Origin of the sequence: Paenibacillus tritici (assembly GCF_018207515.1) — a bacterium.
In the GTDB taxonomy this organism is placed as follows: domain Bacteria; phylum Bacillota; class Bacilli; order Paenibacillales; family Paenibacillaceae; genus Paenibacillus_AQ; species Paenibacillus_AQ tritici.
The window spans coordinates 1,153,107-1,210,777 of the sequence record NZ_CP073365.1; the positions used below are offsets into that span (position 1 = coordinate 1,153,107).

At 52.3% G+C, this 57,671-nt stretch carries 49 protein-coding genes, 1 pseudogene and 1 riboswitch (2 of these 51 cut by a window edge); of the genes and pseudogenes, 41 read left to right on the forward strand and 9 right to left on the reverse strand.

Annotated features, from left to right (window positions below; translation table 11 throughout):
* The 13 genes from KDC22_RS04860 to KDC22_RS04920 form a co-directional block, all read left to right on the forward strand.
* Positions 1–942, forward strand: partial view of an O-antigen ligase family protein gene (locus KDC22_RS04860; protein WP_173136903.1) — the 3' portion only. 489 nt of this gene lie to the left of the window's left edge; the window shows 942 of its 1,431 coding nt (coding positions 490–1,431); the start codon falls outside the window, past its left edge; it ends in the stop codon at positions 940–942.
* Positions 908–2,287, forward strand: coding sequence for an oligosaccharide flippase family protein (locus KDC22_RS04865; RefSeq protein WP_173136652.1), 1,380 nt, complete (start codon positions 908–910; stop codon positions 2,285–2,287). Before KDC22_RS04860 ends, KDC22_RS04865 begins: the two co-directional genes overlap by 35 nt.
* Positions 2,288–2,562: 275 nt before the next feature.
* Positions 2,563–3,417 carry a glycosyltransferase family 2 protein gene (locus tag KDC22_RS04870; RefSeq protein ID WP_173136650.1) on the forward strand — a complete coding sequence of 285 codons (855 nt, stop codon included), beginning with the start codon at positions 2,563–2,565 and terminating at the stop codon, positions 3,415–3,417.
* Positions 3,404–4,594 carry a glycosyltransferase family 4 protein gene (locus KDC22_RS04875; protein ID WP_173136648.1) on the forward strand — a complete coding sequence of 397 codons (1,191 nt, stop codon included), beginning with the start codon at positions 3,404–3,406 and terminating at the stop codon, positions 4,592–4,594. Before KDC22_RS04870 ends, KDC22_RS04875 begins: the two co-directional genes overlap by 14 nt.
* On the forward strand, positions 4,591–5,730 hold the full coding sequence (locus KDC22_RS04880) for a glycosyltransferase family 4 protein (RefSeq protein WP_211722246.1): 1,140 nt from the start codon (positions 4,591–4,593) through the stop codon (positions 5,728–5,730). Before KDC22_RS04875 ends, KDC22_RS04880 begins: the two co-directional genes overlap by 4 nt.
* Positions 5,731–5,832: 102 nt before the next feature.
* Positions 5,833–6,933: a glycosyltransferase gene (locus KDC22_RS04885; protein WP_173136644.1), complete on the forward strand. Its 1,101-nt coding sequence runs from the start codon at positions 5,833–5,835 to the stop codon at positions 6,931–6,933.
* A 4-nt stretch (positions 6,934–6,937) separates the two neighbouring features.
* Positions 6,938–8,278, forward strand: a complete 1,341-nt coding sequence (locus KDC22_RS04890) for a UDP-glucose dehydrogenase family protein (protein ID WP_211722247.1) — start codon at positions 6,938–6,940, stop codon at positions 8,276–8,278.
* Positions 8,279–9,223: 945 nt separating this feature from the next.
* The gene (locus KDC22_RS04895) at positions 9,224–10,597 is read left to right on the forward strand and encodes a sugar phosphate nucleotidyltransferase (protein ID WP_211722248.1); all 1,374 of its coding nucleotides are present in this window, start codon (positions 9,224–9,226) and stop codon (positions 10,595–10,597) included.
* 137 nt (positions 10,598–10,734) lie between these two features.
* Positions 10,735–10,815, forward strand: a riboswitch (cyclic di-GMP riboswitch).
* A gap of 14 nt (positions 10,816–10,829) precedes the next feature.
* A complete protein-coding gene (locus KDC22_RS04900) occupies positions 10,830–13,163 on the forward strand; it encodes a PA14 domain-containing protein (RefSeq protein ID WP_246553306.1) in 2,334 nt (777 codons plus the stop codon).
* Between the two features lie 195 nt (positions 13,164–13,358).
* Positions 13,359–14,885, forward strand: a complete 1,527-nt coding sequence (locus KDC22_RS04905) for a glycosyl hydrolase (RefSeq protein ID WP_211722249.1) — start codon at positions 13,359–13,361, stop codon at positions 14,883–14,885.
* Positions 14,886–14,946: 61 nt separating this feature from the next.
* On the forward strand, positions 14,947–17,631 hold the full coding sequence (locus KDC22_RS04910; protein ID WP_211722250.1) for a discoidin domain-containing protein: 2,685 nt from the start codon (positions 14,947–14,949) through the stop codon (positions 17,629–17,631).
* A 133-nt stretch (positions 17,632–17,764) separates the two neighbouring features.
* Positions 17,765–19,243 (forward strand): potassium/proton antiporter, encoded by a 1,479-nt coding sequence (locus tag KDC22_RS04915; protein ID WP_211722251.1) that lies wholly within the window; start codon positions 17,765–17,767, stop codon positions 19,241–19,243.
* 211 nt (positions 19,244–19,454) lie between these two features.
* Positions 19,455–19,910 (forward strand): Dps family protein, encoded by a 456-nt coding sequence (locus KDC22_RS04920; RefSeq protein ID WP_173136631.1) that lies wholly within the window; start codon positions 19,455–19,457, stop codon positions 19,908–19,910.
* Positions 19,911–20,014: 104 nt separating this feature from the next.
* Here KDC22_RS04920 and KDC22_RS04925 read toward each other — a convergent pair whose 3' ends face one another.
* Together KDC22_RS04925 and KDC22_RS04930 are read right to left on the reverse strand one after the other, a co-directional pair.
* Complete coding sequence (locus KDC22_RS04925) at positions 20,015–20,719, reverse strand: AIM24 family protein (protein WP_173136629.1); 705 nt, start codon at positions 20,717–20,719, stop codon at positions 20,015–20,017.
* A gap of 57 nt (positions 20,720–20,776) precedes the next feature.
* Positions 20,777–21,265, reverse strand: a complete 489-nt coding sequence (locus KDC22_RS04930) for a hypothetical protein (protein WP_173136627.1) — start codon at positions 21,263–21,265, stop codon at positions 20,777–20,779.
* 208 nt (positions 21,266–21,473) lie between these two features.
* Between KDC22_RS04930 and KDC22_RS04935 the strand changes: the two genes are divergently transcribed.
* From KDC22_RS04935 to modB, 21 genes are all read left to right on the forward strand, one after another.
* A complete protein-coding gene (locus tag KDC22_RS04935; RefSeq protein WP_173136625.1) occupies positions 21,474–22,160 on the forward strand; it encodes a M50 family metallopeptidase in 687 nt (228 codons plus the stop codon).
* Between the two features lie 187 nt (positions 22,161–22,347).
* The gene (locus KDC22_RS04940) at positions 22,348–23,031 is read left to right on the forward strand and encodes a hypothetical protein (protein WP_173136623.1); all 684 of its coding nucleotides are present in this window, start codon (positions 22,348–22,350) and stop codon (positions 23,029–23,031) included.
* A gap of 232 nt (positions 23,032–23,263) precedes the next feature.
* Positions 23,264–24,229 carry a helix-turn-helix transcriptional regulator gene (locus KDC22_RS04945; protein ID WP_173136621.1) on the forward strand — a complete coding sequence of 322 codons (966 nt, stop codon included), beginning with the start codon at positions 23,264–23,266 and terminating at the stop codon, positions 24,227–24,229.
* A gap of 288 nt (positions 24,230–24,517) precedes the next feature.
* The gene (locus tag KDC22_RS04950; RefSeq protein WP_211722252.1) at positions 24,518–24,781 is read left to right on the forward strand and encodes a phosphopantetheine-binding protein; all 264 of its coding nucleotides are present in this window, start codon (positions 24,518–24,520) and stop codon (positions 24,779–24,781) included.
* On the forward strand, positions 24,778–27,201 hold the full coding sequence (locus tag KDC22_RS04955; protein WP_211722253.1) for a beta-ketoacyl-[acyl-carrier-protein] synthase family protein: 2,424 nt from the start codon (positions 24,778–24,780) through the stop codon (positions 27,199–27,201). Before KDC22_RS04950 ends, KDC22_RS04955 begins: the two co-directional genes overlap by 4 nt.
* On the forward strand, positions 27,198–27,935 hold the full coding sequence (locus KDC22_RS04960) for an SDR family NAD(P)-dependent oxidoreductase (protein ID WP_211722254.1): 738 nt from the start codon (positions 27,198–27,200) through the stop codon (positions 27,933–27,935). Before KDC22_RS04955 ends, KDC22_RS04960 begins: the two co-directional genes overlap by 4 nt.
* A gap of 11 nt (positions 27,936–27,946) precedes the next feature.
* Positions 27,947–28,360: a 3-hydroxyacyl-ACP dehydratase FabZ gene (gene fabZ / locus KDC22_RS04965; protein WP_211722255.1), complete on the forward strand. Its 414-nt coding sequence runs from the start codon at positions 27,947–27,949 to the stop codon at positions 28,358–28,360.
* A gap of 32 nt (positions 28,361–28,392) precedes the next feature.
* Positions 28,393–29,778: a radical SAM/SPASM domain-containing protein gene (locus KDC22_RS04970; protein ID WP_211722256.1), complete on the forward strand. Its 1,386-nt coding sequence runs from the start codon at positions 28,393–28,395 to the stop codon at positions 29,776–29,778.
* Positions 29,779–30,046: 268 nt separating this feature from the next.
* Entirely contained in the window at positions 30,047–30,199 is a 153-nt protein-coding gene (locus KDC22_RS04975; protein ID WP_211722257.1) for a hypothetical protein, read from the forward strand.
* Between the two features lie 36 nt (positions 30,200–30,235).
* Positions 30,236–30,424 carry a hypothetical protein gene (locus tag KDC22_RS04980; protein ID WP_211722258.1) on the forward strand — a complete coding sequence of 63 codons (189 nt, stop codon included), beginning with the start codon at positions 30,236–30,238 and terminating at the stop codon, positions 30,422–30,424.
* Between the two features lie 106 nt (positions 30,425–30,530).
* Positions 30,531–31,832, forward strand: coding sequence for a zinc metalloprotease (locus KDC22_RS04985; RefSeq protein ID WP_211722259.1), 1,302 nt, complete (start codon positions 30,531–30,533; stop codon positions 31,830–31,832).
* On the forward strand, positions 31,795–32,919 hold the full coding sequence (locus tag KDC22_RS04990) for a BtrH N-terminal domain-containing protein (RefSeq protein WP_211722260.1): 1,125 nt from the start codon (positions 31,795–31,797) through the stop codon (positions 32,917–32,919). Before KDC22_RS04985 ends, KDC22_RS04990 begins: the two co-directional genes overlap by 38 nt.
* A gap of 71 nt (positions 32,920–32,990) precedes the next feature.
* Positions 32,991–33,545: an RNA polymerase sigma factor gene (locus KDC22_RS04995; protein WP_173136619.1), complete on the forward strand. Its 555-nt coding sequence runs from the start codon at positions 32,991–32,993 to the stop codon at positions 33,543–33,545.
* Complete coding sequence (locus tag KDC22_RS05000) at positions 33,546–33,866, forward strand: hypothetical protein (RefSeq protein WP_173136617.1); 321 nt, start codon at positions 33,546–33,548, stop codon at positions 33,864–33,866. It abuts the gene before it with no gap.
* Positions 33,844–34,218, forward strand: a complete 375-nt coding sequence (locus KDC22_RS05005; RefSeq protein ID WP_173136615.1) for a PLDc N-terminal domain-containing protein — start codon at positions 33,844–33,846, stop codon at positions 34,216–34,218. The genes KDC22_RS05000 and KDC22_RS05005 overlap by 23 nt, the downstream gene beginning before the upstream one ends.
* A gap of 20 nt (positions 34,219–34,238) precedes the next feature.
* Positions 34,239–34,619 (forward strand): hypothetical protein, encoded by a 381-nt coding sequence (locus KDC22_RS05010; RefSeq protein ID WP_173136613.1) that lies wholly within the window; start codon positions 34,239–34,241, stop codon positions 34,617–34,619.
* 78 nt (positions 34,620–34,697) lie between these two features.
* The gene (locus KDC22_RS33300; RefSeq protein ID WP_301953200.1) at positions 34,698–34,871 is read left to right on the forward strand and encodes a PLD nuclease N-terminal domain-containing protein; all 174 of its coding nucleotides are present in this window, start codon (positions 34,698–34,700) and stop codon (positions 34,869–34,871) included.
* Positions 34,868–35,797: an ABC transporter ATP-binding protein gene (locus tag KDC22_RS05020; RefSeq protein WP_211722261.1), complete on the forward strand. Its 930-nt coding sequence runs from the start codon at positions 34,868–34,870 to the stop codon at positions 35,795–35,797. Before KDC22_RS33300 ends, KDC22_RS05020 begins: the two co-directional genes overlap by 4 nt.
* On the forward strand, positions 35,794–36,564 hold the full coding sequence (locus KDC22_RS05025; RefSeq protein ID WP_211722262.1) for an ABC transporter permease: 771 nt from the start codon (positions 35,794–35,796) through the stop codon (positions 36,562–36,564). The genes KDC22_RS05020 and KDC22_RS05025 overlap by 4 nt, the downstream gene beginning before the upstream one ends.
* A gap of 214 nt (positions 36,565–36,778) precedes the next feature.
* Positions 36,779–37,546, forward strand: coding sequence for a molybdate ABC transporter substrate-binding protein (gene modA / locus KDC22_RS05030; RefSeq protein ID WP_211723891.1), 768 nt, complete (start codon positions 36,779–36,781; stop codon positions 37,544–37,546).
* Between the two features lie 28 nt (positions 37,547–37,574).
* Positions 37,575–38,237, forward strand: a complete 663-nt coding sequence (gene modB / locus KDC22_RS05035; protein ID WP_211722263.1) for a molybdate ABC transporter permease subunit — start codon at positions 37,575–37,577, stop codon at positions 38,235–38,237.
* A 523-nt stretch (positions 38,238–38,760) separates the two neighbouring features.
* Here the strand turns inward: modB and KDC22_RS05040 are convergent.
* Positions 38,761–40,374 (reverse strand): helix-turn-helix domain-containing protein, encoded by a 1,614-nt coding sequence (locus tag KDC22_RS05040; protein WP_173136602.1) that lies wholly within the window; start codon positions 40,372–40,374, stop codon positions 38,761–38,763.
* Complete coding sequence (locus tag KDC22_RS05045; RefSeq protein WP_173136601.1) at positions 40,361–42,166, reverse strand: sensor histidine kinase; 1,806 nt, start codon at positions 42,164–42,166, stop codon at positions 40,361–40,363. The genes KDC22_RS05040 and KDC22_RS05045 overlap by 14 nt, the downstream gene beginning before the upstream one ends.
* A gap of 224 nt (positions 42,167–42,390) precedes the next feature.
* Here KDC22_RS05045 and KDC22_RS05050 point away from each other — a divergent pair, with 224 nt between their 5' ends.
* From KDC22_RS05050 to KDC22_RS05065, 4 genes are all read left to right on the forward strand, one after another.
* Complete coding sequence (locus KDC22_RS05050; RefSeq protein ID WP_173136600.1) at positions 42,391–43,956, forward strand: extracellular solute-binding protein; 1,566 nt, start codon at positions 42,391–42,393, stop codon at positions 43,954–43,956.
* A gap of 150 nt (positions 43,957–44,106) precedes the next feature.
* A complete protein-coding gene (locus KDC22_RS05055; RefSeq protein ID WP_173136599.1) occupies positions 44,107–45,015 on the forward strand; it encodes an ABC transporter permease in 909 nt (302 codons plus the stop codon).
* Between the two features lie 24 nt (positions 45,016–45,039).
* Positions 45,040–45,909, forward strand: coding sequence for a carbohydrate ABC transporter permease (locus KDC22_RS05060; RefSeq protein ID WP_173136598.1), 870 nt, complete (start codon positions 45,040–45,042; stop codon positions 45,907–45,909).
* A gap of 43 nt (positions 45,910–45,952) precedes the next feature.
* A complete protein-coding gene (locus KDC22_RS05065) occupies positions 45,953–48,163 on the forward strand; it encodes an alginate lyase family protein (RefSeq protein ID WP_211722264.1) in 2,211 nt (736 codons plus the stop codon).
* Between the two features lie 49 nt (positions 48,164–48,212).
* Here the strand turns inward: KDC22_RS05065 and KDC22_RS05070 are convergent, their stop codons facing one another.
* The 3 genes from KDC22_RS05070 to KDC22_RS05080 form a co-directional block, all read right to left on the reverse strand.
* A complete protein-coding gene (locus tag KDC22_RS05070; RefSeq protein WP_211722265.1) occupies positions 48,213–49,004 on the reverse strand; it encodes a (2Fe-2S)-binding protein in 792 nt (263 codons plus the stop codon).
* Positions 49,001–50,002 (reverse strand): ABC transporter substrate-binding protein, encoded by a 1,002-nt coding sequence (locus KDC22_RS05075; protein WP_211722266.1) that lies wholly within the window; start codon positions 50,000–50,002, stop codon positions 49,001–49,003. Before KDC22_RS05075 ends, KDC22_RS05070 begins: the two co-directional genes overlap by 4 nt.
* An 81-nt stretch (positions 50,003–50,083) precedes the next feature.
* Positions 50,084–51,721: an ABC transporter substrate-binding protein gene (locus KDC22_RS05080; protein WP_211722267.1), complete on the reverse strand. Its 1,638-nt coding sequence runs from the start codon at positions 51,719–51,721 to the stop codon at positions 50,084–50,086.
* Between the two features lie 139 nt (positions 51,722–51,860).
* Here KDC22_RS05080 and KDC22_RS05085 point away from each other — a divergent pair, with 139 nt between their 5' ends.
* The 3 genes and pseudogenes from KDC22_RS05085 (at position 51,861) to dhaK (ending at position 56,150) form a co-directional block, all read left to right on the forward strand.
* The gene (locus tag KDC22_RS05085) at positions 51,861–52,886 is read left to right on the forward strand and encodes a PocR ligand-binding domain-containing protein (RefSeq protein ID WP_173136591.1); all 1,026 of its coding nucleotides are present in this window, start codon (positions 51,861–51,863) and stop codon (positions 52,884–52,886) included.
* A gap of 519 nt (positions 52,887–53,405) precedes the next feature.
* Complete coding sequence (locus KDC22_RS05090) at positions 53,406–54,503, forward strand: glycerol dehydrogenase (protein ID WP_211722268.1); 1,098 nt, start codon at positions 53,406–53,408, stop codon at positions 54,501–54,503.
* A pseudogene (gene dhaK / locus KDC22_RS05095) lies at positions 54,504–56,150 on the forward strand (dihydroxyacetone kinase subunit DhaK).
* Positions 56,151–56,304: 154 nt separating this feature from the next.
* Here the strand turns inward: dhaK and KDC22_RS05100 are convergent.
* Positions 56,305–57,327, reverse strand: coding sequence for a helix-turn-helix transcriptional regulator (locus KDC22_RS05100; protein ID WP_211722269.1), 1,023 nt, complete (start codon positions 57,325–57,327; stop codon positions 56,305–56,307).
* 106 nt (positions 57,328–57,433) lie between these two features.
* Positions 57,434–57,671, reverse strand: partial view of a polysaccharide deacetylase family protein gene (locus KDC22_RS05105; protein ID WP_211722270.1) — the end only. It continues 539 nt past the right edge of the window; the window shows 238 of its 777 coding nt (coding positions 540–777); its start codon lies off the right edge, out of view; the stop codon is at positions 57,434–57,436.

The window sequence follows — 57,671 nt, forward strand, 5'->3', positions numbered from 1 at the left end:
CGGCTGCTGTATGCTTTTGCCAATATAGCCGTGCTGGTTGCGATCTACGGGATTGTGCAGTATCTGACCGTTCCGCCGTGGGATGCCTTCTGGATGCGCAATGCGGATATGATCTCGATCGGTACTCCGTATCCGCTGGAGATCCGGGTCTTCTCGACCTTGAACTCTCCGGGTCCGGCGGCAACCTTCCTGGTCTTTGCCCTGGTGCCGATGATTCTGGAGAAAAGATGGCAGGGCACGCTGCGCTGGATCGGGGTTCTGCTCGTAGTGGTCTGCCTGCTGACTACGCTGGTCCGCTCCGCTTGGCTGGTCCTGCTGGTGATGCTGCTGGTCTACATTGCTTCCTCTCCCTCCAAGGGCAAATGGAAGTCTCTGCTTCAGCTGGTCTTCGTAGCCGCGGCGCTTTTCTGGATTGTTCCCAAGCTGCCTGGAGCAGAGGGTCTGGTGGCCCGGGTCGAGACGCTCACCTCGGTGCAGGAGGATCACTCCTATAATGAACGTCTCAGCCTCTGGACGAATATGCTCCCGATGGTGGCAGGCAATCCGGTGGGGCAGGGGATCGGCAGTGTCGGCCAGGGCACCAAGCTTGGCAACGGCGGAGAGCTTGGCGAATATGGCAACATGGATAACGGCTTCATCGCCCTGCTGCTTACCTTCGGAGTCCTCGGCGCCTTGTTCTTCTTCGGCGCGCTGGGCGCAGTCATCAAGGAGATAGGCGCCAGAGTTACACGTAAGAATGAGCTGCAGCCCTACGCCAGGCTGTCGCTGGCAGCATGGATGGGAGCTGTGGTAAGCCTGGTATCAGATAACGGTTTTCCCGGTCTTAAGGGATATCTGATCTGGATGCTGATCGGACTTGGACTCAGCGCCAAAGAGTTTACTCAGAGCAGAAAGAAGGGAACACCGCATGCAGCAGTCGAACGCCAAATCACTTCCCGCTAACAGAGTATGGTCCACCTTCCGGAGATTCACGAAGAGTAAGGACAATAGCTCGGCTGCTGTCAAAACAATGTTCGTCAGCGTGCTGATCCTGCTGGTCAATATGCTGACCGGTGTGCTGACCGCCCGTTATCTCGGTCCGGCCGGGCGGGGGGAACAGACCGCCATGGTGAACTGGTCGCAGTTCCTGGCATTCAGCATGAGCTTCGGCATTCCTTCGGCGCTGATCTACAACGCCAAGAAGAATCCGCAGGAAGCCGGGGTGCTGTACAGAATCGCCCTGCTGATCGGCCTTGTGTTCGGAACCCTTGCAATGACTGTAGGGATACTCGTGCTCCCTTATTGGCTGGGCTCCTTCAGCCATGAGGTGGTGGTCTTCGCCCAGTGGTCCATGATCCTCTGCCCGCTGATTGTAATCTCACAGATTAACAATGCGGCCTTCCAGTTCAGAGGGGATTACAAAACCTTCAACTGGATGCGGTACCTGGTGCCGCTGCTGACACTGGGAGCCATAGGCATTCTGATCCTGACCGGCTACATGAATCCTTATACGACCGCACTGGCCTATCTGGTCCCGTCAGTTCCGTTGTTCATTGGAATGACCATCCTGCTGCTGCGGACCTACAAGGTGAAGCTTCGGGATTCCTACCGCAATTTCAAAAGATTATTTACTTACGGCCTGGGCTCATACGGTAATGATCTGCTCGGCCAGTTCTCAGTGTACATAGACCAGATCATCATCGCCGGACTGCTTAGACCGGCGGATCTGGGGCTCTATGCGGTAGCGGTCAGCCTGTCGCGTATGGTTAACTTCTTCGCGAATTCCATAACGGTGGTGCTCTTCCCGAAAGCCTCCGAGATGGCGAAGGACGAAGCGGTTGCCCTTACCTTCAAGGCTTTCCGGATCAGTACTACCTGTACTTTGCTTGGTGCAGTATTCCTGATGGTGGTAGCGCCGTTTGTCATCCCGCTGCTCTACGGCAAGGATTTCAATACCGCGCTCACCGTGTTCCGCCTGCTGCTGCTGGAAGTTACCATCAGCGGCGGGACGCTGATTCTGGCTCAGGTGTTCATGGCGCTGGGCAAGCCGAAGTTCGTATCCATCCTTCAGGGAGTCGGCCTGATCCTCGTGATTCCGCTGCTGTTCCTGCTGGTGCCGAAGTTCGGATTGTTCGGAGCCGGAGTGGCTATGCTCTCATCGGCTGTGCTGCGGTTCCTGTTCATTATTCTTAATATCAGATACAACCTGAAGGTTAAGCTTCCGCGGCTGCTCATTAACGCCCAGGACCTTCAGTGGATGAAGACGACGATGAATTCGTATATTCGCAAGAAACCTATGGATGTGTAAGTGGAAAGTGAGCAGAGGCACGATGCGAACTGCCCTTCTGCTAAAAAACCATGGGACGGTGCTTGGAGGAGCGTAGAGAAAATTTGGAGCTGTAGGAGCGTCAGCGTCCGCCTAAAAGCTTTTCGTAGAAAAGCTCGCATCGAAAGCATAAGCTGTCTTCTGATTTCTACCGCAGCCGCGGTCCTAATCAGGAAATCAGAAGACAACAGCGGCCGGAAGCCCAAACTTTTCTCGCAGCGACGACACACACCGGACCATAAAAGGAGGAACCCTTCATGGATTCACTGACAAGCGTGCTCGGCGGCCGGGGCAGTTACCCGATCTCGGCAATCATCATCGCCCAGGACGACGAAGTTCGAATCACCAAAGCCATTCAGTCCTGCCGGTTGTTCGCCGACGAGGTGGTAGTTATCGACGGAGGAAGCAAAGACGGGACAGTCCAGCTGTCCGAGAGCCTGGGGTGCCGGGTGTATGTCAACCCATGGCCCGGATATGCGAAGCAAAGGGAATTCGGAGTGGAACGCGCCAGCCATGATTGGGTCTTCCTGATTGATACCGACGAAGTGGTCAGCGAAGAGCTGGCGCAGGATATCCTGGAGCGCAAACCGGGACTGACCGATGCTACCGTGGCGTTCTCATTGTACCGGATCGGTGATTTTCTCGGCAGATGGCTGGATAAGGGCGAATACCTGGTGCGGCTCTATAACCGCAAGGAATATGGAATCCGCAACAGTCTGGTGCATGAGATGCCGGAGGTGTCCGAGGAGCGGACTGTGAAGCTCAGCGGAATACTGTGGCATCAAGGCTTCCGCAGCATCAACGATCATGTCGCCCGGTTCAACAAATACACGGATCTGGAAGCGCAAAGCGCATTCGCCAGCGGCAAGCCGTTCAAGCTCAGTCATCTGCTGCTGCGGCCGCCGGCACGGTTCCTGCAGAAGTATTTCCTCCATGGCCTGTTCAAGAAAGGAATCTCGGGATTCGCGGTATCTGTATTCTGGGTGATGTATGAATTCATGGTCGGCTTCAAGCATTACGAATTGCACAGCTCCGGCAAGCTGGCCCGGCATAACGCAGAAGGCCAGGCGGAGAAGGAGAACAAGGGGGAGAGAAGCTATGTCGTACAATGACGGATTGAACATTATGACGACCGGCCTCAGCTGGCCCTCGTTACAGCCCGGAGGATTGAATACTTATTTCAAATCGGTATGTGAGCAGCTCTCCACACGGAATCAGGTGCATGCCCTGATCTGCAGCCAGGAGACGCCGGAGACTAACAAGGAACTGATCATCCATAATGCCGGCGACCCGAAGGAGACGATCTGGAAGCGCAAGGATGCTTTTCAGCGCAAGGCGGCGTCCCTGATGGGGGATGGGAGCGGGCGGATTGATATCCTCTATACCCACTTCGCGCCTTACGGCATCGGTCCGGCGATTGAAGCGAAGAAGCGGGGGATTCCGGTGGTCATGACCTTCCACGGACCCTGGAACGAAGAGATGAAGATCGAAGGTCAAGGCATCAAGCATAAGGTCAAAACAACGATTGCCAAATCGATAGAACATAAGGCTTACAAGCTGGCGGACAAATTCATCGTCCTCAGCGAATACTTCCGTAATATGCTGCACGAGCTGCACGGAGTGCCGCTGCACAAGATTACCGTCATTCCGGGAGCGGCCAATGTGGAGCGGTTCATGCCTGCCACGAACCGGCTGGCGATCCGCCGGACGCTGAATCTGCCGGAAGGCGCCACCACGGTCCTGACGGTCCGGCGGCTGATGAACCGGATGGGGCTGCTGCAATTGCTGGAAGCCTGGAAGCAGGTCGCCGAGCGGTTTCCGAACGCGATTCTGCTGATCGGAGGCAAAGGCCCGCTGCGGGGGGAGCTGGAAGAGAGAATAGCCGATTACGGGCTGGGCAACAAGGTCCGGCTGCTCGGCTACATTCCCGATCATGAGCTGGCCTCCTATTATCAGGCAGCGGATATGTTCGTCGTTCCTTCTCAGGCGCTGGAAGGCTTCGGCCTGATCACCGTTGAGGCCCTGGCCTCGGGGCTGCCGGTGATGGCGACTCCGGTCGGCGGCAACAAGGAGATTCTCCAGGGCTTCCGCCCGGAGCTGCTGTTCAAGAGTGCCGCCAGCGAAGATATGGCGGAAGGCATGATTCATATGCTGAGCAACCGCAAGCTGCTGCCCGGCCGGGATGAATGCCGGAATCATGTGCTGGAGAAGTACACCTGGCAGCATGTAGGCGATCAAGTGGAATCTGTGTTCCTCGAAACCTTGGGAAAGGGTGTGAGCGTAGGATGATCAAAGTCGCTTATATTGATCACACCGCCAAATGGAGCGGGGGAGAGGTCGCCTTGTTCAACATTCTCACCAATATCGGTGAGCAGATTGAACCGCTGGTTATCCTCGCAGAGGAAGGCGCGCTTGCTGAACGTCTGCGGGAGAAGGGCATAGACGTCCGTATCATCCCGCTGGACGAGAGCATCCGCAGCCGTGGGCGCAATGCCTTGAACCTCGGTGCCCCGGCGGCTGCGCTTAAGCTGCTCGCCTATGGCCGTAAGCTTGCCCCGCTGCTTAAGGAGGAGAAGGTGGATTGTGTGCATACCAATTCCCTGAAATCAGCCTTTTACGGAGCAGTAGCTGCCAAAAAAGCAGGAGTGCCGCTGATCTGGCACATCCGGGACCATATCGGTGCGCCTTACCTCAAGCCGGTTGTCGCCAAGGCGATCCGGCTGCTGTCGCGCCTGCTGCCGAACGGGGTGATTGCCAACTCCCATTCCACGCTGAATGCGCTGGAGCTGCCGCGCTCGAAGAAGACGCTGGTCGTCTACTCCGCTTTTGCCAAAGCCATCGGTGAAGGCATCGGCAAGCGGGACCAGAAGGACTTCAACGTCCTGCTGGTCGGCCGGCTCGCCCACTGGAAGGGCCAGCATATTGTGCTGGAAGCCGCCAAGGCCTTCAAGCACGACAGCCGCGTGAAGTTCTGGCTTGCCGGTGACGCGCTGTTCGGCGAAGAGGAATACAAACAGGGATTAATTCAGCAGATGCAGCAAGGGGACATCACCAATGTCAGCCTGCTGGGTCATGTGGATGATATACAAGGACTCATGAATAAAGCGGATTTACTGATTCATACGTCGATCACCCCTGAGCCGTTCGGCCAGGTTATCGTCGAAGGTATGGCGGCCGGACTGCCGGTGATCGCCTCCAATGAAGGCGGACCGGTGGAGATTGTGGTTCCTGGCGAAACAGGACTGCTGATCCAGCCTGGAGATGCTACTGTACTTGCAGATTCCATCACCTGGATGCTGAACCATCCCGAAGAGCGTAGACGCATGGCGGACAATGGAATGAGACGGGTGAAAGAGCATTTTGTAATCGAGAACACGGTCAAGGACATCGTCGCTTACTACAAAGGTCTGCTGGCTGTCACCTGATCCTCCCGCTCACGATAATGATTAAGGCTTGCATCACATCTGTTTCAGCCATGCGTTCACTGCTTGATGATGCTGCTCCAAAAAACTTTGAGGATGATTCACATGAAAATTGCGATAGCGCACGATTATTTAATCCAGATGGGCGGGGCGGAACGGGTGGTGGAGGTCTTTCATCACATGTATCCGGAAGCTCCGATCTTCACAACGGTTTTTAACGGAAGCCGCCTGACCGATAACCTCAAAGACGCGGATATCCGCGCCTCCTGGCTGCAGAACATTCCGGGAGTGAAGCGGAATTTCAAAGGGGTGCTGCCGCTCTACCCTATGGCTGTCCGCGATTTGGACTTCAGCGGGTATGATATCGTCCTTAGCTCCAGCAGTGCTTTTATGAAAAGCATCCAGGTGCCCGAGTCCACCTTCCATCTGTGCTACTGTCATACGCCGATGCGTTTCGCCTGGGATTATGACACGTATATGGAGCGGCAGTCGAATTCGGGATTGTTCAAAAGACTGCTGAAGGTGTATATGCAGCGGCTCAAGAGCTGGGACCAGCGCACCTCCAAAAATGTAAACCAGTTCGTAGCCAACTCTTCTGTCGTGAAAACGCGGATTCAAAATTATTACCACCGGGATTCCGATGTCATCTTCCCGCCGATCAATACAGCCCGTTTCAGCAGCTCCTCGAACATTGGCGATTATTATCTGATTGTCTCGCGGCTGGTTTCCTACAAACGGATTGATCTGGCGGTGGAGGCGTTCAACCGTAACGGTCTTAAGCTGTATATTGTCGGGGACGGACCGGACCGGAAGCGTCTGGAAGGCATGGCCAAAGGGAATGTATCTTTTCTGGGCCGGCTGGAGGATGAGGAAGTTACAGGGCTGATGTCACAGTGCCGGGCATTTGTTTTCCCTGGGGAAGAGGATTTCGGTATCACGCCGCTGGAGGCGAATGCCGCAGGAAGACCGGTTATCGCCTATCAGGCCGGAGGAGCGCTGGACACGATTATTCCTTACGTTAACGGCGTATTCTTCCAGCACCAGGAGGTTGATGATCTGCTCCGGGCCATTGATGAGGTGGAGTCCTATGCATGGGATATTGACCAGATTATGGGCCATGCACGCAAATTCGATGAGCAGGCGTTTATGGTTCAGTTCAAGCAGTATGTGGAACAGGCCTACGTCAATTTCCTAAAAGGAGGATGAAACTATGAAACTCGCAGTAATTGGTACCGGCTATGTAGGACTTGTATCAGGCGTCTGCTTCACCTTGAACGGGAATCATGTCATCTGTGTGGATAAGGATGAGGAGAAAATCAATAAGCTGAACCGGATGGAATCCCCCATCTATGAGCCGGGCATTGAGGCCTTGATCGAGATGAATCTGCGCGAGGGCCGCCTAAGCTTCTCGTCCGATCTTCAGGAGTCGGTCCGCCGCTCCGATATCGTTATTCTTGCAGTAGGTACTCCTTCACTTCCGGGCGGCGAAGCCGATCTGAGATACATCGAAGGGGCGGCAACCGAGATTGCCCACGCGATGGAGGGCTACAAGATCATCATGACCAAGTCGACGGTTCCCGTTGGCACCAATGAGCGGATCCGCAAGCTGATCGCCTCCCATACGAATCATCCCTTCGATATCGTCTCTGCCCCTGAATTCCTCCGTGAAGGCTCTGCAATCCGCGACACCCTTCATCCCGACCGGATCGTGATCGGACTGGATAATTCGGCGCTTGAGCCGACCATGCGCGAGCTTCATAAGGGATTCACGGACAACGTGTTCGTTACCGATATCCGCAGCGCAGAGATGATCAAATATGCGTCTAACGCTTTTCTGGCGACGAAGATATCGTTCATTAACGAAATTGCCAACATTTGCGAAAAGGTAGGAGCTGATGTAACCGAGGTGGCAGAGGGGATGGGCATGGACCGGAGAATCGGATCTACCTTCCTGCAGGCCGGAATCGGCTATGGAGGCTCCTGTTTCCCGAAGGATACCAATGCGCTGATCCAGATCGCCGGCAATGTGGATTATGAGTTCAAGCTGCTCAAATCGGTCGTCGAGGTGAACAAAGGCCAGCGGTTCATGATCATCTCCAAGCTGCATGAATCGCTGGGCAGCCTGCGCGGCGCCGTGATCGGTATCTGGGGGCTTGCGTTCAAGCCCAATACCGATGATGTCCGCGAGGCACCGGCCCGCGAGATCGTGGAGGCACTCGTCGCCGAGGGGGCTACCGTGAAGCTGTATGACCCCATTGCCGCCGACAACTTCCGTAAGGAATACGATCATCCGCATCTGCGCTGGTGCGGTCTGGCTGAAGAAGCCGCTGAAGGCAGCGACGCCGTCTGCCTCCTGACCGACTGGAACCAGTTCAAAGAGATCAACCTGCATCAACTGGCAAAGACCATGCGCCGTCAGGTGCTGATCGACGGCCGCAATATCTATACCAAAGACCAGATCGAAGGCACCGGCCTGGAGTATATCTCTGTGGGGCGCCCGCAGATGGGCGGCCTTAGCGGCTTCTCCCAGAGCGTGGCTGGCGCGGTTTAGAGCGGCGATCCACTTGATGCGTTACGCCGAAAGTGGGCTATTCATTGAATGGAAAGGGATAAATCCCATTGAATACGCCGAACGTGGGCTGTACGGTGGAATGAGAGGGATAAATCCCATTGAATACGCCGAAAGTGGGCTGCACGGTGAAATGAGAGGGAAAAATCCCTCTGAAAGCGCCGAAAGTCGGCTGAGTGGCGAAAGGAGAGGGAAAAGTCCCTCTGAAAGCGCCGAAAGTCGGCTGAGTGGTGGAATAAGGAGTAAAAGTGCACTTCATTTCCCCGGTTGCAGGCTAAAAGTGGGAATGAGGAGCAAAAGTGCACTTCATTCCCCCGGATGCAGGCCAAAAGTGGGAATAAGGAGCAAAAGTGCACTTCATTTCCCGGAATGCAGGCCAAAAGTGGAAATGAGGAGTAAAAGTGCACTTCATTTCCCCGGATGCAGGCCAAAGGTGGAAATGAGGAGCAAAAGTGCACCTGATTTCACCTTTGCCGTCGCTTAGGTTGGCGGCGCCCCCTTGGAACAAGAGGCACGCAACATATGCGTCTTTAAATCTTTCCGCACCGCGCAAGCACGGCCCGCGGCCACGGTTCAATTGCCGCAACAACAAGCGGCAATATCCGGATCTTTAGCCGGGAGCTTCGCCCAGAGGGCAGCGAGCGAAGTGGAGAATTCACTGCCTGCGCGAATAGCCAGCAGTTGAAATCTTTATAGGTTACCTGTTAAGGAATGGAGCGGAGAGGAATTTTGGAGCTGTAGGAGCGTTAGCGTCCGCCCTTGTCTCCGGATGTTATCTGCTGCAAGCAATATAATCAACAACATCTGGAGACAACAGCGGCCGTAAGCCCAAAATTCCTTGCAGCGACCCTCATAACAGGCGGGATTTTAACTCACAGCTCCGCAACAAGAAATACCCAATAACAATACGATATGGAGGGTTCACATATGAAACTGGTACTTCTATCAGGCGGTTCTGGTAAACGGCTCTGGCCGTTGTCCAATGATTCACGTTCGAAGCAATTTCTGAAGGTACTGGAAAGCCCGGCAGGTGAACCGGAATCCATGGTACAACGCGTATGGAGACAACTGCAGGAGACAGGAATGGCGGAGTCGTCTTACCTTGCGACCGGCCGCAGCCAGGTGGAGATGATTCAGAGCCAGCTCGGCAGCGAGGTGCCGATAATCGTAGAGCCGGAGCGGCGGGATACCTTCCCCGCTATTGCGCTGACGGCAGCCTACCTGTATTCCATTGCCGGAGTCTCCCCAAGCGAGACTGTAGCGATCCTGCCGGTGGACCCTTATGTGGAATCCTCCTTCTTCGAAACGGTATTACAGCTGGAGAACACCATGCTGGTGAGCGGAGCGAATCTGGCGCTGATGGGCGTAGTTCCAGAACATGCTTCGGAGAAATACGGCTATATCATTCCAACGAGCGCAGAGGCAGGGGCGAGCGGTTACCTGCAGGTGAGCCACTTCCAGGAGAAGCCGGACCGCAAGCAGGCCGAGGAGCTGATCAGCCGGAATGCCCTCTGGAACTGCGGGGTATTCGCTTTCCGTCTGGGCTACCTGCTCGATATCCTGCAGCGCAAAGGGCTGCCGCTGAATTACGAGGAGCTGCAGAAGCAGTATAAGCTGCTCTCCTCTATCAGCTTTGATTACGAAGTGGTGGAGAAAGAGGATAATATCGTGGTCCAGCCCTATGCCGGATTCTGGAAGGACCTGGGGACCTGGAACACCTTAACAGAGGAAATGACCAGCAACCATGTCGGCAAAGGGTTCGTGACCGCTGACTCCGAGGGCACCTGCCTCATTAACGAGCTGGATATTCCGATCACGGTGATCGGGGCGAAGGATCTGATTATTGCCGCCAGCCCGGACGGCATTCTGGTGACGCATAAGGCAGAGAGTCCGCGGATCAAGGAAGTGCTGAAGTCTTTTGAACAAAGACCGATGTACGAAGAGCGCCGCTGGGGCCACTACAAGGTGATTGATTATGTGAAATATGATGAAGGCAATGAGGTGCTGACCAAGCGGATCTTCATCAACGAGGGCAAAAACATCAGTTACCAGCTGCATCACAAGCGCTGTGAAATCTGGACTTTTGTCAGCGGGGAAGCAAGCATTGTGATTAACGAGAAGATGCACAACGTGAAGGCAGGAGATGTGGTAAGGATACCAGAAGGGACCAAGCACGCGATTCTGGCGCTTACAGATGTGGAATTTATTGAGGTGCAGACCGGCTCTGAGCTGGTAGAAGAGGATAACATTCGTATTACTCTGGACTGGGAGGATATAGATCTACATCAGTTCATTTCGTAGGTCCAACTTATCCATTTAACCAATTGTTACAATTTCAAATCAGGTACTGAGAACTATTTTTTGGATAAATTTCGCCAATACTATACATTAAATTTGCATACTGACGATACTTACGGTAAGAGGGATTGATCCTTCCAAAACGACAAAGGCAAACCTAATCGAAAGATAGGGACGCAAAGCTATAGGGCCTTCGCAAGAGTGGCAGCCTGGCTACCGAAAGGAAGAGAATATTGTGAAAACTTACCGTAAGTCTCGTTTGCTCTGCACTGTGTTGTCGCTGGCCGTATTATTGTCTGCTGTACCTGTAGGACTCGGAATAGCCCCGTCATCGGTCAAGGCTGCATCTGCTTCCGGAGCACCTGTGAATCCCAATGCTTCAGCCCAGGCTGTCAAGCTGCTGAACGATCTCTATGAGATCTCGGGAAATGGAATTATCACAGGGCAGCATGATTATTTCGAGAGCCCGGATGAGCTAAGCAACAAGCTGAAGGGAACAAGCGGACATTACGCAGCACTGCATGGTTATGAGCTTGGAGCGATTGGCGGACAGACGGAGAGCGGAGTTGCCAAGCAGCGCAAGAATATCGTCTGGAGTGCGACGAACTGGTCCAGAGCGGGCGGGATTGTCGCTATGACGTTTCACCAGAGCCTTCCGGGCACCAGATATGAATGGTCCAATGTGCAGAAGCCAATCACCCAGGCGCAATTCGACAAATACGTAACCCCCGGCACGACTGAGTATAAAGCGCTGATTGCGGATCTCGATAAAGTGGCCGTTTCCCTGAAAAGCCTGCGGGATGCAGGTGTTCCGATTCTATGGAGACCTTACCATGAGATGAACGGCGGCTGGTTCTGGTGGGGGAAGAAGAACAATTTTGTTGCACTGTGGAATATAATGTATGACCGTTTCGTTAACGTTCATCAATTAAATAATTTGCTGTGGGTGTGGAACCCGAATGCGCCCAATTCCAACTCAGACCCTTACGAACGGACCTATCCGGGTGCGGACAAAGTGGATGTGCTGGCAGCAGATATATACAATAATGACTACTCGAATAAATATCATGATGAACTGTCCAGCCTGGCTGCCGGTAAACCGATTGGCATCGGGGAGAACGGTGAAATGCCAAGTATATCCAAGCTGAAGCTTACCCAGCAGAATTATGTGTTTATGATGAACTGGGGCAAGATGCTCTATGAGAACAACAGCACGGCGACAATCAAGAATTTCATGAATGACAGCTATACCCTGACTCGTGACCAATATAAAGCCTGGGCAGGACCTGTGGCAAGACCGACACTATCGCCAACAGCAACGCCTACACCTGTACCAACAGCAACGCCTACGCCAGTACCAACAGCAACACCTACGCCAGTACCAACAGCAACGCCAACGCCTGTACCAACGTTAGCAGCACCAACAGTCCCTCCGGTACCGAAGCCAGTCCCCGTTCCCAGTGATACGGAACAGCCGCCCCTCCAGAACGGTCTGACGGGAGAATATTTCAAGAATATGACCCTCTCAGGCACGCCAGTGATGGTGCGCGGTGATAATGTGGTCAGCTTCAACTGGCGCCAGGGAACTCCGGCTGCTGCGCTGGGTACAGATGCCTTTTCGATCCGCTGGACCGGCCAGATTAAGCCTGCTTACAGCGAAACCTATCAGTTCTACACTACCTCGGATGACGGTATCCGCTTATATGTGAACGGCACAGCAGTCATTGACAGCTGGGTCAAGCAGAGCGGGACAGTCCGTACCGGAAGCATAGCCCTTACTGCCGGGCAACAGTACGATATCAAGCTGGAATATTATGAGAACGCTGGCGATGCGAATGTCCATCTGATGTGGCAGAGCCCGAGTCAGGTGAAGGCTACCGTTCCGGCCAGTGCATTATTTATAAAAACAAGCAATACCTCCATACCTGCTCCATCTGCAGCACCAACGCCAACAGCAACGCCGGCACCAGTACCAACACTAACGCCAACAGCAACGCCGGCACCAGTACCAACACCAACAGCAACGCCGGCACCAGTAACTACACCGACGCCAACACCAGTGCCGACACCAACGCCGACAGCGGCACCTGCTCCGGTACCCACTCCTACAGCAGTACCGGAGAATCCTCCGGCTGCAAACGGATTGTACGCGGAATACTTCACTAATATGACGCTATCGGGCGATCCCGCTGTAGTGCGCACCGATGCTGTACTTGATTTCAACTGGCGTCAAGGCTCGCCGGATGCCGCCATCGGCATAGATTTCTTCTCCGTACGCTGGAGCGGCAAGATTAAGCCGCTGTATACTGAAACTTATCAGATCTATACCACTTCGGATGACGGTATCCGCGTACGGGTTAACGGTGAGCTTGTGATCGACAGCTGGGTGAAGCAGAGCGGGACCGAACGCTCGGGCAGCATAAGCCTGACCGCAGGCGAGCTGTATGATATTCAAGTAGAGTATTATGAGAATCAAGGGGATGCGAAAGCGCGCCTGATGTGGCAGAGTCCTAGCCAGGCCAAAGGAACGGTTCCGGCAAGCGCACTATTCCTCCCTTCCGCTTCCTAAGCTTATAAGGTCCGCAGCTGTGTTCATTCTTGGCGCTGTTACTGGTTAAGACGTTACAATTATAAATCCTGTAAGCCCACTCTTAATGGCCCTGCTGATCAGCAGGGCTACTAAGCTATAGACGATTCCGGGAAGGCTTAGCCTCCCGGGAGACCTAGTCTACCGGAGCAGTGCGGCTGGAGAAAGGAGATTACATTGAACACTTACCGTAAATACAGGCTATATATAACCATTCTTCCTCTTATCCTTATCCTTTCACTGATCCCATGGGGGACGGGGGAGGGGCGCAGTCTTCCCGCAACCGCCAAGGTTACGACATCTGCCGCCTCCGTACCCGTCAAGCCCATTAATCCCTCGGCCTCCAAGGAGGCTTCCGCATTGCTCAGTTATCTCAGTGATCTCAGCGGCAAAGGCATGATTTCCGGCCAGCATGATTACCTGGAGAGCCCCGATGAATTCAACAACAAGCTCAAAAACACAAGCGGCCAGTATGCCGTTCTGCACGGCTATGAGCTGGGAGCGATAGGCAACCAGTCTAAGGAGACCATCGCCAAGCAGCGGCAGGCTGTCGTAAACAGCGCCATCCGGTGGCATGAGAACGGCGGGATTGTCGCCATGACCTTCCATCAGAATCTGCCGGGAACCTCCCCCATATGGACCAATGTCCATATGCAGCTTAGCCAGGATAAGTTCAATGCTTATGTGACCCCCGGGACTGCGCAGTACAAAGCGCTGGTTGCGGAGCTGGATGAGGTGGCGAAATATTTAGGTGAGCTGCGGGATGCCGGAGTCCCTGTCTTATGGCGTCCTTATCATGAAATGAACGGCGGCTGGTTCTGGTGGGGGCAGAAGGATAACTTCGTTAAGCTCTGGGACCTGGTATACGACCGCATGGTGAACACGCACAAGCTGAACAACCTGCTGTGGGTGTGGAATCCGAATGCCCCGAACAAGTCGTCACAGCCTTACGCCGATTATTATCCGGGTGCCTCCAAGGTGGATATTCTAGCCGCCGATATCTATGACAATGATTTCAAGCAGTCTTACTATGACAGCCTCCTGAAGCTGGCCGACGGCAAACCGATCGGAATCGGGGAGAGCGGAGAGCTTCCAGACCCTGTCATCATGGCTCAACAGCAAAGTAAATGGGTATATACGATGACATGGGGGAAAATGCTGGTTGAGAATAACCCGCCCCTGAAAATCCAAAGCTTCATGAACCATAAATACACGGTATCCCGGGAGGATTACAAGCTTGCGATGGGCCCCAGACTCCCTGCGTTCGCTGCAGGTTCCCGGAAGGGTCTGAGAGGGCAGTATTTCGGCAATATGGACCTGTCCGGCTCACCGCTGCTTACCCGTAACGACAGCAGGATTCAGTTCAACTGGCACGGGAATTCACCGGCAACCGGCATTGCCAAGGATTCATTCTCGGTGCGCTGGACCGGGACACTGAAGCCCCTCTACAGTGAAAAGTACACGTTCACGGCTTCCTCAGATGACGGCGTTCGTGTATGGATCGGCGGCAAGCTGATTATTGACAGCTGGAAGAACCAGAGCAGCGCCAGCAGGGAGGGCAGCATTACGCTCTCCGCGAATACTCCCTACCCGATCAAAGTGGAGTATTACGAGAACCGCGGGGATGCCAGCGTCAGTCTGATGTGGAGAAGTCCCAGCCAGAAGCAGATGATTGTTCCCCAGAGTGCACTGACGCTTCCTTAAGGAAACGTGACGTAAGCCCGGTATAGTGCAGGACACCCCGGAAGAAAGCGAGGACAAGGGAATGAGGACTAGACTAAAAAAGAAACCCAACAAGCAACTTCACCGACTACTTAAATTTGCAGCATTGATCATTCTGTTACTGTTGTCCGTGTCTGTTTTCGGAGAGGATGGGACGAATACCGGCGAGGAGGGAGCCGATTTGTCTACATTGCCAACAGCCAAGGATGCCGGGCCGGAACTGCCGGAAGGGACTGTGATATGGAAGCTCGGCAAGCATGACGGTTCAGCGTCGGAGTTCAGGTCCGCAGGTTCTGCGGGTGTGAAAAAGAATGCCCGCATGGCTTCATCCGCAGCGAAGTCGGCAGAGCTTAAGACGCTGCCCTCCGGCCTGCACGGCGAGACCAATCCGGAGCTGCGGATTCAGTACGAGCTGGATAAGATCCCGGTTAACGGGGTCTTATTTCGCGTCAGCATTATAGATGCTTACAAAGCCGTACCGCAGATGAGTGTATTCTCCAACAGTCAGCTGTCAGGCATCATCCAGATTGCCGGTATTGCCGGAACAGGCAGCAAATATGATTTCCGCAAAAGCTATGAGCTGTACATTCCCAAAGAGCAGCTGGTCAAAGGCACCAACGAACTGACGCTGCGGACTGCCCGCGGCATCTATTCCTCGGAAGCAGAGGATAAGTACAACTGGTTTACATGGGATAATCTCAGTCTGGAGGCGCTGAAGTCTCCGATCAAGGAGCCGATTCACGGCAGCTATACGTTGACCGGGACCGTCGTGAATAACAAGCAGTTTTATTTTGACGAGGGTGCGGTTACCCATCTGCCTTATATTATGAAATGGCTCGGTGTTGCCTACAGCGGCAATATTATGCGCACCAGCTGTGCCAGTGATGTAGGCCGTTCCTGTGAGAACATGGAGGAATACTATAAGGTATTGAAGGATTACAATATGCAGGCCGTTGCGCTCTATCTGCATACAGGGGATATCAAGCTTAAGGCTGACGGGACACTTCCGGATGATGCCGAGAAGAAGCTGACGGATTATTTCCAGAAATACAGCCCTTATTTCCAGTACTATGAGGTGGATAATGAACCGGGTCTGTTCAACCGTTCCAAGGCGGTCAATCTGGCCATCGCCGAATGGCTGAACAGCAAGGGCAAGACGATTGCTCCGCATCTGCAGACCGTGGCCCCCGGATGGGCTTACTGGCCGGGATACAGCGAAGATTCCTGCGGCAACCAGAAGGGGCCGCTTAAGCAGTGCGGGGACCCGGACGGCTGGGAACGTGACCCGGCACAGCGTGACGAGCTGGAGGCCGTAACGGACTTGACGAATGGACACTCCTATGGCGATTCTTATATTTTCAGCCAAGGAGGGAGCTTCACAGAGAACCTGAAGACCTTTGGCGGAGCGGCGGACGGACTTAGCAAAAAAATGCTTGCCACCGAATTCGGTACCTCCGACTCCCATGTCGATGCTTATCAATACGGCGCCAAGGAGCGGACTTCGGCTGTCTTCGACCGGATTATGCGGGCACATCTCGGCTATGCCGATATGTTCGTACAGCATGCCGCCTTCTTCAAGAACTTCAGCCTCTTCAAATACGGCTTCAATCTGGAGGAGCATGATCCGGCCGCTACAGAGATCTACTACACGAAGGAAGGCGAGGACTCCCGCGTCAGTATCATGCGCCGGCTGGATCTGGCTTATGCTACGCACGGGGCTCCGCTGACCTACCAGATCAGCAACAAAGAGGAATTGGCCAATAAGCTGGTCTACGTTAGGGCCGTGGATACCTCTACGCTGGAGCCGCTGGCCGGTAGCAAGGCGAAGTCCAACAAGGTGCTTGTCAATTTCGTGAATTTTGAAAAAACAGAGCAGACCGTCAAGGTGAAGGTGACCCTGCCCAAGAAGACAATGTATGAAGGGGAGCGGTTCGGCAACGGGGACACGTATGAAGAGGCCCGCAGCTATATATCCGGCAGAATGGCTTCCCCTGAGCTGGAATTCACGGAGACGCTGGCCCCGGGAGAAGGCGTACAGTATATCCTGGAGCCTTCTTCCGAGGTGGCGGTCAGGGCGCCGCAAGGCTTGAAGGCTGCTGCCGTCAAAGGATTGTCCATGCAGCTGAGCTGGCTGGAAGCTCCCGGAGCAAGCTATGAAGTGCTCCGGGCTGACGGCCCCGGCGAGGCATTGAAGGTGATTGCAGCAGGAGTGAAGAGAACGGAGTACAAGGACAGCAAGCTGAAGGAAGGTACACTTTATACTTATGCTGTAAGAGTGTCCGGCTCTGGCGTGATGTCAGAGAAGACACAGATTACAGCCACCGGACTTGTCCCGCTGGCGCGGGCGGACTGGACAGTGACGTCGAGTGTTGATAAGGAGGCCTCCAATCCGGCAGGGGCGATTGACGGAGACCGGCGTACCCGCTGGGATACGGTCAAGCACCAGGCTTCAGGGGAGTACTTCCAGATTGATCTGGGCGCAGAACATACGGTAGAAGCAATAGATCTTGATTATCATTTATCCCCCTATGACTATCCGCGCGGATACCAGGTCCAGGTCTCGGAGGATGCCAAGAGCTGGCGACAGGTTGCAACGGGCAAAGGCCAGCTGGGAATGACCAAAATCGGGTTTACTCCGGTCAGCACCCGGCATATCCGGATTGTCCAGACAGGCTCCGGAGGCAACTACTGGTCCATCCAGGAGCTGCAGGTGTATTCAAGGGAATGAAGGACGGCATAATAACCTCCGTGGATTACAGCGCCCACCGGGGTTTTTTTTCTGTCCGAAGATTCATAAATATACTATATATCAAGGGGCTTAGGCGCATACCCTGCTCCCGGGAAAGGTGTGAACCGGAACCATGACTCATCTTGCAGATCAAATTATTCTGCTGCTGGCGGCGTTGCTGCTGATCGCTGTGCTCTCCACCAAATTCTCCACCCGTTTTGGAATGCCCGCGCTGGTCCTGTTTATTGCAGCCGGAATGATACTCAGCCATTTCATTTATTTCAACAATGCTTCGCTCACGCAGATTGCCGGAATTTTTGCACTGGTGGTGATATTGTTCGAAGGCGGAATGCAGACGAGCATGAAGGATATCCGCCCGATCATGAAGCCCGCGTTGTCGCTGGCTACACTCGGAGTGCTGCTTACCACCGTAATCGTCGGTATTGCTGCCAGATTGGTGTTAGGTGTGCCCTGGGCGGAGAGCTTCCTGTTCGGGGCCATTGTCGGCTCAACGGATGCGGCAGCAGTGTTCTCTGTCCTCGGCGGCAAGAATATTGAGAAACGGCTGACCTCGACGCTTGAAGCGGAATCCGGCAGCAATGATCCAATGGCAGTATTTCTCACCGTGTCACTGATTGAATGGGTGCAGCATCCAGGTATGGCGGTATGGAGTCTGGTGCTGGCCTTCTTTTGGGAGATGGGAGTGGGTCTCCTGATCGGGATTGTGGTGGGTAAGCTGGCTGTATATCTGATCAACCGGATTAATCTGGACTCTACTGGACTCTATCCGGTGATGGCGGTCGGTTTTGCCGTTCTGACTTACGGGGTCTCGGCTATGGTGCACAGCAGCGGACTGCTCGCCGTCTATGTTATGGGGCTGGTGCTGGGGAATTCCGAGCTGATGTACCACCGCACCATAATGAATTTCAATCATGGCTTTGCCTGGATGATGCAGATTGCCATGTTCATTCTGCTCGGACTGCTGGTCTTCCCGCAGGAGCTGGCGGCTGTCGCCTGGCAGGGGCTTCTGCTGTCTGTAATTCTGATGATCATCGCAAGGCCGCTGGGGGTCTTCATCAGTCTCTTGTTCAGCCGGTTCTCCTTCCGGGAAAAGACACTGATCTCCTGGGCCGGACTCAGAGGAGCCGTCCCGATTGTACTGGCGACCTACCCGCTGCTCGCAGGGCTGCCGCAAGGCAGGCTGTTCTTCAATGTAGTCTTCTTCGTAGTGCTGACTTCGGCGGTGATTCAGGGCACAACCATTTCGCCCCTCGCCTCGCGGCTGAGGCTGGTTGGCCGGGAGGGAGAGGCCCAGCCGTCCCTGATGGAGCTGGTGGCGCTCGGCAAGACAGACTCTGAATTCAACCATATCGGGATTAACCCGCAGATGCCGGTAGCCGGAATGCAGATTGCAGACATTGGTCTGCCGGATGATATTCTGTTCACAGCGATTATACGGAACAAGAGCATCGTAACGCCGCATGGCAGTACGCTTATTGAGCCGGGGGATACGGTATATGTGCTCAGCCCCAAGAGTAAGCGGGAGGAGATGCGCGCGATCTTCCGGAGCGGGAAAGGGAAGGCGGCGGAAGCGGATATCACTTCAATCTAAAGGGTACTCTAGGGAGATCATTGCGGTGTATTTACTGGATTGTGACAGAAATAACAGGATTATGACTAAGAGAAATGCTAAAATCTGGAGTAGATCAAAGATTGAGGACAACCAGATTGCATTCCATCAAAAAATATGTTAAATTGTATATAGATTTAGATCGAGTCTAAATACATCGAAATTTGAATACACATCCCGGGAGGTTATTAAAATGAGTACACAAGTCAAGAGCCACACTGAACTACATGCTGCATTGAATCGTCAGACCGCGAACTGGACTTTGCTTGGAGTGAAGCTGCATCACTACCACTGGTACGTCAGCGGAACCCAGTTCTTCACACTGCATGAGAAATTTGAAGAGCTGTACAATGAAGCTGCCGGGTATGTCGATGAGCTGGCTGAACGGCTGCTCGCGATTGGCGGACAACCAGCTTCCACCATGGCGCAATACCTTGAGCTCTCCGGACTGAAGGAAGCTGCCGGCGGAGAGAGTGCGAAGGAGATGGTCTCACAGCTGGTTAAGGACTTTGCTGCTATCGCTGAAGAGCTGAAGCAGGGAATCTCTGCCGCTGAGGAGCTTAGCGATCAGCCGACGGCGGATCTGCTGATCGGAATCCGGACCAGTGTAGAGAAATCGGCCTGGATGCTGAACGCTTACCTGGGTTAAATTCCGGGGATTACTCCCATACAGTTACAGATAGAAGAGCGCCCGCGTTAGACTTCACGCTGGCGCTCTTTGCTGTTGAATGGCACAGGTACATCAGCGGGAGCCTACTTAATAAAGACACCGCCAAAGGGCAGCGCTTCACGCAGAAACCGTTTGATAATGCCGTCTTCATTATTGTCACGCTCGAAGCGCCTGCTCTGGCGCCCGGCCTGGAACAGTACCGGCCCGTGACCGGTCATCTTCCAGTGATAGCTCATATGCTGGCTGGCAAGATGGTTGCCGTAGACCGTAAGCTCAAGCTTGGCATTCTCGGGATAGGCGATAATACTGCCGGCATCGACATACAGCGGGTCAAAGGGATGCAGCTCGGCTTCACAGACCGTGCCCTCTGTCAGAATGCCGATGCTGCCACGGCCGGAGAATTTGACCTTGACGATATCCCGGGTAATCAACGCGTTTTTCATGCTCAGCACTCTCGTCTGCATCGTCACTCCTTTGCTGTAGAAGAAGAGATGCCTGAAATCATAGAGCAGATCACTTTTGCTGTCGAGCTGGATCGTCTTGACCCGGTAGCCGGGCGGAAGCGCGGCTGTGAACCGGCAAGGGCCGGTCATGTCCGAGCGGATCAGCTTCCGCTTGCGGTACATGCCCTTCACATCCATGAACCGGTCGGCCCGTCCCGATGAAGGACCCTGATACGCTATGATCTGCTGCGGATGCAGCACATGGACCTCTTCATTCTCCGCAACGCTAAAAGCAACAGCTTGTCCGCTGCCGCTGTCGCCTTCATCCTGAATATCAATGTTCATCTTGGAGCCTCCCTTCATGCTGTGCCGGTATTTACGCAGCCGCAGCCTGCTCCGGGCTTAACGCAGCCGGTCACTCTTTCTGGAACGGTGGCGCATTGTGAAGCGCAGCAGCCGGATCAGCAGGAAGTACCCCAGGACCAGGGCAAGTCCGGCGATGACCGTCACCTTAATCCGGTTGAAGTAATTCTCCCTCGCCGTCCGGTCGTTCTTCAGCTCATCGACGACCTGGCTGAGCTGGCGGTTCTGCTCCTGCAGGGCAGCATTCTGGGCCTGATACGTCTGCATCTGCTGCAGGCTGTCCGTCAGCTGGTCCTTGGCCTCACCCAGATCCTCCTTCGTCTGCTGAAGCTCCTCCGCAGTCTTCTGGTAGCTCTCCTGCAGCTTGGTGACTTCTCCCGGAAGCTCTGAGAAGCTCTGTAATCCGTTGTATATGTCATTGAGATAATTGGCCTTGGCCTGAGGCATATCGAAAGTGAAAGTAATGCCAAGCAGCAGCAGGGAGGAACCCAGCAGCTTCAGCATAACTCCTGTTAACCGTCTTTTCATTAGCAGATCACCACCTGTATAGCTAGTTGTCTTCCTATTTTATCATAGCTGCCTGCCGTTTGGACAACACGTGCTGTAGGCATAATTACCCGTACTGTCCATAGAGAGAACCATAGAAGTAATACAGCGTACAGGCAGTGATGGTTTCTGTTATATTGAGTGTCGGTGCAAATTAACGTATACTGTGAACGGAAAGGGGCTGTTACTTATGAATAGATGGCTCAAAACACTGCTGATCCTGGCGGGCTCCGCCCTATTGACCCGGTTTATTCCGTTCTCCTCCTTATTCCGTAATCTGGATACGATGTTCCATGAGTTCGGCCATGCCCTGATGACCCTGCTGCTCTCCGGAAATGTGCTGCGCATCGAGCTGTATTCCGATCATAGCGGTGTAACCTATTCAGCGATTGCAGCCGGGGGCAAGGCGATACTCGTGTCGCTGGCGGGATATCCTCTGGCTTCACTGTTCGCAGTGCTGCTGTTCTACTTATATAGTAGAGACAAGCGGCAATGGGGGCTGATCCTGGCCAGTCTCGTAGCGCTAATCATGCTTGTGCTGTATGTGCGGGGCGGCTTCGGGATGCTCTGGCTGAGCGGATTCATTCTATTGAATGCTGCCATGCTGTTCCTCTGGCCGAAGGTCAGCAAATATTATTACTTATTTCTGGCGTTTCTGACTCTGGAAGAATCTGTAATGGGCACGTTATTCCTGGTCTCTGCTTCCATCCTGACCCCCTCCCGTGCAGGGGATGCAGCGAACCTTGCCCGGCTGACCCCATTACCGGCGGTCCTGTGGTCCCTGCTGTTTTTTCTCTTCGCGCTGCTGTGCGCAACCTGGGCGCTGGGGCTGTTTTTCAGGAAGGAGCAAGCCGGCAGGCGGGCAAGAAGATTATAATGCGCAACATTTTGTTCGTCATAATTTGACAAAAGAATAGACTTTCGCAAAGAGGCAATCCCCTTTAGGGGGAGGTTGGCTCTTTTTTTGTCGATATTATAGGACCGAACATACATTCCATGACAAGGAGTTGTCCGCCAATATTGGTACATTAATAGAAGACCCAAAAAAAGAAAGAGGTGGAAATATGCAAGCAAGTATTCAGACCCTGTTTACATGGAGTCAGGATCGTATTTTGGCAGGCGGCGCGAAGAAAGTCGTTCTGCTTGTGGAGTGGACAGGAGTAGCCCAAGGTGAGGATTTCCGCAAGAGAAGCCGCAAGGTAGTAGCCCGGGATATTGAGCTGAGAGTGTGGCTGGAAAGCCATGTCAAAATAACAGGATGTTACGGTTGTAGTGCAGAAGAAGGAGAGGGACGGTCACTACTCCTGAAGCTTGGCAAAATCCATTCCGGACAGCGCAGGTACATCGCCCTGGAATTTATGATGAAGGGGATGCCTGCAGGCATCCATGAAGCCCTATGGCTGCAGTGGCAGTTCAAGCAGCCTTCAGTGGAACGAATCCGCGAGCTGCCCCTCAAGAAGCTGGGGATTGAATATTCCCACCATACCGACCTGCTGGGCTCCCGCTGCTGCTTCCATGTAGAGAAGCATCTGGAGCTGCTGCACACAGCGGCGCTGCTGGCGGAAGCCGGGGAGGCCCGGATCAGGAACAAGCCGGATGTACCCTCTGACAAGCTGCGCAGACAGGCCGACCAACTGCTGCTGATGGCCGCGCGCTCCGGTGATATGCAGCTCCTTAAGGAAGCGGAGACGCTGTATAAAAAGCTGGAGGTGGAGAATCTGCCATGGAGCAGGACGGGGATGAGATAATTACAGGAACGCTGCGTAGATATAATAGGCATTACTTATACATAGGACTCAAACTAAGAATCTCACTCCCGGAACAGATAACAAATTGCGTAATATATAAATGTGGTAATATAGTAAAATAGTTCTATTATATTTTCTTATCTCGGTTATTACATCCTTGGTTATAGATATATATAACTAATTTATTTAAAAATAATGGGTCTATTTTACCATAAGTCAAGGAGAACTGAATATGACAGACCGATTAATCAGGCTGATGCGCATCATTACGCTAGTTCAGGCCAAACCGGGAATTCTGGCCCGTGAGCTGGCGGAACGATGCGGCAACAGCGAGAGAACGATTTATCGGGATATGGATGCGCTGAGTGCCATGCATATCCCCATTACCCATATGGGGCACGGTAAAGGGTATGCTTTTATCGGGAATTTCGCATTGTACCCCCTGGATTGGTCAGAAGAGGAAGAAGAGGCCTTTTCACAGTTGCGCAGTATTATGACGGATATCAAGCCTTTACTGCCCCCCAGCTTCGAGGATGCATATGAGAAAGTGATGGCCGCTGATTATAAGCAAAAGGCAGAAAGGGAAGAAACAATGGAACGTACTAAAAAGGAAGCCGGACAGCATTGGGTGGAGAAGAACGGGTCTCAGGGAGATCAGCCATTCTTTCTGACTGACATTCTGGATGCCGTTATGAAGCAGAGAAGCATACAGGCCGACTACAGGGAGAACGCATACGAAGAAAAAGGTATCCGAATTGATCCCTATTGCCTGGTCCCGCTCGAGAATCGTTTTCACCTGATTGGTTTTTGTCACCGCTTCGGAATTATCCGCACCTTTCATATTAACGGTTTTTCCAGTGTGAATCCGCTGGACCGATGGTTCTCCAAGGATCAATTTGATCTGCAGTCCTTCATGGAGCAGAAGTGGTCCCTCGAGCAGGATAGCCTGCAGGTTGAATTCCGGGTCAAATTCTCACAGCGCATGATGGAACAGCTGAAGCATGAAGAGATGTTCGTGAAGCCGAGCAGGGTGGACCGCCAGAACCGCAGCCTGCACTTCAAGGTCGCTGTGGAGCAGGACATCGGCTTCGTCCACTGGATTATGAAATACAAGGAAGAAGCTGAGATTATGGAGCCGGAGTATTACCGGGATGTGCTGAGACATCAGCTTGAGAAATGGCTGTCGCTATACAAATGATTATCGTCCTCTAAAATACTTTTCTAACCGGGCATTTGACCTTCGTTCAATTTAAACAAAAGAGGGAGAGACGTTGTCGGTAGGTCAAATAACCAATTAGGCCGTAAGGGCCTGGTTGGTTTTTTTGTTCGTTTCTACATTTATCGACTAAATATAACAAAAAAAGTAATGGATAAATATTGAAAACGGGTTTATTATAGAGACATCTAAGGGAATAAAAACCATATTATTACGAAATGTGAAAAATATCACTAAAGCAGACAGCTTAAGAGAAAGGGAGAATACATAATGAATTTGAAGGAAGAAATAATCACTAATCTCCAGACTATTCTAGTAAATAAATTACGGCTTCCCCTACAGCCGTCGGAGATTGATTCTGAGATGGAATTGTTTAATAACGGGCTGGGGTTGGATTCTGTCGATTCTTTAGAATTAATAGCGGCAATTCACGAGGATTACGGCATTGAGCTGAATGCGGAGCATACCCCGTTCTTTAGAAATCTAAATACACTAAGTGAATATATCAGCTCCTCACTGGCGGCAATCCCGTGAGGAATGGAACACAATGCGTAGTTACTGGACTTGGGTCTATTTGTGCGAATGGGGCTGATACAGAATTATTCTGGAACAATAGCGTAAATGGACATTGTGGGATCAAGCCAATCTCAACTGACAAATTAGCGTGTGATATTCCGGGATGGTATGGTGAAGCCGAAGAATCCATTCCGTTGGCCAGGTCAGGCAAAAAGGTTCGGAGAATGGACAGGACTTCACTGCTCTGTATGAAGGCTGTGGAAGAAGCTATCATACAATCTGGAATTGAGTTTAGTAAGACGGATAGACGGCGAGTAGGTGTTGTTATGGGGAGTTGCACAGGCGGGCCGGGCAGTGCTGAACACTATTTAACCAGGCTGCGGAACGGGAAGAGATTATCCCCTTATGAGGTACTTAATATACCTATTCATGCGATAGCCGGTTATGTTGCGGGCTATTATGATCTCAACGGCTCTGTAACCAACATTGCCAACGCTTGTGCAGCGGGGGCCATGAGTATCGCCTATGGTTGTGATTTAATCCGTTATGGCCTGGCTGATGTGGTCATTGCAGGCGGTGCCGATGCCTTTGCCAAACTTCAGTTTGGCGGATTCTATGCCCTTAAGGCGCTAGATGCCTCTCCCTGCTCCCCATTTAGCAGAAGTGAGGGGATTTCACTCGGTGAAGGTGCAGGTGTCCTGATTATAGAATCCCTCCAGCATGCCGCTGACCGTGGTGCTGACATTGTGGCAGAGGTGCTGGGTTATGGCATCACTTCTGATGCTTACCATATCACGGCTCCGCGCCCTGACGGTGAAGGACAGATTACTGCGATCCATCTCGCCTTGGATGAGGCCGGTCTGTCAACAACAGATATAAGTTATCTAAATGCGCATGGGACGGGCACGCCGCTTAATGATACGGCTGAACAGACCGCTCTGCGAGCTGTTTTTTCTCCGGAGGATATCAGTATAAGCTCGACTAAATCAATGATTGGGCACTGTCTTGGAGCTGCGGGATCATTGGAAGCCGTGATTACCATCAAAGCACTTCAGAATCAGCAGATTCCTCCTACGATACATTTTAACAGTGATAAGAAATCACGGTTTAATTTTGTTCCGAACACAGCGCAGAATGTAAGTATTGAATATGCAATGTCGAATTCCTTTGCCTTTGGAGGGAATAACGCAAGCCTGATTTTTGGTAAGAATACGCATAACAACGTAAATAAGTCGTTACCTAATGTCAAAGTCTACATAACCGGGCTTGGAATCATATCCTCACAAGGCGACGATATTCATACTTATTGGAAGAATATGAACGAAGCAGACAAGGGAGAGGTACAGAGTTGCCTGGTTCCGGATACCTACTTAGCTTCAGAAGGTATTTCACCGGCATATACACGCCGCATGGACAGGTTATCCAAGCTGCTGCTTTTCTCAGGCCTAAGAGCCATCAAGGATTCTGGTCTGGAAATGGATGAAGAGCGGCAAAGGGATACCGGATTAATAGTGGGTACTTCGGATGGACCTGCGGATGAGATTCGAAGCTTTCTGGAGCAGCTGCTGGCCAAAGGTATTCAGTCAGGCAGTCCTATGCTGTTTCCCAATACTGTCTATAATGCTGCAGCAGCCCAGCTGTCGATCCACCAGCGAATTCAAGGCTGTAATATGACCGTAACGAACGGGATTTCTTCTGGCATGGATTGTATATCTGACAGCTTTGAAATAGTCAAAAGCAACAGGCATCAGGTTATGCTTGCTGCCGGAGTGGATGAATATTCTGATACTATCCACCAGCTCTATGACACGCTAAGAGCACTTAACCGGCACACGGACACTTCGCTCTCTAAGCCGTATGCCTTCACCGGCAAAGGGTTCTCACTGGCGGAGGGGGCAGCCACGCTGGTGCTTGAGTCGGAGGATCATGCGTACTCCCGTGGCGCATCCCTATATGCGGAGGTAGCAGGGTACGGAAGGTCATACCAATATTGCACTCCGGGGAAGGTTGATCCTGAAGCCGCTGCGCTGGACCATGCGATCCTTCAGGCCTGTGCTATGTCTGGAATATTACCTGAGAACATTGAGGCTATTGTGGGATTTGCAAATGGCGACTCTCTTATAGACGGAATGGAACTCTGCAGTTATGCAAGGGTATTCGGCAGGAGGGCACAAGACATACCCGTGTATGCCATAAAGAGCAGATTAGGGGAAGGGCGGGCAGGGATAAGCTCTTTACAGGTTGCTCATGCAGCTATGCTTTTGGCTACCGGGGAACGCCCTGTACCCCAGCGTGGAGCCCCCTTTCCTTCAGTTGAGAGCAGCTCCGGGAGTACGCAGGGGTTTCATACTATCCTGGTAACCAGCTTTTCGTTCGGAGGCAGCTTTAGTGCGATGATCCTCAAAGATGTCCCGAACCGGAAGGGAGTGCAGTCATGAAGCAGGTAGCTGTTGTTACAGGGGGTTCAAGGGGGATAGGCGCTGCATGTGCGCTGGGGCTGGCTCAGACCGGCATGGATATTGTAGTTAACTATCGGGAGAACAAAGACCGGGCGCTTGAGGTGGTTGAAGCCATACGCAGTTATGGGGCACAGGCTGTAGCCGTTCAAGCGGATGTCTCCCAGAGCAGTCAGGTAAAGCGGCTGTTTGCGGAGGCGGTCACGGCATTTGGCAGAGTGGATGTGCTAGTCAATAACGCAGGTATCTCTGATAGTACCCTCGGGATGATGATTACTGATGAGCAGCTGGATCGGTGTATTGATACCAATCTTAAGGGATGTATGTATAGCTGCAAGCAGGCAGCCCTTCTGATGATGAGGAACAAGAGAGGCAAAATTATAAATTTATCATCGGTGAGCTCTATCAAAGGACTAACCGGTCAGTCGCTATATAGCGCTACCAAGGCAGCAGTCAATGCATATACCAGAGTACTCGCTAAGGAACTGGCACGCTTTAATATTCAGGTGAATGCAGTGGCTCCCGGATTCATTGAGACGGATATGGTCTCTGCACTTTCAGCGGCCAAACAAGCAGAGTATCTGGAATTAATTCCTGCCCGTACCTTTGGGAGAACAGAGGATGTGGCGAATCTGGTTTGTTTTTTGGGAAGCGGCAAGGCCGATTATATTACCGGGCAGGTCATGGTGGTGGATGGCGGATTAGGGATCGGATGAGGTGAAGGGAAATGAGAGAGCTTTATTCATTGCTTGAGCATAGGCCGCCGTTTCTGTTCCTGGACAGACTTATAGAGCTTGAACATGGGGTTTACGCCAAGGGTGTCAAGAATATCAGCATTAATGAGCCGTTTTTCAGTGGACATTTCCCCCGGCAACCGATTATGCCCGGCGCTCTTATTATGGAGGCTGCAGCCCAGCTATGTGCTGTTGTCATGGCCAAAGCGGAGGAGGAGCCGGACAAGCTTCCTGTTCTGATCAAGGTAGAGATGATGAAATTTCTGAAGCCTGTTGTTCCGGGAGACAGGCTGGTGCTGGAAGCCCGGCTGCTCTCCCATACATTGTCGTTGTCAAAATTCAGCGTAGAGGGACTTGTTGAAGGCAACAAGGTAACATCCGGTATCCTCGTATTTTCATATATTTAAGACTATAAACACATTATGAGCGGAGGCACTATATGTACAGAGTCAGTAATTACACCATTTCAATTCCTTTAACTGAGGAAAAGGACAGATACATGCTGGTACACGGTTATTCGGGGGCATTCGATATTGTTAATGACTCCATTCATAACGCGATGCGAAGCGATGCTTCAGAGGAGGACCTGCTCCGGGAGATCCGGGCCGAGGACCGTAAAGTATTAGAGCAAAGAGGATATCTCACCAGCAAAACCCCGGATGAAGAGCTGGCGACACTGGGTAAAATTTCGGAAGTCCTGCACAGAGCGAGTTCAAAGGTAATCTCGATCACACTGATTCCCACGTATAATTGCAATTTTCGCTGCGAATATTGTTTTGAGAAAAAATTGTTTGATAAAGGAAAGGATTACCTGAAGCGCTCGATGGACAGTGAGACATTGGCCGCCGTCTTTGCTCAGATTGACCAATATCGAACTGAGGGCTATCAGATAGGCCAGATTACCTTATTCGGCGGAGAGCCGCTGCTAAGGACCAGCTATCCTGTAGTGAAGCAGATTGTAGATTTATGCAAAGAAAGAGGCATTACGCTATTTGCAGTAACCAACGGCCACGACTTGAAGCATTATCAGGATTTGCTCACTGCAGATGGCATTAACTCGATTCAGATTACGTTGGACGGCGAAGAAGCAACGCACGACAGCAGAAGATACCTCGCGGGGGGACAGCCGACGTTTGCCAAGATCGTTGAGAATATCACCATGGCTCTGGAGCAGGGCATTCATGTTGCGCTCCGGTCCAATGTGAACAAACACAATTTCGCCCAGCTGGAAGGGCTGATGAAATTGTATCAGGATAAAGGCTGGACGGAATATCCTAACTTCAGCTATTACTTCAAATCCACTCATAAATGCTATGAAGAGCCGGCAGCGGCCATTACAGATGTAGAACTTATGGAGAGGCTGAATTCTATATATGGCGGCGTTGAAGGGTTCTCCTTCAATAGTATATACAGCAATTTAACCCAGACACTCAGCAGTATGTTCAAGAGCGAAGGGTATGCTCCGCTAAGAGCCGGTTACTGCGGAGCCACCACCGGAATGTTCACTATTGATCCTTATGGAGATATCTATCCTTGCTGGGATGTGCTTGGTGACCAAGGAGAGAGTATCGGACGAGTCAGCCTGGAGCATTCCCGCTTTGAACTGAATGAACGTTCTTCCTTCTGGCGGGGGCGGACTGCAGACAAAATAGAGGAGTGTGCCAGTTGCAAATACGCTCTGTTCTGCGGCGGCGGCTGCGGGGCACATGCCAACATTTCCAATAAAGATCACTATACGGCGTACTGCGAGAATTTCAGGCTGATTTTCGATGAGGTGGTTGCAGGGCTCTACAGCAAAATTCTTAAGGAACCGGTTCAGGTATAGAGACGATCCCTCTTCTGAAAGGAGGTGACAACTATGCAGACAGACACTGTTCAATCATTGAACAAGAATGTTAGCTTTAATGAAAAAATGGATATTCTCTTCCAGGAATTATCCGAGCGGACTGAGATGTCCTGCTCCAGCAATCATTGCTCCATCGTTAGCACAACTCCGGGTGGAGGGTCATGCCTGGGCAATGTTTCATTCTGTGATGTGAATCTCTAATTCTATAACTCTATAACTCCTATACTACGCAAAGGAGGTGAGAAGAATGGAAGAAAAGAGCATCCAATCCGTAAATCAAAGCATTGAAATTGATGAAAAAATGGAATTATTATTTGAAGAATTATCCGAAAGAACAGAAATGAGCTGCTCAGGCAATGCTTGTGGCGGAAATATCTCCGGCTGTATCGTTGCAGCGTAACACGCCTACGCTGATCTGAGAAAGTGTGGTGACAAAATGATCCAATCTTTGAACAAAGAGATCCGGGTGAACGAGCTGGATGAGATGATGCTGGAGCTGGAGGAAAGACCGGAAATGGTCTGTTTCTTCCATGCCTGCGGTGGTGATCTCGGCACTGGATGTCTTCCGGTAGCATGTGGAGGATATTTAGGTGTAGGCATCGGGGTTTGTTTCTTGGGTATCTAATAGGCTACATATCATCATGAATAAGACAGGTCGGGATTATCTGCTCCCGGCCTGTCTACCTATTTGTCTGACGATAAGGACTACCTCTTGAGAAAGTAGTGATGTTATGAATCAGCAGCTTGTCCCCAAGCTTAAACGGGAAGTGACGATTGATAAATTCGATTCCAGTATGATTAGTGACAGTTACCTTTTAAGCTACGGTTCACGTCAATGGCAAATATCAGAGATTGTCTACAACGTAATTGTACTTGTTAATGGCCGGAACAGCGTGGAGGAGATTTGTAGTCAAGTGAATACGACGGGCGGACCCAGGGTCGATCCCGAGTCCGTCCATTATATTTTACAAGAGCTGCTATGGAAAAAGGGCGTCCTTGAAGGCTCGGAGAATACAGAGGCTCCCAAAAAATCGCTGAATCAGAGCTTATGGCTGAGGGGAACTTTGATGAAGGGGGAGATTGTAGAGAAATTCCGATTTCTTGGTATTCTGTATCATTCCAAGATCTTTGTCTACCTGGCGGGCCTCGCGCTTATATCGCAATTATATCTGTTATCTTATATGCTGCATCCCGGAACCTATCAGACTGTACTCAACACTAACGGCAAGGGATTTCTATATCTCCTGGGTGTAGGGATATTGGTCACGTTGTTTCATGAGTTAGGCCATGCCAGCGCAGCTATGCACTATAAGATTATACCTGGGAGTATAGGGTTCGGAATCTACTATGTTATGCCTGTTTTCTATTCGGATGTGACCAAGGTATGGAAGCTGTCCCGGATGCAGAGGGTTGTTGTGGACATAGGCGGTATTTATTTTCATTCGCTGCTGCTCCTGCTGATTTATGGCTGCGGATGGTTTTTCTCCAATCCCTATTTAATGGTATGTGCCATAGTTCTATCCATAGAAACGGTTCTTAACTTGAATCCGTTCATTAAATTGGACGGGTATTGGATTCTGTCCGATCTAACGGGAATCCCCAATCTTCAGGAACAGATGAAGAAGTTTCTTGCAAGTAAGGTCAGAGGCTTGCTCCGCCGTAAGGAGGAGGCGAAATTCAACCTTCCTATTGGTAAGAAAGAAAAGATATTCTTTTATATTTATGTTATTAGCAGTTCCTTGTTCATGATCTTTTTTTTCTATTGGATATTCTCTATGGCTTACACCGTTCTGTCCCATCTTGATAAATTGAAGGCGATCGTGATGGTTGACTATAAGAATCTTTCAATATGGAGTGCTGCGGCACAGGTGGCCCGGAATATATTCAATAACTTTGTTTATTTAATTTCTTTATTTTTTGTAGGAAGAATTGCATATGGATTTGGAGGCAAGCTAATCCGTTCTATTGCATACGCTGTTCAAAGGAGGGTTCGGCATGAGAAAACAGATCGGGGGATTTCAGAAAATTCCTGAGCGGGAGATGCTGGATTGCCGGATCACCTCTTTCCGTGAAATCTTGAGATACTACGGAATTATACTGGATTCCGCCTCGATTTTCCTGTTATCAGGGGGAGCAGGATTCCAGTTCGGACATCTCACACTACCGGAACTTAAAGGGGTGAAATTCTGGTTCGCAGGAAGCTCCATGCCCCGTCTTGAGGTGGAGTTCATGAACCGGATATCACTTCCAAGACAGAAACACCATATTGCCAACGATCGCGAGGGATGGGTAACGATTAAAGGCTTTACCGACCGGAACCAGCCTTTGCTTATTATGTTTGACAGCAGGTACATAACCAGCGGGCACAGCAGCGAGGTAACCTATCTGGCCAATCTCTATAATCCGTCCATGACGGTTTTTACGGGCTATGATACTGCTCAGGAGGAGGCATATATTGTCCTTCATCAGAATGACCATCAGGCTGAAGTTCTGGTTACCTCCTTGCCTGATTTTCTGGACTCCCGGAACAGTGTAACGATACCCTTTTCACCGGATGGAATTTGTTATGAACTGAATATAGATTCTTCATACTGCGAATGGTTTAGAACCGAATATCCATTGTTGCTGAAGGAATCTATTCTAGATACATGCGGCCGTATGCTGGGGGATATTAAGTTCGAGGATTTAGAGGTGGAGGCAGAGATTACGGATTGTACCCAGGGGATTTCAGGCATGAGCAGGCTCATAACGGAGATGGAGCAATATGCTTCTGAGCTTGCAGAGACAATGGCCTTCAATGCCAAGCAGTTCGTGGTAACCTTTCTGATCCTCAGGGCTAATCTGGAGCAGGGCAGTTATACGTGCAACAGGGAAGAGTTTGGCCGCAGTCTGCAGAAGGTGGCCTATCTTTTTGATACCGGTGCACTCCATGAGCTGGGGAGAGAGTTTATAGAGACTGGCGGGCTATGGCGAAGCGCGATGAGGCAGCTCTATAACGTAAGGTTCCGCAGCAATGATCCTGTGGCTTACCTTGGTGAAATCATACATATATTCAAGCAGTTGAAGTGTAGGGAAGAATCGCTGTTTACCCGGTTGAAAGAAACCCTGCGCTCATCTTAAATTCCCTTGTGAAATTCCGAACAATATTGAAATCACTTCGTAATGTAGATTGAAAGGGTGGCGGAGAACAGATGATGACCGACAAACAGCTCGTTGAAGGATGCAAGTCCGGTCAGCAGGAGCATCTTGAGCTTCTCATTGTCAGGTATAGGGATGATTTGTACCGGTTCTGCCGCCACCTTACGCTGAACCGGCAGGATGCGGAGGATCTGTTCCAGGAGGTATGGGTTCGGGTGGTCCGCAAGCTGGAGAAGTATGATGCACAGCGTCCCTTTAAGCCTTGGCTTTTCCAGGTGGCCTTTAATATGTACCGCGATCACTACCGGAAGTGGAAAAGTGTATATGCCCTTTGGACATGGTTGTCCTCGGATGCTGAGCTTATTCAGATCAGAGACCCCGCTTCTTCGGCAGAAGAGAAGCTGCTGCGAAATGAGGAGCACCGGTTACTTGAGGAATGCCTGCGGAGTCTGCCCAAACGTTATCTTGCGCCCTTAGTGTTGTATTACTATGAGGAGTTCAGCTATGAGGGCATTGCGGAGGTACTTGGTGTTCCCATCGGAACTGTCAAATCCAGATTGAATCAAGGGAAGAAGCTGCTGCACAATCTAATGAAGGAGATGAAATAATTGAAGGAGCCCAGAGACGAAGACCAACTGCTGACGGAATATTTCAATATATCTGTCACACCATCGCCAGAGCTTGTCTCTAATACGATTCAGCGGATACATGGGCGCGGGAGGATAAGAATGCTTGCCGGGTTAATGAGCCTGCAATGGCTAATTCTAGTCCTGTCAGGCATATGTTTCCTGGCCGGTCCGGCTGCCCTGCAATGGAAAATCAGCATGGGGCTGCTGTTCATCCTACTTCCAATGATTGCAGCAGCCTTAGTAATGTACCGTACTATGGGAAGCGGGGGAGGATCTTATGAAAGTTCACCTAACCGTTGAGAAATTCGTGTTTTGGGCGCTTACGCTAATCATTCTGTTCAGCTGCATTGCACTGGGATATGGCATAAGTCCTTATATGGATGAGTTTCTGGAGGAGAATCGGACCTGGCTTATCGTGATGAGCCTGCTGGCCTTGCTGTTCCTGAGCCTCAATATTCTAATTGCAGTATTCATTTACAAGGACGCTTCACGGCGGAGGATGAATGCCTGGTTATGGATGACTGCGGTCATCTATATTCCTAACTTCATCGGCCTGATCCTCTACCTCCTGGCCAGAAAACAGCATCACATTCACACAGCGTCTGATGAAGTTAAGGGTATCCAATGTCCGCACTGCGGGCATCTAATCTAAACCGGGGAGTGCTGAAGATTATGCACAAGAAATGGATCACACTGGGGATTGTAGTATTGACGGCTTCTATGTTGCTGACAGCCTGCGATAAGAGATTAATGTTCGTCGGGTCCAGTACCAAGAGTAAGATAAGTGCGTCCTACAAGCTTTTTACGGGCACGGAGGAGAAGAAGCTGAGCATGAAAAGCGGCGAAACCATCAGCATGGATTACAGCTCCAAGGTGGAAGAGGGGCAACTGTCTATGAAGTTGTATGGCCCGGACAATACGGTGCTTACTGAACTGGGAACCAATGAATCCGGAACCGAGAAGGTAGCTGCCGACAAGGATGGGAAATACCGGATTGAAATTAAGGGTGAAGAAGCCAAAGGAAGCTTCGAGGTTGCATTCAAGGTGGAATAATAGTCTACAAGGGGATGTGGGAGTATGGAATTTGGTACATTTACAATCGGGGAGAATGTGGATTCGAAATTCTGGCTGATGTTATCGCCGCTCATAGTTCTTCAGCTTGTGTTGTGGATCGTCGCGTTCGTAGATATGAGCAGACGAACCCGGTTTCGCTTCGGAAATAAGTGGATATGGTCACTGATTATACTCCTTGGCAATTTTCTTGGACCTGTAGCTTACTTTCTATTCAAAGGAGAAGAAGAGTGAGTTATATTCTGGAAACCGGGCAGTTATGCAAAAAATTCGGAGCCTTCACGGCTGTAAATAATATCACTGTAAAGGTTCCCGCACTATCGGTTTATGGCATATTGGGAGCCAACGGAGCAGGGAAAACAACTACCTTGAAAATGCTCTGCGGGCTGTCACGTCCGACTTCGGGGAGTATCCGGATTGATGGAGAAGAATTGCAATTCGGTAAGCCTCATGGTTCCCGGCTTGGTTTCGTACCGGATGTCCCGCAATATTATAAATGGATGAAGCCCAGAGAGCTCATGCTGTTTGTAGGGAATCTGCATCATAAGCAGGGGCCTTCGTTAACCAGCCGAATTGATGAGCTGCTCCACAAGGTTGGGCTTGAAGGGTGCAACCAAAAGATAGGAAGCCTCTCGCGGGGAATGAAGCAGCGGCTTGGCATTGCTCAAGCTTTGATCTCTGAGCCTACGATTCTTGTGCTTGACGAACCGACCTCCGCGCTCGATCCGATCGGCAGAAGTGAAGTAATGGATCTTATCCGGTCCCTTGCGGGTGAGCTGACCGTATTATTGTCCTCACATAATCTTCATGATGTTGAAGAAATCTGCGACCGGATTCTGATGATGGATCAGGGGAGGGTGATTGCAGATGATTCGCTGCTTAGCATTAAGAGCCAATTCGCCTTAAATACACTTGAGCTTCAGACTGAGGACATGTATCTTCTACAGTCCGCAGCCTCCTTGTTAAGCGGGCATTCAGAGGTGCTGGAAGTAGAGGTTCTGGAAGACAAGCAATCATTAAGCATAAGTGTAGCTAATTTAAGGACAGCACAAATCTATATTCCCAGTATGATGTCGAGTGCCGGGATTCCCCTTTCCTTGTTTAAAGTGACGGAACCAACCCTTGAACAATTTTTTCTGAAAATGGTGACGGCCCGATGAATGTTAAGGTGCTTTTTAGAAAAGATCTGAAAGAGCTGATCGTGAGCAAAAAAATGCTGATCTTATTGGGGGTATTTCTATTTTTCGCCTTGTCAGGGCCGCTTTCAGCGAAGTTTGAACCGGAATTAATGAAGGCTTACTCCAGTAAATTAGGTCCGGGCAGCATCATTAATGTCCCCGCTCCTGTATACACCGATGCCTACAAGGATACTTTTAATAATCTGAAGCAGGCGGGAATTATAGTAGTGATTCTCTTGGTTTGCAGTACAATTGTAGATGAGAAGAGAAACGGGACAGCCGCCTTTCTGTTGACCAAGGGACTCTCCAGGTCTTCTTTTTTATTAAGCAAAATTGCTTCAAGAGTACTGATCTTCACTCTTGCTTGCGGTGCAGCCAGCTTCGTATGTATCTTGTATACCTTTATCATTTTTGGTGAGTTTTCCATTCCGAATCTATATTTGGCTTTTCTGTTGTACTGGATTTATGGGATTTTTATAATTTGTGTTTCCATCTTGGTCAGCGTGCTTGCCCGAACGTTTACGCAAGCCTTTTTTGCCGGATTCGTGGCCTATTTCGTTATAAGCCTTTTGAATATGGTACCTTATCTTAACCGCTACTTGCCCGGAAGGCTGAATACCATTATGTCCGATATCCTTTCGGAGAAAAGCCTGCCCGATCACTGGACTATTCCTCTGGGCATTACACTGCTACTCTCCATATTGTCGGTCTTGCTTAGCCAACGGATATTCAAGGAACAAGAATTATGAGGTTAATCCTAAAGTTGACGGGCCCTTTCCTTAATCATAGGACGGGGTCTTTTATTTGTTATTGGGGATTAAACTTCATAAATTCGATACTATTTATAGCTAAACATATACAAACATAACTAAATATATAGAATAATGAAAATTCATATGATAGAATATCACCTAAATATACACGGATGTATTTGGGGAGGTATGGAGCTTGCTGAAGAAGTGGATGATGGGATTGCTGGTGCTTATCCTGGTAGCGGGAGTGTCTGCCGGTTCGTTAGGGGATGCAGAGGCGGCAGTTAAGAAGACGGAGATTATGGTCTCCGCAGCGGCGAGTCTGCAGGACAGTCTCGACAAGATCGCGGTTCAATATGAGCAGCAGCATCCTGAGATTAAGCTGGTGTTCAATTACGGCGCCTCCGGTACGTTGCAGAAACAGATCGAACAGGGCGCACCGGCAGATGTATTCTTCTCGGCAGGCGATAAGCAGATGAAGGCGCTGGTGGACAAGGGCTTGATCGGGCAGCACAAGATGCTGCTGAAGAACCAGCTGGTCGTAGTCGTTCCTTCGGACTCGAACACGAAGCTTACAACCCTTACAGACCTTACCGGGCGAGCCTTCCGAAAGATTGCCCTAGGGCAGCCGGAATCGGTACCAGCCGGACAATACGCCCAGCAGTCCTTAACAGCGAAGAAGGTATGGGATACGCTGCAAGGCAAGCTGGTCTTCGCCAAGGATGTCCGCCAGGTACTGTCCTATGTGGAAACAGGGAATGTAGATGCCGGCTTTGTCTACAAGACGGACGCGTTAACCTCGAAGAAAGTGAAGATTGCCCTGACCGTAGGGGAACATGTACATAAGACGATTCATTATCCGGCCGGAGTTGTGAAGGATTCCCGGCATCAGGCGGAAGCCACAGCCTTCTATCGGTATGTGCAGACTTCTGCAGCAAGTTCGGTCTTTAGCAGCTACGGTTTTCAATTGGCCCAATAAGTAATTCTGAGTAGATGGGGTGGAAGAAATGGAGATCAATTGGACTGATTTTTTCGCCCCGGTCTGGCTGTCGCTTAAGATTTCGGTAGTAACCAGTCTCATCGTATTCCTGCTCGCAGTGCTAGCTGCCCGTAAGATGGCTGGACGCAGGTTCTTCGGACACAACCTGGTCGAGACGGTCCTGCTGCTTCCGCTGGTTCTCCCGCCGACAGTAGTCGGCTTCGTACTGCTGGTGATCCTCGGGCGGCGGAGCTGGATCGGCAGGCTGTATGAACAATTCACGGAGCAGACGATTCTGTTCACCTGGGGGGCGGCGGTCATTGCCGCAGTCGTGGTGGCTTTTCCGCTCGTATACCGCACAGTCAAAGCAGGCTTCGAGGGTGTGGAGAAGGACCTGGAGGATGCGGCGCGTGCGCAGGGTGCCAGCGAGCTGCAGGTGCTGCGTTATGTTACCCTCCCGCTGGCGGGCCGCTCACTGGCTGCCGGTTATGTGCTTGGATTTGCCCGCGGGCTGGGTGAGTTCGGGGCAACGATTATGGTGGCCGGGAATATTCCGGGACGCACACAGACGGTGCCCACTGCAATCTATGTAGCGGTGGACGGAGGCAACATGACCCTGGCCTGGATGTGGGTAGGCTCGATCGTAGTCATTTCCGCGCTTATGCTGATGTTCGTGAACCGCCGTTCCTGATAGGCTACAAGTAAGGCCCCTGTCTTCACCTGGTTTTCGGGTGAGGATAGGGGCCTTTTCGTTAAGAGACAGTGAAAGATGCCGGGAACAGCAATAGCAAGGTTTTTGGCTGCGCCTGCAGTATCCGGTAGTAACAGGTGATTGGCAGTAATAGATGGATTTCCTCCACTTGCTCAGGAACAAAATAACCCTTTGGAGGACGTAGTTGGAAAAAAGGCACTTACTAGGCTACGTATGGATCGGATTCGAGGATATGCATAAAATTAAATAGCATTTATCCAACTAAATTCCTCAAACGCTGCGAAACATCCAAATTAAGATACATTTTTCCAACTATATAAGAGGAAGCCAGTAACAGGCACCTCATAACAGTAACCTCATAACAGGAAACTCATAAGAGGCGCCTCATATCAGTAACCTCATAAATGGGGTCCTCATAAGACGCTAGTCAGCTAGCGGACGCCCCACTTTGCTTAGCAAGGATTTCGTCCGGAGTAGACGCTTCCGCCACCACCGGAGGTTGTTACATCACCGTACCCTGCCGGCGGTAATCGGATGGGGAGACCCCGGCCTCTTTTTTGAAGATGCGGTTGAAGGAGCGGTAGTTCTCGAATCCGATGGATTCGGAGATTTCGAAGGTTTTCTGATCGGTGGTGAGCAGCAGCAGCTTGGCCTGTTCAATCCGCAGGCGGGTCAGATATTGGATGAAGCTCTCCCCGACGGCTTTCTTGAACATGGAGCTGAAATAAGGCACGCTGTAATTGATCGAAGCCGCCAGCTCCTCCAGCTTGTAGGGATAGCTGAGGTCTTCGCGCATCTGCTGAATGATTCTTGTGATGGAGGCGTCAATCTTCCGGCCGCCCTCCTGGAGCTGCTGGAGCTTGCGGAAATAATCGCAGGTCATCTCGTGCACGGAGTTGAAGGTCTGACACCGCTCTATTTTTTTGCGCAGGTCGGCTTCAAGCTCCGCACCGCCATCGGCTCCGATTACGTTATGGCTCATATCCAGGAAGACTCTCAGATACAGCGATTTGACCTGCTCCGGGTCCCAGGATTGCTCCATGGCCTGACGGTACAGGGACAGGCGCTCCTGCTCCAGTGCCGCCGTATTGAGATGCGGCTCCAGCAGCGCTTTCTTCAGCACCTTGCTCCAGAACCGGCTGAGCGGCTCGGGAATCCGCTGGAAGCTGGAGAGCTGCTCCCACTCTCCAATGCCGATGCTCTCATCACAGCGGTAAAAGAACGGGTAGGGTGCAGAAGCCAGCCGCTTCAGCGCCTCCGGCCATTCCCCCAGACCCTGTTCGAAGCTGCACAGCAGAGCGATGCATCTCATTTTGAGATTCGCGGCAAAAGACTCCAGCACCTGCTCCAACAGGCTCGGGCGCCCTGTCCTCAAGGTATCGGTATATAAGGCGAGGAACCGCCCTTTGTCGAGGGCGATGACTTTATGCGGACCTATGCTGCCAAGCAGCTCCTTCAGCACGTTCACGCCGGCAAATTGCCACAGCTTCAGCTCCTCCAGCTGGTCTAACGGGAAGCGCAGGGAGTTGCGGTCCAGCTCCAGCAGCAGGGTCTTGAAGCCTTGGCCGTGAAGCGGAAGCTGGGATTCCTCCAGGCTGCGCAGCCACTTGGCTTCGGCCGCCGGACTGCGCAGCATGTCCAGGAACAGGCTTTGCTCGATCTCCACTTCACTCAGCCGCACCTGCTGCTCCAGCTGCAGGTAATTATCCCTTGTCTCATCGCGTGAATCCGCCAGGACCGCCAGCTCTTCCATCGTCCGGGTTAACAGGCCCGGATCAGAGAGGCAGTCATCCTTAATCAGATAGGAGGCTGCCTTCAGATGAATGGCCTGCTGGGCATAGTGGAAGTCCTGATGACAGGTCAGGATAATAATCTGCGGCGCACGCACCCCGCTTCGCTCAATCTCGCGCAGCATCTCCAGCCCGTTCATTCCCGGCATCGTAATATCGGTGACGACAAGCTCCGGCTTATGCTTCAGGAACAGCTCCAGCCCGTCCCGGCCATCTTCAGCTTCGCCGACAAGGGTGAACAGATCTGCACGTTCTTCAATGAAATGGCGGAATACCGTTCTTGCCGGAATCTCGTCTTCTACCAGGACAACTCTATAGTGATTCATGATGTTCCTCCCTAATAAGAACGGTCTCGGACGGCAGCAGCATACGGATGATCAAGCCTTCGCCCGGCGTACTGGAGAGCAGAATCTGGGTACCTGATCCGAATAGCAGCTTCATCCGCATCCATACATTCTGCAGCCCGATATTCTCCGTGGACTCTTCCTGCTGGAGATGGAGCTGCAGCTTCTTCAGTTCAGCCTCTTCAAGACCTGTACCATCATCCTTGACCTCAAGGATAATATGGCTCCCGCCCGGACTGCTGAACACGCGCACAGTGATATGTCCTTCCGTTGCCTTGCGCGGGAGAATGCCGTGGAACACGGAGTTCTCAATCAGCGGCTGAAGACTCAGCTTAGGAATCTGCATCCCTCTCAGCGGCTCCTCAATTTCAGCCTCCAGATGGATCTGGCACTTGTAGCGCATATTGAGCAGTCCGACATAATCCGCCAGATAATCAAGCTCCTGCTGCAGCTGCACCGTCTGCTCGAAGTTCTCCATCGAATACCGCAGCAAGGCCACCAGCCGTCCCATCAGCGAGTTAATCTTCTCATAATCCTTCATCATGGCGAACATGCGGATCGTATTTAAGGTATTGTACATGAAATGGGGGTTGATCTGCGATTGCAGCGCCCGGATCTCCAGCTTGCGCTTCAGGTCCTCGGAATCATGCAGGTCGGCCAGCAGATCCTGAATGCGGACGGCCATTGTATTGAGCATCCGCCCCAGATCGCCGATCTCATTGTTAGCGAAATGCGTGACCCGGGCATCAAAATGCCCTTTCTTCAGTGCATCGACCTGCCGCTTTACAGCCTGTAGAGGCCGGTAGAGCTGATACCCGAAGCCGACCACGCACAGCGCCCCGAGCAAGGCCAGAAGCACCAGGAAATAAGTGACGGTCCGGCGAATAATCTCGGCGCTGGCTGTAAGCTCCTTGGACGGAATCTCCGAGAGCACGATCCACTTGTCGTAGGTGGAGGTCTGTTTCACTGAGACAATGGAGGAGCCAGCTGCGAACTGGTCCGGGCGGTTCAGCTCCTTCCAGCGCTTCAGAATCTCCTGCACCCGCTGCGTATCCTCCTGTTTCTCCAGCTTACTGGTGGTGGCAATGCTCAGGCCGTCTTCGGTCAGCAGCGAAATAGAGCCCTTGCTCCCAAGCTGAATATTCTCGATCTGCTGCTGGTATTGGCTGTTGCTCATGGAGATCAGCAGCACTCCCTTAAGGTCCTTATATAAATCGAAGGGAACCCGTGAGATATAATAGGTGGAGGAATTCAGGATGGCAAGCTCCGGCAGCGAGTGTTTGTCCAGGAACAGATTCGGCCGTCCCGAAGCGAGATACGCTTCAATCAGCGGACGGTACGGGGACGCTTCCAGGGTGGCCGGGGCTTCCGTGGAGGAGAGGACTTCTCCTGTAACGGCCGAATAGACCTGCAGGCCTTCCACATTCCCGATAATGGCTGAGGCGCTGCTGAGCACCGAGATCAGATCCTTTTTGCGGACAACCTCTTCAAAATACTGGGCCGAAGGCGACACCAGTGCCCCTTGAATGGACGAGATCCGTGAGTATTGCTCACTTAATTCCCTCAACCGGGTCATCGTTAATTCGATACGGTCCACGACCTGATTGACAAGCTGGGCATTCAGGCGGTTCACCTGCTGCTCTACAGTTGTACTGGATACGCTTACAGAGATAAAGGACAAGACAATCAGCGGGATCACAGAGATGGCGAACATGACCACAATCATCTTAATATAGAAGCTCCGCCGCAAAAAGCTGAAGAAGGGTGAATTCATAAGGGCCACATCCGTTACTGGGTTTTGGAATACGGATACCGGGCAGGCTATCCTATACAGATTATAGTACATTGTAGAAACGGGAGAAACATCGAACCCGGCAAATCTTAAAAATGGTGACACTTTGGCTGGAATCCGGCATGTTCTTAAGTCCTGACGTCTTCTATAATCCAAAGTGTAAGCACGATGTAAACGCAATCAATACAAGCAAATGGGGGATGACAATGAGTTTCAAAAGAAAGCTTGTACCGCTTGTAGCCACAGCGGCGTTGATGGTAACTACCCTGGCGGGCTGCTCCGGCGATAAAAATTCAGCGGCAGGCAGCACAGCGGCACCGGAGGGTGGAAGCCAGAACGGTACAGCCGCCAAGCCGGCCAGCATCAAGGCGATGACCATTCTCTTCGGCAATCCGCCGGAGATGACGAACAACAAAGCCCTGGAGGACCTGGAGAAGCGCGGCAACGTAGATCTGAACGTAACCTTCGTGCCCTCTGAGGCCTACACCGATAAGCTCTCCGTGGCGGTATCCGCCGGAGATTCCTATGACCTGCTGCTGATGGACGGAGGGAAGGACGACAAGTTCAACAACCTGGTGAAGATGGGTGCCTTCCATGACCTGACCCCATATCTGGAGAAGACCAAGAATATCAGCCAGATTGATGAGGTGGTCTGGAACGGTGCCAAGATTGAAGGCAAAATATACGGCGTTCCCCGGCCGCGCGGCCTCTACGGCGGAGGCGAAGCCAATATCCTGATCCGTAAGGACTGGCTGGACAAATATAATCTGCCCGTACCGAAGACGATGGATGAGCTGACGAATGCACTTGCGGTGTTCAAGGAGAAAGATCCGGCAGGCGGCGGCAAAACCATTCCGTTCACGATCTACGGTTCAGACGGTGTGAGCAGCCCCGGTCCCTTCTCGGGCGTACTCCCGATCCAATATGCCTTCGGCATTCCTAATGTGTGGAAGCTGGACGGAGAGAAGGTTGTCCGTGATTTCCAGACTCCTGAATACAAGGCATTCCTGGAGTGGCTGAGAGATTCCTGGAGCAAAGGCCTGATTGACAAGGATGCGCCGGTACTGAAGAACCAGGGTCAGGCACGGAGCAAATTCCTGGCAGGCACAGCGGGGGCTTTTGTCGGGAATGTCAGTGATATCGTAGAGACTAATGTCGAGAAGCTGAAGCAGACAGACCCGAAGGCTGAAATCGCGATTGTGGATGTGCTTGAAGGCGCGAACGGACAGAAGGGCGTTTCTATCCTCTCCGGATACTACGGACTGTGGGCGATTCCAAGCTCTGTGCCGGAAGACAAGGTGCAGCAGATTGTCGATTTCCTTGATTTCTCCGCTTCCGAGGAGAATGTAGCGTTCTCCAAAGCCGGAGTCACTGGCATTCATTCCAGTGAGTTCAAGGATGGAATGGCTGTTCAGACTGAGGAGCAGAAGAAGCAGTATGAGCTGGATAAGCCGAATAACTTCATTCTGGAGAACCGGTCAGATCCATATGTGTACGCCAACTCCAAGGAACCGGACATCCTGGCGCTCCAAAAGGCTACACTCGATACGATCAGCAAGATCGGGGTGGAGAATCCGTTCCTCAGCTACAATTCACAGTATGCCAGCAAGAATCCGGACAGCTATAAGAAGATGAGTGCGGTCATGACGAAATATGTGCTGGGTGAAGGAGCTTGGGAGGATGTGCAGAAGGAGATTGATGCCTGGACTACCGGTGCAGGGGTGCAGATTACCAAGGAACTGCTGGATCAGTACAAGGCAGAGCATCAATAAATAACAGCTTACACAGAAAAATAACATATAAACAAAGGCAAAGAGGGGGGCTTCCCCCTTTCTCTTGAAATATAAGGATGTAAGGGTTCGCTTTCCCCATCATCCTTATGTTTCTCGCTGAATTTGCCCATGGATAAGGAGGTTTAGCCTGTGCAGAGAGCTTTACGACCGAAACGGTTTCATCAGCTATGGCCCTTTTATTTACTGGCAGCACCGGGTATTCTCTATTTTCTCGTATTTCATTACATCCCGATGTCGGGACTCATTCTGGCTTTCAAGGAATACAGCCCGTTCAAAGGCATTATGGACAGCCCGTGGGTGGGGCTGGATAATTTCAGACAGTTTTTCGGAACCTCCGATTTCTATATGTTGCTCAAAAATACGCTGCTGATCAGCCTGCTGAATCTGATCATTTATTTTCCCTTCACGATTCTTCTGTCGCTGCTCCTGAATGAGGTACGGCTTAAGGTATTCAAGCGTGTGTCGCAGACCATCGTGTATCTGCCCCATTTCCTCTCCTGGGTCGTTATCTACGGGATCACGATTTCCTTCTTCGGACCTTCGGGCGTGATTAACCATTATCTCGAGCAGTGGTTCGGCAGCAGTGCCAACTTCCTGGTCAGCAATGAGTGGTTCCGGCCGCTGGTAATCTTCCAGTCCATCTGGAAGGATGCAGGCTGGGGGACGATTATATTCCTGGCGGCACTGGCGGGGATTAATCCCGAGCAGTATGAGGCAGCCAAGGTGGATGGAGCAAGCCGGCTGCAGAGCATCTGGCATATTACCCTCCCTGGCATCAAGGGCACGATTGTCATTCTGCTGCTGCTCCGTCTGGGTTCCTCCATGGACTCCAACTTCATGCAGATCTTCCTGATGACCAACAGCCTCAACCTGGATGTCTCCAATGTGTTCGATCTGTTCGTCTACCATATCGGTCTGGAGCAATTCAATTACAGCTTCGCGATTACCGTGGGCATGTTCAAATCCGTTGCCAGTCTGATCCTTGTCCTGGGGGCCAATTATGCGGCAAGGCTGCTTGGCGAGGAAGGCATATTCTAGAACGAGAACAGGAGTGGAGAGGTTATGAAGCTTAAGGCAACCTGGTTTGACACCATTATTGTAGTTATTATTTGCTTAATCAGCCTGCTGGTTATTCTGCCTTTTCTATATATTATCGCGGTTTCCTTCAGTCCGCCGGGGGATTCCATGGCCGGGAATTTCTTCATCTGGCCCAAGCACTGGACGCTGGATGCTTACAGCTATCTGCTGAATGCCAATACGTTCCTGACCTCGGTCAAGAACTCCGTGATTATCACGGCGATGGGGACGCTGCTCAGCCTGTTTGTCTCCATTACACTGGCTTATGCCCTGTCGAAGAAGTTCCTGCCCGGCCGCCGCATTATGCTGCTGGTTATTTTCTTCACGATGATCTTTCACGGGGGGATGATTCCGAGCTATCTGGTGGTCAAGAATCTGGGCCTGATTGATTCCTACTGGGCGGTGGTGCTTCCGGCAGCCTCCAGTGCTTTTAATATTATGGTTATCCGCTCCTTCTTCCAGAGTCTGCCTGAAAGCCTGGATGAAGCGGCAAGAATTGACGGGGCGGGGGAGTTCAGAATTCTGTATTCCATCGTGCTCCCGCTGTCCAAGCCGATTATTGCCACCTTTACGTTATTCTTCATGGTGCAGTTCTGGAATGAGTTCTTCTCTGCGGTGATCTACCTGAATGATACGTCACGCTGGCCGATTCAGCCGCTCCTGCGGCAGATGGTGGCGATTAGCGCCTCCAATATTTCGGCAGAAGCGGCAGTGGATGCGCAGCTTGCCGCCAACCTTGGGCCGAATGTCCAGAATGCGGCTATATTGCTGGCGATGCTGCCGATTGTGATTGTGTATCCGTTCCTGCAGAAGTATTTTGCCAAGGGTGCTATGCTCGGTTCGATTAAGGAATAGACGCGGAGCCGCTCCGCTAAACGAAGCAAGGGTGAGGGTTCAAATGACGATTGGATATAAAGAGTTACGCCATAATCCGAAGTATACGAAGCCGCAGATGTCCGACGAAGCCTTCTTGCGCACGATGCTGGATCTGGATCAGCCGGAGCTTGCCGGTGTGGCTGCCCAGTTGAATCAAGGCGATATTCCCGGTGCACGGGATGCCTATTTAGAAGTTATTGCAGCGGGTAACAACGGGAGATATTGCTTTGAGGTGAAGGATGTTCCCAAGCTGCGCGTGTATGCCGCAAGCCGTTACAGCGGGGAGGAGGAGGTGCAGCAGGATATCGCCGAGGCGGACCGGATTGTGGAAGGCGATATCCCGCTGTTCAAAGGGAAACGAGTGGTCTTCCGCAATGGAGCTTATGACTGGAACAGCTGGCTCTTCGACAGCTCGCAGTATCAGCTTCATCTGACCCGGTTCGTGTATGTGAAGCGCCTGGCGAGAGCCTATGCGCTGACCGGTGATGAGAAATACGCCAAATGCTTCAATGATATGATCAGCCACTTCATTGATGATAACCCCATGCCGGTGGATGATACCTTCCGGGCGGAGCATTCCACCTGGGACCCCCTCTCAGTGGGTGTTCGGCTGTTCATGCTGCCGGAAGCCTTCATTACCTTCTTCGGCTCTGCGGCCTTTGAGCCTGCGGTGAAGCTGAAGCTGATTAAGTCCTTCCATCAGCATGGGGAGTATGTGCGCAAATATCATGCGAGCGGCGGTAATCATGTCTGCATGCAGCTCCGGGGGCTGATTCAGACCGCGCTGCTCCTGCCGGAGCTGAAGGATTCCGCAGAATGGCTGGATTATGGGGGGCGTGAGCTGCCGGGATATATCCGCCAGAACGTCTACCCGGATGGAGTGCAGTTTGAAGGAAGCCCCAATTATCACCTGATCGTGATGCGTGATCTGTACGAGCTGGTGACATTGTTCCATAAGCTTGGCCTGGATGCCGGAGAATACCGGGAGCTGCTGGAGAAAATGTTCGTCGTTACGATGCATCTCCTGGCACCCGACGGTCAGCTGGTCAAATTCGGCGATACCGATGTGCAGGTGGTCAGCGAGCTGCGCAATATTATGAGTCTGGGCGCTTACCTGTATCAGCGGGGAGATTTCAAAGCGCTGGGGTATGAGCGGCTGCCGTTCTCTCTGCTGTGGAGAGTCGGGCCGGATGCTGCAGCGCAGTATGATCAGCTGCAGGCCGTAGTGCCAGCCGAGACGGCAGCCTGCTTCCCGGTCGGCGGTTATGTGACTTCCCGGCAGGGCTGGAACCGCAGTGATATGTACATGGCGATGCGCGCAGGCGTAGGCATCGGCGGACATGCGCATTCCGATGCGCTAAGTCTGGTGCTGTATGCCGGCGGGCGCGAGCTGCTGGCCGACTCGGGCATGGGATTGTTTGAATGGAACAAGGAACGTAAATATACAGTCTCTACCAGGGCCCATAACACTGTGGTTGTGGACGGCCAGGATCAGCATGTGCGCAGCTTTCACTGGAATACACCGCCAACCGCGAGCTGCAGAATCTGGGATACTCAGTTTAAGGAAGCCTACGATTATACCTTCGCGAGCCAATACGGGTATACCCGTTACGAAGATCCGGTGGTCCATTCCCGCAAGGTGCTGTTCATCAAGAACAGCTATTGGCTGATCGTGGACCTGTTTGAAGCCAAGGGGCAGCACCGTTATGAGCAGTATTTCCATCTGCCGCCGGGGATAGCGGGCTACGATTCTATCAGCAGGGAAGTCTCTACCCGGCTGGAGGAAGCTAATCTGCTGCTGAAGCATCTGCCGGCCGGGCTGGCGGACGATCAGCTGACGCTTGAGTCTGGCCTGATCTTCAAGCAGGGCCAGTATGACGAGAGTCCGGTGGTGAAGCGTTCGTTAACGGTGGCAGGGAGAGCCGCCATCGTTACACTTGCCGTTCCGTTCGGGGCAGAGAAGCCGCAGGTAAGCGCAGAACGCCTGCCTGTGCGGCAGAACGGGGAGCTGCTCTCGGTACAGGAGGCAACGGCTCTGCGTATTGTCATGGAAGACCGGGTGGATGAGATCTGCCTGTTCCATAAGAGTGTTGATGTAACCAGCTACCTCGACCATACCGGCAATATTATCTCCGAAGCGTTGCTGCCCCGCAAGGCGGAGCCGGAGGCTATTGAATTTGCCGGAGGCCTCTTTAACCGGGATGTTATTGTTATTACGGGTTCCAAATTATAACGCAGCTGAAATGAGCAACGCCCATCCTGAACCAGGGATGGGCGTTGCTTCAGGAATTCAATATATCCCACCGCTCCTCAGCGGATAGCTTGGGGCAGGTGCTGCAATACTCTTCTGCATCAGGTGCAGTCTTGATCCGGTAGGCCAAGCAGCAATGCTTGCGCAGATAGAAGGGACGGCCTTGCAGCTTCGGATGCTCAACCTTGCGGAAGCGCATAGATAATTCATCAGGCTTCTCCGGCTGAAGCAGCGTATTATAGTCCTGGCTGATAATTAAGCCCCGCTCCCCGGAGTCCCAGAGTCCCCTGTCTGTGCGCAGTCTTCCATACAGGTCATGCAGATTATGCGAGACCAACGACCACATGACTCGTTCCTTGGCTCCTGTATAACTGGATACCGCTGCGAACACCTGCCGCAAATGCTCCAGCAGGTGCTCCAGATATCCGGCAAGGCACGCCTGACGGGCTTCCGCTGCGTGAACAGGAACTGTGCCCGAGGCTGCCAATTCCGCTTCATAATGCATGATCCCTCTGTCAGCCGGCCGGAACCGCAAAGCGCCGGGCAGCAGAGACAGTGAAGTGTCGAACAGGCTGATCGAGGCGGCCAGCCCCATAATTAATACGGAATATCGCTTGGCGAACAAAGTTCCGACCACAAGTCCTGCCGGCTCACCAAGCTGAACCGATTGCTGACGGAGGATTAGCGGTAGTTTCGCTTCGTCCAATAGATCTTCGGTGCTGTAAGGATAAGCAACACTCCGGTTCTCCCTGACAGTAACGGCAAAGTGCTGCTGCAAAAATACTTTTATCCACTCGTTGTCAACAGGTTGACCGCCACTCATTGCTCTATCCAGGCCATGATTTCATCTATAATCTCACCCCGGCCAATAACCCCCCAGCCCTTGAAGAGCCAAAAGGAATCGGTCTCATGGACCCTTCCCTCCTGTACGGCGGGGATGTTCTTCCAGAGCGCGCTCTTCTGCATATTGCCCAAAAAATCCCGGGCATTCGGGTCCGTCTCGAGGACGATAAAGTCTGCCCCAAGCTCCGGCGTTTTCTCCAGAGATAAATCTGTTCTTTGCTCTTCCGGCGTTAGTGCTGCAGGCTCAAATCCGAGATCATGGTAGAGCAAAGCATTGGTCGGATGACCTTTTTGGGCATACACTTGGAGGGTCTTTTCGCGTACACGGAGGTAGGCGAGTTTTTTGTTGTCCAGCACTTTGATTTTCTCGCTGGCCTCGACCGTTTTTTGTTCCAGTTCAGCAATTTTTTCCTTCGCCAGGTCCGTCTTGTCATACATCTCCGCAATGGTTAGCAGATCCTTGGTCCAAAAGGAAGTATCGTCGCCATAATCAAGCCATTCATTTCCAAGAACGATGGTAGGAGCGATTTTGTTCAGTTGCTCATACTTATTCTCGGCCGTCCGGCTCTCAATAAGAATCACATCCGGATCAAGCAAGGTAATGGCCTCAAGGTTGGGATTATCCGCCGAACCTACAGTTTGTACCCCCTGGAGCTTATCAGCCAGATAGGGAAGATACTCTCCTCCGTACCGGACCTCGGTGTTCACACCGGAGGGCTTCTCTCCGATAGTCAACAGATGATCTATGTACTCTGCCGCGAGAACAACGACCTTTTCGATTTTGGACGGAATCACGGCTTCTCCCTTAAGATGGGTAATTGTGCGTGTGCCCGGTTCCGCAGCCGCCTGATCCTTGGTTTGGGAAGCGGAGGGACTCTGCTCTCCGGAAGCCGGTTGTCCCGCTCTATTGCTGCAAGCGGCCAGTATCAGCAGCAGAACGGCAAGGAGCAGGATCTGGATGGATTTCTTTCTATTCATGGGTTTCTATTCTCCTTTGTGCGATAGATAATAATAATCATTATCATTATGATAGGAGAACGATACATACTTTACAATGGATTATAACCCTGTGTTGGTGTGGATAATTCTATCGTCCAGCGTTCCTATCCGGGATGCAACATAAGACATGGCCCACATCCGGCCTGTAGGTCCAAGGGTTTTGAACAACAGATCTCCTGCATCGAACACCCGGGACTGCTTCACTGCATCCAGTGAAGACCATTCTTGGGATGACAGCAGCGTCTCCAGCCGTTGTCTCGATTCCAGGGTAGGGTCCGCAGCCAAAAAGATGTACCCCGGGTTATACCGCGGAAGCTCATCAATCTCAAAATCCACCGCCTCGGTCTGTTCAGAGAATGAGAGGGAAGGGCGTAGTCCAAGATCTCTGTATAGTAGGGTTCCTGTCTGATTGGAGGCACCGTACAGGCGGTAGAATTCAGAGCTGACTCTGATAAAAGAAACTGTTGGCAGCCTGTCCCGTTTTTCAAGCCCCAATCTAATGAGGTGTTTCTGCTCAGCGTAGCTGTTCATCCAGTCGTCAGCCTGTTGCTCTCTGCCCAGAATACGGGACAACCGGGACAGCTGCTGCTCAACATTATCGGTATGCTTAAGGACAACCGTGGGTGCGATGGACTCCAACATCTCTCCTGGTAAGAAGCGGTCGCTCCCAATGATCAGATCAGGCTTCAGCCGTGCAAGCTCCTCATAATTCAGCCGGGAACCGTTCAGGCGGACAATATCCTGCTGCAGCACACCCGGATGGGGAAGGGCATAATTTCTGGACACCCGCTCCAGGTAAGACAGCGCAGCCACCGGCGTCAGTCCAAGTGTCATCAGGTAATCATCCAGTCCATAATATAGAACAGCGATACGGAGATGACTGTTTTTCAGATAGCTGGCAGGGGCTACCCCTTCGGATTTCTTGAACACCCGGCTGAAATAATGCTCGTCCTTGTAGCCTACTTCCTTGGCGATCTGCTTGACCCGTTCGGAAGAGAACAAGAGCTGCTTGGCTTTTTTAATCCGTTCCTCCAGCAAATAGGTCATGGGTGTCTTGTCAGTAAGCTGTTTGAAAGCTCTGATGAAATGATTGGTGCTTAGCCCGGCCATTAGAGCCAGCTGCCCAACTCTAAGCTCCTGGTTGTAGTTGTTCTTCATGTGGGCCAGCACCATATCCATCCCTACGGCCTTGTCCTGCGCAGTGCGCTCACTTGGTTGAAGAAGCATGAAGAGCAGCCGCTGCAGCCGGTACTTAGCGCGTAAGATATCCTCCGGTTCACGGGTGCGGCTGTGTACTGTCATTTGATTCATGATCTCAGCAGCCCGCGGCTGGCCGGATGCTTCAAGCTTCCCGCTAACGGGGAATGGCGGAGGATGAAGCTCCTGATGTCTGCGGTCCTTCCGAAGCTGCATACAGGAGAAGAAAATGATCATGTAACGTACAGGCTCTGAAGTCAGAGCTTTGCCTTCCACTGCCGTCCCGGGCAACAATAAAAAGAAGTCCCCTTTATTCGCCGTGAGCAGCATTCCATTCAGGGTCAGTTGCCCTTTACCCTCGGTCACATAACACAATGCATAGTGGGTAAGGAACCTTCGGGGCAATGCCTTCCCTTCTGCATGACTGCAGAAATAACTGTGCACACTTGAGAAAAACAAGCGCTCCAGCCTAAGCGTTGATTGCGGAATATCGGATATCACAGGTTCCTCTCCTTTCTGCTCACCTTCATAGTATACGATAATTCTGACAATGCCGGTTATAGAGGGAATCATTTGGTTATTGCAACCGTTATCATGTTATAATTTTAGATATAATTTGAATGAATTAAAGGAGGGACTCATGCGGAACTCTCTGGAACAGTTCGAACAGGTCGTGGATACACAGGCGTTGCAGGTCATTCAGGATGACCTGGCAGCGGTGACGGATATGGCTGTGCTTACGGTAGACGCGGCAGGCAAGCCGGTCACCAGGCACAGCAAATGTACGGATTTCTGCCGGGCGATGAGATCGGCTACCCGCTCCTCGCGGTTATGCGAGAGCTGTGATTACCGGGGAGGCCATGCCGCGCAGAGCATGCAGCGTCCCTATGTCTACAAATGCCACATGGGTATCGTCGATATGGCTGTACCGCTGGTAGCCGGGAGCCGATACCTCGGCTCAATTATGCTGGGCCAGATCTCAATTCCTGGACAAGAGGCAGCCAGAGAGCTGGATCTGCTGGGTGCAGGCGGCGGTACCGGCCAGCGGGAATATGACACCATGCTGGAGGAATATTACCGCAGCCTTCCGGTGATGTCGTATGAGCGGATTGAATCCGTAGCCCAGCTCGTCACCCATATGAGCCACTATATTACCGGGCGGATAGGCGCCAAGAACCGGACCTATGGATTTGGCAGTACTGCGGCTGCTGGGGCTGCTACAGATGCTACGGATGTGAAGCCAGAACAAGCAGTGCAGGAGCAGAAGGTTCCCCGGCAGCAGGTACAGGAAGCAGGCCCACCGGCTGGCAGGAAGCAGGCTCCGGGCACGGTAGGCGGCAGCATCAGGCTGAAGCCGGCGCTGGAGTATATTCATGAGCATTTCCGGGAGCGGCTGACGCTGGCCGGGATGGCGAAGTTATGCTGGATCAGCGCGGATTATTTCAGCAGACTGTTCCGGCAGGAGACGGGCAGTACTTTTTCTTCCTATATAAGTAGCCTTAGGCTGGAGGAAGCGAAGCGTTGTCTGGTGGACGGAGAGGATTCGGTGGTGAGCATCGCGTATGCCCTGGGCTTCGAGGACTGCGGGTACTTCATCCGCACCTTCAAGAAATCCACCGGGGAGACCCCGGCAGCCTACCGGCTGAAGAGACGGGGAGAAGCTTAGTAGAGCGTCAGATTTAAACAAGTGGCTGGAGCTCTATAATGCCCGAAAGAGTACAGGAGTGGAGGTTCCCCCTTCAAGTGGCATTCCCAGATGAAGATGGGAGCTGCTCATTCGGGCGTTTGGCAAGGCGTAACGGACTGAGACGCGCTTATTTCGAAGGAGAGTCACAACTTGGGCAAGTTGCGGACACCATGGACCTTATTCTTGGAATTTCTACTCTTAAACCTCTCGTAGAGAGACGATAAGGGCTACTCTGTCCGTTAACCCGCAAAACGTGGCATTTTCCAGGGAATAAGGCCTCTCAGGTCCGTTAGGAGCAAACTCGGCCGGAGGGCCAAATGTTCACCGCAGTGACGACGAAGCTTCAAGTTTAAAACTTAAGTACAATCTATATAGATGGTAATATATAGTCCAAAATAACGGAAAAGTTCTATACGGGATCGTGCAATGTAGAATAACAGCAAATCGCTTATACTGAATAGGAAGCGTTTACAAATCCTGCTTAAGGAGTGCTGTGACATGAGAACTATTCTGACCTCTCCCTCTAAATATGTTCAGGGCAAGGATGAACTGTATAACATTGGGGACTATGTAACGATCTATGGACGGAAGGCGCTGCTGGTCGCGCATAAGGATGACCAGGCCAGAGTGCAGGAGTACCTGGACAAGGCAGTGGCCACCGGCGGATTTGAATTTGTAACCGGCGGCTTCGGCGGGGAGTGCACACTGAAGGAGATTGACCGGCTGGAGCAGTTCGCGGCGGAGCATGGCTGTGACGTTATCGTCGGCCTCGGCGGCGGCAAAGCGCTGGATACAGCCAAAGCCATCGCCAACCGGGCGAGAATTGCAATTATTGTCGTGCCGACAATTGCAGCGACCGATGCGCCGTGCAGCGGTTCCTCCGTAATCTATTCCGAGCACGGCGAGTTCGAGTCCTACCTGTACGCCCGGCAGAATCCGAATGTCGTGCTGGTGGATACCGGAATTATCGCCAAGGCGCCGACGCGGTTTCTGGTAGCCGGGATGGGGGATGCGCTGTCTACTTTTTTTGAAGCGAGATCCTGTGTCCGCGGGTTTACCTATAACAATTCCGGGGCAGTAAGCACCAAGGCGGCAATGGAGCTGGCCCGGCTCTGCTACGAGACCCTGCTGGAGGATGGACTGAAGGCCAAGGCGGCCAATGACAGCAAGGTGGTCACCCAGGCACTGGAGAATATTATCGAGACGAATATCCTGCTCAGCGGGCTTGGCTTCGAGAGCGGCGGGCTTGCGGCGGCACATGCGGTGCATAACGGGCTGACTCTTCTGGAGGAGACTCATCATTATTATCACGGTGAAAAGGTGGCGTTCGGCACACTGGTGCACATGGTGCTGGAGAATGCGCCGCAGGCGGAGCTGGATACCGTGCTTGGCTTCTGCAAGTCGCTCGGGTTGCCTACCTGCCTGAAGGATCTCGGCGTTACGGATATTAGTGAAGCCCGGCTGATGCCGGTAGCCGAAAGAGCCTGTGCCGAAGGGGAGTCCATTCATAATATGCCGTTCCCGGTCACACCGTATGATGTGTATGCCGCCATTCTGGCAGCGGACCGGCTGGGCGGAAGCGGAGGCGATATTTAGGTGAAGAAGATCATCAATGCTCCTGAAGATGTTGTAGTGCAAATGATCGAAGGCATGGTGCTGGCCCACCTGGAGCTGCTGGAGTGGAACAGGAAGTACAAGATTATTACCCGCAAGGAGCTGAACCCGGATAAGGTCACCCTGATCAGCGGCGGCGGCAGCGGCCATGAACCGGCGCATGGCGGGTATGTGGGCAAGGGGATGCTTGACGCGGCGGTATGCGGTGATGTGTTTGCTTCGCCTTCGACGGTGCAGGTCTATCAGGCCATCACGAAGACAGCCTCCTCCCAAGGCACCCTGCTGATTATCAAGAACTATTCCGGGGACTGCATGAACTTCGATGCGGCGGCGGAGATGGCGGTTGAGGATGATGATCTCCTCGTGGAGAAGGTATACGTTAATGATGATGTATCGGTGGCCGATGATCAATCTACAGCAGGCAGAAGAGGGGTAGCCGGAACAGTATTTGTGCATAAAATTGCCGGAGCCGCTGCCGAGCGGGGAGATACATTGCCGGAGGTGAAGGCCATCGCGGAGAAAACGGTACGGAATGTCCGCTCGATCGGCTTCGCGCTAACCTCCTGTACCGTACCGGCCAAAGGCTCGCCGACATTCCTGCTTGGCGACGATGAGATAGAGTTCGGGGTTGGGATTCATGGCGAGCCTGGCATTGCCCGGGAGAAGCTGGTTCCGGCCGACGAGCTGGCCGCGAAGGCATTACAGGCGCTCCTCGCCGATATGCCGGTTAACCCGGAGGAAGAGGTTGCGCTGATGATTAACGGCTTCGGGGCAACGCCCCTGCAGGAGCTGTATATCTTGAACCGGTCCGTCAGCCTGCTGCTTGCGGAAGCTAAGATCAAGGTGTACCGGACCTTTGTCGGCAATTATATGAGTGCCATTGATATGGCGGGAGCATCGCTCACCCTGCTGAAGCTGGATGAAGAGCTGAAGCAGGCGCTGGATTACGGTGCGGAGACAGCAGCATACAGATGTTAGGAGGCGGATGGAATGGAGAAGCTGCATACAGCGGATATCGTAGGGATGGTAGAGGAGATGGCGAAGCTTATCATAGATAAGGAAGTCGAGTTCTGCGAACTGGACTCCTTCGCCGGAGACGGGGACTTCGGCATGTCGCTGGCCAAAGGCTTCCGGCAGCTCAAGCTGGAATGGGCCGAGCTGCCGCAGGAAGACATCGGCGAATTCCTCAAGGGCTGTGCAATGGTCATTATCGAACACTGCGGAGGAGCTTCGGGTCCGATCTGGGGCTCGGCCTTCCGCAGTGCGGCGAAATATGCCAAGGGCAAGACCGAATTAAGCGGACTTGAGCTGGCGGAGCTGCTGGAGAACGCGGTAGAGGGCATCCAGAAGCGGGGCGGGGCCAAGCTTGGCGACAAGACGCTGCTTGATGCGCTGATTCCTGCGGCTGCAGCCCAGCGGAAGAGTGCGGAGAATGGCGAGGCCCTGTTGGTCAGCATGCGCAAGGGGGCAGAAGCAGCGGTACAGGGTGCCGAACAGACCAAAGACATCGTTGCCTCCAAAGGCAGGGCAAGCTATGTGGGCGAGCGGAGCCTCAGCCACCCGGATGCCGGCGCTACAGCGATAGGCATTCTATTCACCGGGATCGTAGACCGGATGGAGCAGCAGTAGGGCCGGAAGGCCGCCAGGCTAACCGGCAGGGAAGCAGGCGGCTGCGGTCCGTTAGACCAGAGGGGCAGCCCTGCAAATAGCTGTAGGCACAGGCAAAGGGACATCCGGCGGCAATTCTGCTGCTGAATGTCCCTTTGACTGTTTGTCTATGGCTTCAAGTCTCGTAAATGATATTCCCGGTCTCGGACAGGTCGTAGCTGTGAATCGAGCTCAGCTCACTGCGGAAGGCTTCCGAACGCAGAATATCAATGACCGTGCTGATCCACGGTTCATTCTCCGGCTTCTTGATCATCACCAGGTCATAGCGCTCGCGGATCAGCGGGATGAAGTCGATGCCGTCCACGATCCGGGCGGCTTTCTCTGTGCCGATACCCACATCCGCGCCGCCCCGCGCCACGAGGCCCGCTACGGCCAGATGGCTGTTCTCTTCATTACTGTATCCGTTTAAGCGGGATGACGGAATATCATGCAGGCGGAGCTGTTCATCCAGCAGCACCCGGGCGCCGGAGCCGCGCTCCCGGTTGATCAGCGTCAGCCCGTGCTGCCGGAGGTCACTCCAGCTGCGGATGCCCTTCGGATTGCCCTTCTGCACATAGAAGCCTGCGCTGCGTGTCAGCAGATGCACAACAATATAGGAGAAGCCCACAAGCAGCTTGCGGATATAGGGCAGATTATATTCGCCGCTGTCGCCGTCCAGCAGATGAGTGCTTACAATATCGGATTCCCCCTGATACATGGCAATGAGGCTGTCCAGACTGCCGGCATAGGAACGGAGAGGGCGGGTGGACGGCAGGGTCCGCTCCAGATGGGTCGCCAGAATATCCAGCGACATATCCTGTCCGGTGATGACTACATTCAGTCCGCTGTGCTTAAGGCTGTGCGGCGGCGGAGAAGCAAAGGCCTGATACGGAGCCGTGAATGGGGCAGTCTGCTGTGGCTGCTGGGTCTGCGGCTGGTATGCCTCAGGGAATCCGCTCTCGGGAAGCGGATGACTGTAAGTCCCGCTGCTGCGCGAGTTCTGCTTGTACCTCTCCAGATCTGAGAGGTCCACCCGCATCTGCTTGCCCACCCGGTAAGAGGGCAGCTCTCCTTTTTTGATCAGGTCATAGACCTTGAGCTTGGAGATCTTGAGCAGGCGGGCAATCTCCTCGGTTGTATAGGAAGTATTCTCGGACATCTGTTAACCCTCCTGGGGGATGCCCTGCGGTATAGCCGCAGGCAGCCTTATCATGCTCAAGACTACCTTATTTCGTAAGCCTGTGCAATGAAAGACGCCCTGGACTTCAATAGGTGATCTGCCGGTCTGTCTTCGCCTGCTGCACATCGGATAACCCAATCAGCTCCGAGACGGTGACGAACCGGAAGCCTTGCTTCTCCAGCTCAGGCAGAATGATCTTCAGCGCTTCCTTGGTCTGCGATCTTCCGTGGACATGATCGTGGAACAGGACAATATCACCGCTCCTCGCATTGCGGATCACCCGGCTGGAGATACTCCATACACCGGGGCGGTTCCAGTCGCGT

What these genes read in the sequence shown, in the direction of transcription:
- KDC22_RS04865 (WP_173136652.1), top strand. Translation starts at nt 908, where the DNA reads ATGCAGCAGTCGAACGCCAAATCACTTCCCGCTAACAGAGTATGGTCC.
- KDC22_RS04870 (WP_173136650.1), top strand. Translation starts at nt 2,563, where the DNA reads ATGGATTCACTGACAAGCGTGCTCGGCGGCCGGGGCAGTTACCCGATC.
- KDC22_RS04875 (WP_173136648.1), top strand. Translation starts at nt 3,404, where the DNA reads ATGTCGTACAATGACGGATTGAACATTATGACGACCGGCCTCAGCTGG.
- KDC22_RS04880 (WP_211722246.1), top strand. Translation starts at nt 4,591, where the DNA reads ATGATCAAAGTCGCTTATATTGATCACACCGCCAAATGGAGCGGGGGA.
- KDC22_RS04885 (WP_173136644.1), top strand. Translation starts at nt 5,833, where the DNA reads ATGAAAATTGCGATAGCGCACGATTATTTAATCCAGATGGGCGGGGCG.
- KDC22_RS04890 (WP_211722247.1), top strand. Translation starts at nt 6,938, where the DNA reads ATGAAACTCGCAGTAATTGGTACCGGCTATGTAGGACTTGTATCAGGC.
- KDC22_RS04895 (WP_211722248.1), top strand. Translation starts at nt 9,224, where the DNA reads ATGAAACTGGTACTTCTATCAGGCGGTTCTGGTAAACGGCTCTGGCCG.
- KDC22_RS04910 (WP_211722250.1), top strand. Translation starts at nt 14,947, where the DNA reads ATGAGGACTAGACTAAAAAAGAAACCCAACAAGCAACTTCACCGACTA.
- KDC22_RS04915 (WP_211722251.1), top strand. Translation starts at nt 17,765, where the DNA reads ATGACTCATCTTGCAGATCAAATTATTCTGCTGCTGGCGGCGTTGCTG.
- KDC22_RS04920 (WP_173136631.1), top strand. Translation starts at nt 19,455, where the DNA reads ATGAGTACACAAGTCAAGAGCCACACTGAACTACATGCTGCATTGAAT.
- KDC22_RS04925 (WP_173136629.1), bottom strand. Translation starts at nt 20,719, where the DNA reads ATGAACATTGATATTCAGGATGAAGGCGACAGCGGCAGCGGACAAGCT.
- KDC22_RS04930 (WP_173136627.1), bottom strand. Translation starts at nt 21,265, where the DNA reads ATGAAAAGACGGTTAACAGGAGTTATGCTGAAGCTGCTGGGTTCCTCC.
- KDC22_RS04935 (WP_173136625.1), top strand. Translation starts at nt 21,474, where the DNA reads ATGAATAGATGGCTCAAAACACTGCTGATCCTGGCGGGCTCCGCCCTA.
- KDC22_RS04940 (WP_173136623.1), top strand. Translation starts at nt 22,348, where the DNA reads ATGCAAGCAAGTATTCAGACCCTGTTTACATGGAGTCAGGATCGTATT.
- KDC22_RS04945 (WP_173136621.1), top strand. Translation starts at nt 23,264, where the DNA reads ATGACAGACCGATTAATCAGGCTGATGCGCATCATTACGCTAGTTCAG.
- KDC22_RS04950 (WP_211722252.1), top strand. Translation starts at nt 24,518, where the DNA reads ATGAATTTGAAGGAAGAAATAATCACTAATCTCCAGACTATTCTAGTA.
- KDC22_RS04960 (WP_211722254.1), top strand. Translation starts at nt 27,198, where the DNA reads ATGAAGCAGGTAGCTGTTGTTACAGGGGGTTCAAGGGGGATAGGCGCT.
- fabZ (WP_211722255.1), top strand. Translation starts at nt 27,947, where the DNA reads ATGAGAGAGCTTTATTCATTGCTTGAGCATAGGCCGCCGTTTCTGTTC.
- KDC22_RS04970 (WP_211722256.1), top strand. Translation starts at nt 28,393, where the DNA reads ATGTACAGAGTCAGTAATTACACCATTTCAATTCCTTTAACTGAGGAA.
- KDC22_RS04975 (WP_211722257.1), top strand. Translation starts at nt 30,047, where the DNA reads ATGGAAGAAAAGAGCATCCAATCCGTAAATCAAAGCATTGAAATTGAT.
- KDC22_RS04980 (WP_211722258.1), top strand. Translation starts at nt 30,236, where the DNA reads ATGATCCAATCTTTGAACAAAGAGATCCGGGTGAACGAGCTGGATGAG.
- KDC22_RS04985 (WP_211722259.1), top strand. Translation starts at nt 30,531, where the DNA reads ATGAATCAGCAGCTTGTCCCCAAGCTTAAACGGGAAGTGACGATTGAT.
- KDC22_RS04990 (WP_211722260.1), top strand. Translation starts at nt 31,795, where the DNA reads ATGAGAAAACAGATCGGGGGATTTCAGAAAATTCCTGAGCGGGAGATG.
- KDC22_RS04995 (WP_173136619.1), top strand. Translation starts at nt 32,991, where the DNA reads ATGATGACCGACAAACAGCTCGTTGAAGGATGCAAGTCCGGTCAGCAG.
- KDC22_RS05005 (WP_173136615.1), top strand. Translation starts at nt 33,844, where the DNA reads ATGAAAGTTCACCTAACCGTTGAGAAATTCGTGTTTTGGGCGCTTACG.
- KDC22_RS05010 (WP_173136613.1), top strand. Translation starts at nt 34,239, where the DNA reads ATGCACAAGAAATGGATCACACTGGGGATTGTAGTATTGACGGCTTCT.
- KDC22_RS33300 (WP_301953200.1), top strand. Translation starts at nt 34,698, where the DNA reads ATGTTATCGCCGCTCATAGTTCTTCAGCTTGTGTTGTGGATCGTCGCG.
- KDC22_RS05025 (WP_211722262.1), top strand. Translation starts at nt 35,794, where the DNA reads ATGAATGTTAAGGTGCTTTTTAGAAAAGATCTGAAAGAGCTGATCGTG.
- modA (WP_211723891.1), top strand. Translation starts at nt 36,779, where the DNA reads ATGATGGGATTGCTGGTGCTTATCCTGGTAGCGGGAGTGTCTGCCGGT.
- modB (WP_211722263.1), top strand. Translation starts at nt 37,575, where the DNA reads ATGGAGATCAATTGGACTGATTTTTTCGCCCCGGTCTGGCTGTCGCTT.
- KDC22_RS05040 (WP_173136602.1), bottom strand. Translation starts at nt 40,374, where the DNA reads ATGAATCACTATAGAGTTGTCCTGGTAGAAGACGAGATTCCGGCAAGA.
- KDC22_RS05045 (WP_173136601.1), bottom strand. Translation starts at nt 42,166, where the DNA reads ATGAATTCACCCTTCTTCAGCTTTTTGCGGCGGAGCTTCTATATTAAG.
- KDC22_RS05050 (WP_173136600.1), top strand. Translation starts at nt 42,391, where the DNA reads ATGAGTTTCAAAAGAAAGCTTGTACCGCTTGTAGCCACAGCGGCGTTG.
- KDC22_RS05060 (WP_173136598.1), top strand. Translation starts at nt 45,040, where the DNA reads ATGAAGCTTAAGGCAACCTGGTTTGACACCATTATTGTAGTTATTATT.
- KDC22_RS05065 (WP_211722264.1), top strand. Translation starts at nt 45,953, where the DNA reads ATGACGATTGGATATAAAGAGTTACGCCATAATCCGAAGTATACGAAG.
- KDC22_RS05070 (WP_211722265.1), bottom strand. Translation starts at nt 49,004, where the DNA reads ATGAGTGGCGGTCAACCTGTTGACAACGAGTGGATAAAAGTATTTTTG.
- KDC22_RS05075 (WP_211722266.1), bottom strand. Translation starts at nt 50,002, where the DNA reads ATGAATAGAAAGAAATCCATCCAGATCCTGCTCCTTGCCGTTCTGCTG.
- KDC22_RS05085 (WP_173136591.1), top strand. Translation starts at nt 51,861, where the DNA reads ATGCGGAACTCTCTGGAACAGTTCGAACAGGTCGTGGATACACAGGCG.
- KDC22_RS05090 (WP_211722268.1), top strand. Translation starts at nt 53,406, where the DNA reads ATGAGAACTATTCTGACCTCTCCCTCTAAATATGTTCAGGGCAAGGAT.
- KDC22_RS05100 (WP_211722269.1), bottom strand. Translation starts at nt 57,327, where the DNA reads ATGTCCGAGAATACTTCCTATACAACCGAGGAGATTGCCCGCCTGCTC.